This window comes from Allobosea sp. Root483D1, assembly GCF_001429505.1.
Taxonomy (GTDB): domain Bacteria; phylum Pseudomonadota; class Alphaproteobacteria; order Rhizobiales; family Beijerinckiaceae; genus Allobosea.
Map to the genome: position 1 here is coordinate 1 of NZ_LMJW01000020.1, position 53,411 is coordinate 53,411.

Here is a 53,411-nt window from a genome sequence, read left to right on the forward strand (position 1 = left end):
CCCCCTCAGAGAACAGAACCCGGGCAATCCCCTGCTGCCAAACACCAGACATCAAATGCCCCGCGGAGAACAATACTTTCTCACGAAGTCATTCATGGTGAAAATGGATGCGATTGCAACTTCCGAGGTCGGGCGCGTTAATCAATTCCTAAAGCGCGAAGGGGCGGAAAGGTCTCGCCTTGAGTCTTTGCATGCGAAACGCAGCTCCATGAAAAGACGTTCAATTCACATGACGTAGGAGCACCTCCGCCTGCTCCAGAACGGTCCTTACGGCCTCTTCGGAGAGATCAGGTGGATACCCAAACTTTTTCAGAATTCGCTTCACGAGGACGCGCATTCGCGCTCTCGCGCTCTCGCGCTTATGCCAATCGACGGTAGCGTTGGCCCTGAGCTGTTCAAGTAGCTCATGTGCGATGACGCGCAGCATATCGTTGCCGAGTGCTTGGATTGCACTCTCGTTCTGCGCCAGCGCGTCGTAGAACGCGACTTCCTCCTGTGATAGTCCCTGCTCCTCGCCGCGCCGTCGGGCTTCCTGAAGGTCTTTCGCCAACGCGATGAGCTCATTGATCATCTCGACGGCGGATATTGCGTTGGCATGATATCGGGCGACAGCGTCTTCCAGCCTTCGGGAGAAGGTCCGACTTTCAACAATGTTCGTCTTCGCGCGACTTCTGATCTCTCCATTCAAGAGCTTCTGGAGCGCATCGAGTGCGAGGTTCTTGCGCTTCATCAGGCGAATTTCGGCGAGGAACTCATCTGACAGAATCGAGATGTCCGGCGACTCAATACCCGCGGCCCGTAGAACATCTATGATTTCAGAGGAGGCGACGGCACGATCAATAAGCTGTTGGACCGCAAATGCCCGGTCTGCCTCGCCTAGACCGCCCCTCGCCGTGGATTTTGCGATAGCAGCGCGGACGGTCTGGAAAAAGCCGACCTCATCCCGGATAGCGTTTGCCAAGTCGCTTGCAGATGCAAGCGCATAGGCCTTGGATAGCTCAAGCACCATGTCCTGAAAGGCACGATGCGCCCGCTTCTTTTCCTCCTGATTGGTGGCTTTCGCCGCTTCCTGTTCCTGCCAGCGCAAAACCCAATCGATCGCGCCAGCCAGCGCGTGCAATCGCTGTTTCGGAGTGCCTGTCAGCCCGGCGCTGTAATCATGGCCGTGGAATATCGCCCTGACCCGCTCAAAGGCTTCCTTCAGCGCGGCAACGGCCTGTTCCTCATCGATACCGGTCTTGTCCTGATCTGAGGGGCTGTAATCCGCCAGCGCCTTCTTCAGGTTCTGAAGGATGCCGATGTAGTCAACGATCAGCCCGCCCGGCTTGTCCTTGAAGACGCGGTTCACGCGGGCGATAGCCTGCATCAGACCGTGTCCGCGCATCGGCTTGTCGACATACATCGTGTTCATGCAGGGCGCATCAAACCCAGTGAGCCACATGTCCCGGACGATGACGAGCTTGAGCGGGTCAGCCGGGTTGCGGGCTCGTTTTGCAAGCGCATCGCGCCGTCGCTTGTTGCCAATATGCGCCTGCCACGCCGGGGGATCTGAGGCGGCGCCGGTCATCACCACCTTAATCGCGCCCTTGTCGTCGTCGTCAGAATGCCAGTGCGGGCGAAGGGCGATGATCTCATTGTATAGGTCAACACATATGCGACGGCTCATGCAGACGGCCATAGCCTTGCCATCCAAGGCAGAGAGCCGCGCTTCGAGATGTGTGACGAGATCGGTCGCAATCTGTTTCAGGCGCTTCTTGGCACCAACCAGGGCTTCGACTGTTGCCCATTTCGCCTTGAACTTTTCAGCCTCGGTGAGCGTCTCATCCTCGATGAGTGCTTCAATCTCGGCGTCAATCTTTGGCTTCTCATCCTCGTTGAGTTCGATCCGCGCCAAGCGGCTCTCATAGTAGATCGGGACCGTTGCGCCATCTTCGACGGCACGGGAAATGTCGTAAATGTCGATGTAATCGCCGAAAATCGCGGGCGTGTTCCGGTCCTGCCCCTCAACTGGCGTGCCCGTGAAGCCGATGAATGATGCGTTGGGCATCGCCTGGCGGATGTAATGGGCATAGCCATAACGGCGAACGCCGGTCTTCGTGTCGAGCCGCGCATCGAGCCCGTATTGCGTCCGGTGCGCCTCATCGGCAATGACGATCACATTCCGTCGATCAGTCAGTAGCGGGAAGCTCTCCTCACCGCCGATCGGCGAAAATTTCTGAACCGTCGTGAAGATTACACCGCCCGCCGAGCGATCAAGAAGGCGCTTTAGTTCCTCGCGGCTGTCCGCCTGTTCCGGCTTTTGCCGAACCAGATCGCGGCAGAGGCTGAAGGTTGCGAACAATTGGTCGTCCAGATCATTGCGGTCTGTGAGGATGACGAGCGTCGGGTTCTGGAGCGCAGTTGAACGCACAGCGAGCCCGGCGAAAAACGCCATCAGGTAGCTCTTACCCGAGCCTTGCGTATGCCAAATCACGCCGATCTTGCGGTCACCGTCCGGGCCGGAAGCGTCGATGGATTCCGCCAAAGCCTTCTGTGCGCCATGGAACTGGTGGTACCCGGCGATGATCTTGAAGGGGCCTTCGCCCTTGTCGCCAAAGACAGTGAAATCCCGCACCAATTTCAGAAAATTTTCCCGCTCGAACACGCCGCACAGCAGCGTGTCGAGCTCGGGCGTCCCGGGCGCTGCGTAGTCCTGCCCATTGATCGTGCGCCATGGCATGTAGCGCTCTTCCGGAGCAGTCAGTGATCCGATCCTGGCCTTGATCCCGTCCGATGTGATCAACACCGCATTGGTTCGAAACAGAGATGGCAACTGCCGCTTGTAGGTGTCGATCTGGTTGAACGCAGCCTTCAGTGTGGCGTTCTCGTCCCCTGGGTTCTTGAGCTCAAGCACGGCCAGCGGCAGCCCGTTGACGAACAGCACGATATCTGGTCGCCGGTTATTGCGCCCCTCGATCAGCGTGAACTGATTGACGACCAGCCAGTCATTGGCGGCCACATCGTCAAAATTGATCAGCCAGACCTTCCCGCCCAGGACGCGGCCATTGTCGCCGCGATACTCCACATCAACGCCATCCGTGACCAGGCGATGAATGCGGCGGTTCTCTTCGATGACGTTCGCGCTCTCGGCGATGAGGACCTGACGGATCGCTTCGGATCGTGTCACCTCGGGCAGGCCTGGGTTGATCCTCTCGACGACCATTTCGAGGCGCTTCAGCAGCACCGCATCGGAATAGGAGGCGCGTTGAGGCGAGACTCCATCCGGTGCGATGACACTGCCGTGGAGATACATCCACCCCAGATGCCGCAGCGTTTCGATGCCGGCGAGCTCGACAATCTCCTCCCCAAAACCGCCTATCATGCCAGCACCAGCCCGCGCTTGAGTGAGAGACGATCCTGAAATGCCGACGGGATATCGTCCCAATGTTCTACGAGCAAATCCACCAGCTGGCGGCCATTGACGAGCCCGATCCTCGGGAAGCCGTTCTCCAAGGCCACGTCAAAAGCCTGGCGCTGGAAATCGGCGGTGGTGATGAACGCACCTTGTCCGCCAAACGGGATCGCCTGTCTCAATTGGCGGACCGTTGACGCCGCAATCCTTGAGCCGAGCTTGTAGCGTTTGGCCTGGACGAAAACTTTCACCTTAGCGAGGTTGGCCACGTTGAGTTCGCCGGTGGCATCAACGCCGCCGTCACCGGTCTTGCCGGTCACCTCGGAGCCTTCGAAGCCGAGGGCGGTCAACAAGTGGCTGACGAGGATTTCAAATTCCTTGTCATCTAGCCGCAGAACCTGTTCGAGCACGGCGGCATAGGGATCGTAGGGTGTACCCTTGGCAGCCGGGATTTCAGCCGCGCGCCCGACAAGGCGAAGCACCTCGTCCAATTGCGAAACGCCGAACACGGTCAGTGATGATCGCATTGTATTTTGAAGCGGCACAGACAGCCCGGAGCGAAGCATCGGCTCCTTGGCCCATGCCACGCCGCGACGATGCGGATAGGGGCAAGAGGGATCGCCTGTTTTGAACGTATAACCCGGCTGCACAATGCCGGGGTGCAGAAGCTCCGTATTCGCGTCCGGCGTGATGACGATATCGCCCGGCGCAATCTCAAGCAGGAAGCGGGCGATCTGCCCGACTTGCTGGCCCACGACGATGTTGCTGGTATCCTGCGGATAGGCCGCGCGATATAGCGCCTGCAAATCATCCCGGTGGGCGCAGGCCGATAAATCCTGATGCTCAAGCCAGCCGATTGCGACAAAGCCGCCATCAACGAAAGCGCGTGCGAAGCGGCCGAATTCGGCGCGGACGCACCAGACATTCGTCATTCGGCTTGACCCTTCTTGATGGCATAGAAAAAATCGCCGCCCGATCTTGGGCCGCCAACCAGCTCTTTCAAATTATTCTTCTTGATGTATTCGCTGGCATAGAAGCCGACGATCTTGTCCATTGCATCGTTCCGACGATCGGGCGGAAAGCCAAGAGCATTCAAGAGACGCCCCATCCTGATGCGCATGCCTTTTGTCGTGCTAACGTGGACTGGCCAATCAATCGGGGAGTTCTCCTCATAGGTCTTCGCCACGCGCTCGGCCCATTGAGAAACAGTTGATGGTGCAATGCCGTCATCAGGAACAATGAGCTGATTTAGCAGCGCTTCGATTGTTGTCGGCTCGCCTTCGATGGCTTCGGGCGGGGCATGCTCCACAGGCGGTTGAAGTGGGGGTTTCGACGCTACCTGTTTCCGGACGATCTCGGCGCGCTTCCGGTCTGACACCTCCCGCCTGAGCCAATCATTGCAATAGAGCGACGCCCCGCTCGGGTCGGGAAATAGGTTCGCGTGATGAATGTTCATCCGACGGAGCATAGACAGGCAGTCCGCGCGGCCCGTGTTCGGGATATGCACCTTGTAGATATAGCGGGCGATATCTTCAGCTTTGTCGGGGTCTACGGCTCCGCTATCGATCACTGCATTGATAACGGCCGAAACGAAGTTTTCGTCATCGGTTGGGGTGACCGTGAACAGTCCCGCCTGATTGACAAGCCGAGCATTTTCTCCGAGCGCGGGTTCAAAAAATAAATTTGGGATTACTTTATCAATCAAGCCACGATTGAGGGAGAATACCGCGCGGCTGCCGTTCTGCTTCTCAAGTTCGTCGTCTTCTTGCGCGAAGGCGAAGAAGAGTGCGACGAATGGCGATTCCGTCCAGTCGAGCAGGGGCGTCGCTAGCCCAAAGTGCTGGCCGTAAGCCCATACTTCGTTCTCGTCATCGGTGATGCCGGCGAGATCAACACCGCGCCCGCGCATGGCGAGCTTGAACCGGGATAGGAGTTTCGATGAAACCTCGGGTGGGATAGCTCCTCCGTCGAACTCGCGTGTGAGTGTGTCTTCCAATTGCCATTCATAGCGGCGATGGCCACGATAAACCCGATCCCCAATGCCGAGCGTTCCCCATTCCTCCCCAATCAGCGATTCGAACGCCTGCCAGCTCTCGACGCGGCAAACAGGAACTAGCCCATCAATATCGGGGTTGTGAAACTCGAAGGATGGCCAAGTTTTCAGCCTGAGGTGATATGGTCCTTCCGAGGGCACGATTTCCTTAACGCTCATATGGGCACGCCCTCAGCGAGCTTTTTCGCATGATGCACGCGAACGTCGCCGGACATGAGCTTGGGGAGGAGATAATCGCGGGTTTCAGCCAGGGCGCGATTTTCAGAAAGCGATGAGTAAATACGCTCAAAGATCGGTTCGATAATATTTGAAAATGAGGCCAGAATATCTTCCGACGGTGAAGGAACGAGCAGTCGCTTCATGTCGTCCTTGGTGACGTGTCCCAGACCGGTCGTCTGTTTGTTCCGTGCCAACTCGGCAAACTGTGGCATCAAGTATTTCAAGGCTATATAGAGGGCTGCCTTGGTCCGTTTCCCGTTCTCGCGCACAGCAAATATATGCTGGTTGAGCCACGCCTCGTTACCGGTCCATATGAATGCATCTATCGAGGTGTCGGGATTGCCCGACCATGAGAAAAGCAACTCGCCATTATGAATCCGATACCGGCCGCCAAGGTCCGTATTCGTGAACTTGGTTTGGTCTGTAACGCCGACCTTGAGTTCGGCAATCTTCACAACGGGTAGACCCTCGCCTGACGCGACGAAGTGCATGTTTTTATATGCAGCGCCGTTGACCCAATAGGCCAAGTCCAATAGTGGTTCCAACCGCCACCCCACCGGCAAGCCATCGTCGCCAAGGGTGTCGGGGAAGAGTGCGGCGAGTTCGGTGGCGCGGGTGGCATCCGGAGTGAGGCCGCCCATGGTTGCGACTGCGTCCGTGGTGCCTGCCAGCCTGCGGCGGGTGGGGCCGAAATTGACAAACCAATCCTTGAAGATCGCCTGTGCAATTGCCTCCAGCGTCTCATTCATCCGCCGATTCAACTCGATTTTGTCATCGAGGGCGCCTAAAACCAACCCGATTGCTTCCTGAGTAGGCAAATCGGGAACCAATATTGGTAGGTTTCCGAAATCTGTCTTATTCATGATTGGTTGCGCAGCGCCACTGGCCTTGCTTCGTATTTCATCCTTTCGAGCCAACAGGTTGTAATAGACAAAAAATCTATCAAACCTACCGGAGACGATTATCGAATTAATTTGTTGATTCGAAACATATGGGCCATTTACCAATGCGGCCTTGCCCATGTCAGATCCAATACATGAAACCACCAACGACGGCTTCTGAATAAAAGATGATTGTACCTTTGACACCCCCTTCTCAGTGAGTGTTCTGGCTGTTTTTTCAATATTTCTTCTTCCGTCCATATCGGACGGCGTTACGAAGAGTATTTCGCCGCCGTATGAATCTGCGTCTGAAGTTGGCGGTGTCTTTCCTGTTACGATGTGTCCGACCTCTCGGAGTTTAACCTCTTTCCAATTGCTCATTGCTGGCCAACTCCTGCCAGCCGCTGTCGAATTAGAGCTTCAATCTGCTGCCCCTTAGCAAACTGACGCCCGAGTTTTTCAGTGAGATGTTGGAGGTGGTCTGCAAAATTTAGGCCGTCATCCTCGATATCTTCGGCCGCTACATACCGCCCCGGCGTCAGCACAAAGCTTTCCTTGGCGATTTTTTCTCGCGTCACCGAGGCACAGAAGCCGGGCTCATCCCTGTAGGCGTTGAACTCGGTCTTGGAGCGCCAGCGGTGATAGGTGTCCGTGATCTTCGCGACATCCTCTTCGGAGAATTCGCGCCGGGTACGGTCCACCATGCGACCGAGCTTGCGGGCATCGATGAACAGGATTTCGCCGCGCCGGTCGCGGTGGCCGTTGGCACTCTTGTCCCGCGCCAGAAACCACAGGCAGGCCGGAATCTGGGTCGAATAAAATAATTGGCCGGGAAGCGCAATCATGCAGTCCACGGCGTCCTTCTCGATCATCGCGCGGCGCATCTCGCCTTCGCCCGATTGCTGCGAAGACATGGAGCCGTTGGCCAACACCACGCCCGCCGTGCCACGTGGCGCGAGGTGATGGTAGATATGGCTCAACCAGGCGTAGTTGGCGTTGCCTTGGGGTGGCGTGCCGAAATGCGTCCAGCGGATATCCTCCTCAAGGCTCGCCCGCCACCAATCCGAGACGTTGAAGGGTGGGTTGGCGAGGATGAAATCGAACTTCATGTTCGAGAACTCGTTTCGAACGAACGAGCCTTCGTTGTTCCAGCGGATATCGGCATCGATGCCCCGCACGGCGAGATTCATCTTGCAGAGTTTCCACGTCGTGTTGTTGCGCTCCTGCCCGTAAATCGAGATGTCATCCGTGCGGCCACCGTGCTCCTTGATGAACTCTTCGGACTGAACAAACATGCCGCCCGAGCCACAGCAGGGGTCATAGACGCGGCCCTTGTAGGGCTCCAGCATGTCGACGAGTACGCGCACCACGGAACGCGGCGTGAAGAATTCGCCGCCCCGCCTACCTTCCGCGCCGGCAAAGCCCGACAGGAAATACTCATAGGTTCGCCCGAGCAGATCGCGCGAATTGACGCCCTCCTCATGCACCTTGAAGTTGGAGAATAGCTCGACCAGATCGCCAATCATCTGCCGGTCGAGCGAGGGGCGGCCATAGTCCTTGGGCAACACACCTTTCAGCGTCGTCTCATTGGCCTTTTCGATGGACTCCATCGCGGTATCGATCAAACCCCCGATATCAACCTTCTTGGTGTTGCCGGAATTGGGATCGATGATCTCAAGATCGCGGGCACGGGCATTGGCCCTAAGGTTCGACCAACGGGCGATTTCCGGCACCCAGAAGACGCGCGCGGCCAGATATTCCTCCGGATCCTCCGGATCAGCGAAATCCTCCTGGAGAAGTTTTTGTCGTTGCGCCTCGAACGCCTCCGAGATGTACTTTAGGAAGATCAGACCGAGTGCGACATGCTTGTATTCGGACGGCTCGAGATTGCCTCTGAGCTTGTCCGCCGCCTTAAACAGCTCTGCCTCAAAATTAAAATCGCCGCCGCCATTCCCGTCGGTCGCCATTCCGCGAATCCCCAAGCCATAATTTTGTAGGGACCATACTTGCTTGGGCTGATAACGAAATAGTGTGCGCTGCATTGGGTTTGAAAAAGCGCGAAGGGCGTAGTGACTGAGGCGTTTTCAGCGCGTGCGCTGGTTCGAGGCGGGAGCGATCAACACAGGCTTGAAAATAGCTGCTCCGCATCGGCTATCGAGTACGGCAGTCTGTTTGATCAGCGGCTAAAGACGGCGCCACGATTTAGAGGTTTCAACGATGCCCAGTGACCACGCTCGTCGGGATGATCTGATCGGAAAGGTCATCTCTGGAGAGCTCTCGCCCTCTGAAGCGGAGGCAGAGGCTGCGCGCCTGGACCTGAAGGCCATCGAGTATCGGCCAAATTGTGACGACTATGACCCTATGAAAGAGCCGTTCTGGACTCTGCCGATGGCTATTGCTTGGATCGCGTGTCGTTCACCAGAAGCTGTTCGGGAAAATTGGGATGTATATCGCACCGAATGCACTCACTGGCGGTACATGGATCATTGGAAGGGACCGAATAGCTCCGGCTTCGATCTGTTTGGATTATCGCCGGCTAGTTTGCTCCGCCTTCGGTTGGGTGAAACCCTGGGCCTTCGAGGCGATGGCGAGCAGCCTTATTCAATGTCCGTGGCTGACGCCATTAACGCGCTCTGGCAGGCCATGCGTGGCTCATGTTTTGAAGCGACTGGCATTGATGTCGCTAGTGGCAGACGCGAAACGCTCGACGCGATTCGGTTGCAAGATCTTGAACTCGCGGAAATCGACGACCGCGACGTCTTGTGTACTCGGGCTCCCATAGGGAGGGGCCCAATTCGCTACAGGGACGTTACCGTACCGACGGGCCATGTCCGTGGTCTGTGGAAAGCTCGCTCTCCGAAGCCGGATCGGATTGTGTTGCCCGAACTCGAGCGGCCAGATGGGCCGGGCTATATGCCGCTGTACTGTGCTGCCCAATGGATCGCGACGCAGGGCGGCACGGTCGATTTCGATCCGCTTCAAACAGATCGATGGAAGTCAGCCTATGGCGAGCTGCTTGCCCGCATTTCGTCTGATGACGTGAAAGTCATCGGATTTCGCGACGGGATGCGAGAGCCTGTGCCGGGATATCAGTTCGCCGGCGTGAAGATGTCCTATCCGTTTATCGATACGGCCATCGACTTAATCCTCGGCGACGAGATGTATCTGCAATCCTACGCCTTCACTGATGAAGAGGATTGGCTGGGAGGTCTCGATGACAGCCTCGTAAAGCATGGGCGCCCGAAGTGGGCGCGGCTCGTTGTCTTGGGGTCAGACGTGGCGAGGCTATGGGCTTACCCGCAGGATGGCAGTCGACAGGATCAGTCTGATCTATCGTCTTACCGTTCAGGAGGGCCGGGTAGGCCGTCGGCTATGCATCTGGTTGAGGCGGAGTTTCATCGCCGGTGCAAGCAGGGGTCAGTCGAGCCCCCTTTGGCGAAAGAGGCCGCTTTCCTAGCTTCTTGGCTGCGGACGTACCACCCTACCGCGCCACCGCTCACACCCAAAACCATCGGAAATCGACTGATGGCGGCATTTCGGGCATATATACGAGCCCGAAATTAAAATATCGGGCGAATATCGGGCGCCTTTTTCGGGTATCGCACACAAATCATAGCTTCCTTCGTAGCAACCGGGGCATGCCCCGAAAACGATGGAAGATGAACATGATGGATGCTGATACCCAACAGGCTGAGGCAGTACATTTCCTGCGCCGCGCGGATGCGGCGTCCTATATCCAGTCCGTTTACGGCTTTCCCTGCTCGCGACAGTGGCTAGCGAAGCTCGCCGTGATCGGCGGCGGCCCGGTCTATCGAAAAGCGGGACGGACACCGATCTACGCGCCCGCTGATCTCGACGCCTGGGCACGCGCCCGCATCGGTCAGCCGCAGCGCTCGACGTCCGACGTGCTGACGAGCTCCGGAAACTAGGGCATGGGCGCGCGGCACCCCAACCATCGTCGCGTCAAGCTGCGGCAGACCTACACGATCGATGAACTGGCGCGCCTGTTCGAACTCCATGAAAACACGGTTCGCTCATGGCGCAAATCGGGGCTGGAGCCGATCGATGACGGTAGGCCGATCCTGTTTCGCGGCGATGTCGTCGTCGCCTTCCTAAAGCAGCGGCGAGTGTCGGCGAAACAACCCTGTGGGCCGGGTCGCCTGTTCTGCTTGCCCTGTCGGAAGCCACAGGAGCCGGCTGGCGGGATGCTCGACTATACGCCCGCGACACCAACGGCGGGCAGTCTCACGGGCCTGTGTCCGGTTTGCGACCGGATGATGTTTCGGCGCGTCTCCCGGCATCGGGTCACTGCCGTCGCCGGCCAATGCGACGTCCAGTTCCAAGGCGAACAGGCACGTCTATCTGCGTGAGCCAATCCCTTCGCAACTTGTGACTTCGACATCGGAGAACCGACACCATGAAACCTAATGGCAAGAACGAACGCATCAAGCGGACATATGCGCGCTATCTCAAGGCTGCGAAGCGGCATGGCGAGGCTTCGATCGACACGGCCCTAGCGGCCATAGACCGCTTCGAATGTTACACCAAGCGCCGCGATTTCGCGCAATTTCACATCGAACAGGCCATCGCGTTCAAGGATCACCTGGCCGCGCAGCTTAATGAACGAACCGGCAAGCCCCTCAGTCTTCCAACGCAGCTTCACACCTTGGCGGTGCTGCGCAGCTTCGTCATCTGGCTTGCCGATCAATCTGGCTATCGCAGTCGGATCCGTCATTCCGACGCCGACTATTTCAGCCTGTCGTTGAAGCAGACAGCCATCGCCAGGGCTCACCGTCCTGTAGAAGGCCCGACCATCGAGCAGGTCCGCCACGTCGTCGAGCACATGGCGCATTGCTCCGATATCGAAAAGCGGAACAGGGCGGTGATCGCATGCGCCATCCTCACTGGTGCCCGCGATGACGCACTAGCGTCTTTGCGACTCAAACATATCGATATGGGGGAACGCGTGCTGCGGCAGGACGCTGGCGCCGTCCGGACCAAGGCATCCAAGAGTATCGAGACGTGGTTCTTTCCGGTCGGCGATTTATTCGTCGATGTGGTCGAAGATTGGGTGCGATTCCTCAAGGACGAACGGCAATGGGGTCTGGACGACCCCCTGTTCCCGAAAACCAAGATGGCAGCGAGTGAGAATTGCCTCAATCGCCCTGCCGGGCTGGAGCGCACTTGCTGGAGCAACGCCGCGCCGATCCGCAAAATCTTCCGCGACGCCTTCGTGTCAGCGGGCTTGCCGTATTTCAACCCCCACTCGCTTCGCAAGACGCTGGCGCGGTTGGGGCTCGAGCGCTGCCGCACTCCTGAAGAGTTCAAGGCCTGGAGCCAGAACTACGGCCACAACGACGTTCTGACCACCTTTACTTCGTATGGACAGATCGATCGCCAGAGACAGGCCGAGATCATTTGCGCACTTTGGAAGCCAGCCCCTAAAGTTGGTCCGGGCAATGAAGCTCTGATCCGTAGCGCCGTCGAGTTCGCCCTTTCGCAATCGTCCAGACGCTGACACCAATGGATTGAAGTCGACGTTTAGCCAGGAAGCGGACGAGGCCGGCGGACGTTAGACGGACCTTGTCTGCATCGATGACCGTTGAAGCCGCACGACTCGGGCAAGTTTGTTTGCCTGCGTTGGAAGATCAGCTTGATCAGATGCATCTCCCTGACCGCTGCCGAACAGATCGGCGCGACGTCGTCGCTAAGCGGCTGTTGTTTAATCCGGCAGTTCAAGCGAGCTAGTCAGTTCGAGCCATTCTCGCTGTTGCAGTCCGCTGGTCTCCAACGTGACCTTCTCGCCCGCGATAAGCCGGCGGACAATCTGCAAGGCTTGCTTAGATAGGCTTACAGAATCCATTCGATAGTCGCGGAAGGCCTCGTACGTCAACGGCACCCACCGCTCGACCATAGCAAGGATCACGGTTGCATATGCTCTGATCTCGTATTGAGCGTGGGCATCCGCCCGCAATCGGAGGAAGCTGAGCAGATTGTGCAGGTCGACTTTCCAATACCACTGTGTGTACGAGTTGAGAGTCAGATTCATTCGGGCGAGTTCTCGCGCCAGTCCGCGGCGGCTCGTGTCGCGATCGCTCTCTTCCCCTTCGTTGAGCATCCAAGCGTAGTGATCGTAGTTCCTGGTAGCGTCCTCGCGGAGCAGCGCCAGGACCTCATCGGCTTCCGGAGACTCGAGAAGGGCGTCTCGGCCTTGACGGTTGCTTTGGGATTGTGCCGCGAGGTGCGCTCGGTCAGGTATGTAAAACTCCTTGTCCAGAATTGAATAGCGCGCCGAAACCTCGTTAACGTTGGCGGTGCGGTGACGAATCCACTGCCTCGCTACGAAAATGGGCAGTTTGACGTGGAGCTTGAGCTCGGCCATCTCGAAGGGGGTAGAGTGCCAATGCCGCATCAGGTATCGGATGAGGCCGCGATCCTCGCTGATGCGACGCGTTCCCCGACCGTATGAGACCCGCGCGGCCTGCACGACCGCACCATCGTCACCCATGTAGTCGATCACGCGCACAAAGCCGTGATCAAGCACCGGGACCGGAGAGAAGAGAATCTCCTCGAGGGCAGCCGACGTCGGCCGTAGCGTCTGACTGGTTTGGGCGCGCGCAGCATCTAACTCGTTTTGTTGTTCAACCGTGAATGACATTCAAAGCCTCGTCGGGGCAACCCGGCTCCATTAAAGATGGAGCTTCGGCAATCAGGCTGACGGAATAGCATCATCCAACAATGCGCGGACCTTGCTCTGGGCATACTCGAGCATGTGACGCAAGATGGCGGGAGACCCCTCCGGGGCCCGCAGCTTGTGACAGTCGCTGGCCTGTAGCGTCAGCCTGCCGGTTCCCATAGCAAGGAGGAACTCGAGTGCAGCTTCCCCCTGCGGCGCATTCCACCGGACGAGCGCCCGATCGATGATGCGCCTCATGGCCTCGCTTAGATCGCTTCGCGCGGCGTAGTTGAGCTCGTGGGGGTGGGCGGCGCGAAGCAGCGCTGCCTGGATGACGCCGTCGTTATAGCGACCGAACATGCCGGGCTCTATGAGCATCACGTGGAAGGCAGTTGCCCAGAGCTTGGTGACGCTCGCCGTCCTCATGTTGTGAAGAACAGATGCGATTGTCGCAATAACGTCGCCCTGCGAAGCTGCTGCTGCCGAGGTCTTGTCGTTCCAGAAAGCGAAGCCATCCCTAAGCGCGAGTGGTGTTTCGTTGGGGCTGGACAGGAAGAGGTTCTGGCCTGCCGGGAATAGGGCGGCCCGCAGATGTTCGCTGCGGACGTCCACGAAAGTTCTGACATGATCTCCGTCCGAACCGCCTGGCATCGACTCTGCGAGCTCGCGCAGAAACCGCTCCTCTAGGCGCCACGCGTGCATCTCGCCGCCTGGCATGACCAGCCTTCTGATGGTCACCAGTTCATGCTTGAAAGACTTGTTAAATACGAGGTCATTCGTAAGCGCGCTGTGCCTCGTGGCCTCCGCGTTCTTCGCAATACCGACAATATAAATCCGCGGCTTGTCTTTCAGGATGTCCCTTAACTCACGGCTGACGTCGAGCAGCGCGTTCCCCGATCCGATGCAGGCAGCGATGACGATAACCGCCTTGGCTTCGTCCGCCTTGATCGTGTGCAAGTCGCTTGCTGCCACGAGTTGCGGGCGATGTACCAGATCGGCGGCTGCCAGGTCGCTAAGCTTGACCGCCAACTGCTTGGAGGCGGGATCATCGAGATGGATGAAGTGGCTTGTGGCGCTAGTCACATAGCGCTGAGCGATCCTCTCGAGCGCGTCGCCAAATTTCGTATCGAAGGTGGACGACGGCAGCTCGCACCAGATCCGATGTCCGCCCGTGCTGGTCCTCTGCAGAGTGAACACGCCCTGATTGGCGAACGCTTCGGCTATATCGTGGAGGCCGGTGGGTGCATCGGTCACCAGGATGGGCGCGGTTTCGTACCGGATCACGTCGGCCAGGAACTGATCGCTCACAAAGCGAGCGAGCCGGGAGTTGTCACGACACCAGGGACAATCGTCCGGCTGGAACACCTCCAGCATCGACCGACCATCGCGGCTTTTGATGTCGGGGTGCGAGCTAACGTCGGAAACGAAGGAGATGTCGGCGTTCTTTTCCGCGGCCGAATAAATGCTGACGACGCGGTCCTTTCCGACGCTCTCGCGCTGCATCAACTTGCGGGGCAAAGTCCCGCTCGCCGTCGCCGAGATGAGGAACAGCGATTTCTCGGGCTGAGGGAACTTCGCACGTGCAAGTCCCTCATAGGACGAGAAGGTGCCAACTTGCAGAGGAGGACAAGTAGGGTCGAAGCGGAGCCTGATGGCGATCATTGCATAAGCGAGTGCCGCGATGGATGAGGTATCGAGCCAGATCCGGTTGGTCGCGCCCTTCAGGTAGTCAAGCAAGGTCATCGCGACGAATTCAATTTCCACCCCGCTGACCAGCGCATTTGCCGTGCGCAGGAATGCCCGGGAATGGACACCTCGGGGATGTTCGAAATGCAGTCCCGCGCTTGGCCTCATCAAGACCTGACGTCTGTCGAAGATCTCCCTCAAGCCGGCGGCCTTCAGCTTCTCGAAGGGCTGGTCGGGCCATGGCGCCTCAGGTCCGGCGATCGATTCGAACGCCTCGCAACGCCCGTGCTGGTCGAAGTATGCGGCGCTGATCGAGGTATGTTGAGGGACAATGCGCAGAAAGGCCCTGTCCTGGAGGATGGCCGGCATGCTGCCCGAGACGAAATCCCTCTGCGTTTCCGGCATCACGAGCAGAATCCGGTCGGGAAGCAGATTAATACAGTGATCCTCGTCGATAGCTCTCTGCAGATCTGTCGATTGGAACGGAGCTGCGATCGCGGCGAGCACGAGTACGGACCCCGGGCTGACCTTTTCATCAGCATCCCAGCGGAAGGCGAAGCACCAACTCATCTGTTCTGGATGTTCACGGGGATGAGGAGGCTAACCGCAGTCCCCGCGGCGCGCCCGAGGGGAGTGTACGTTTCAGATTGGCTAAAAGAGTCGAGCAAAGGGCAGTTCTCCTCCGCCCCACCTTTCTGAACATCGACTTTGAAGGGAGCGAACGCCCGATAGAGAGATAGGCGACCGGTGCGCAGTCGTATGAGGCCTCCATGTTCTCTAACCACGCTGAGGACCCGCGGCAGTCCGTGACCGTAGTTCCGCCGCTGACGGCTTGTGATCCCGATGCGGAAGCAGGCTTGAACCAGTTCGGCTTCCTGGCGGATATCGAGCTCGTCATCGAGGTCCGTGCTGGCCATCCTGGCGGCCATTCCAGGGCCGCTGTCGACGACCGAAATCTCGAGGAAACGAGCGTGCTGTTCCGACTTGGAGACGTCCGCGACCCTCGTGAGATAGCCTTGCAGATCGGCGGCGCCGAGGCTGCCGTCGCTGATCTTGCCGAATGGGATGCTCCGTTCCGCGACGTTCACGCAACGGACCGATCTCAGATAGCGTCGCCCGGACAGGTCGGTTCTGGCATGTGCGTGAGAGTTATCGAAAAGCTCATGAAGGGCTGACCCGAGTTGCTCACCAAGGATTGCCTTCTTCGGGCCATGTCGCGGAGCCACGGCTACGAGGGCGTTTTCCAGAAGATCCTGGAATTCGGTGGCCGAGCGCACTTCCGGCGGATCAGTTGGAGAGTAGAGAGCTTTGATGTCAGGCCTCGTCGAATGGTCGACGCACATTAGGAACAGTTCCTGGCCCCGCTGAGGCTTTGGAACCGGAACGTCCATAGTCTCGACTTGGGCCTTGATGCGGGCGTTTACCTCGTCCCTGACACTCGACACGCCGTCGGCCTCAGTCGTATCGGCGGACATCATCGCTGCGATCATGCCATGGGGCCGTTCGCAGAGCCGATCTAGGGCGGTACGTCTGTCCACCCCTTGGGCATGGCTAACGAGGACCGGCCTCGATTGCTGCCGGGCCCAGGTAATGATCGTCTGGGCACCCGCGGCGAAACCTCCGGGCCTGGCCTGCAGCTTCCAGTCAGTGGCGAGCTTTAGCGGGCGGTCGCCAACCTTCGCTGCATCGGCGATCAACGCTTCGCAGCGCGAGAGATCGGTGGTCTTGTCGATCCGCATCGGCGAATGGAATTTGTCGTTCGGCTCTGGTTTTCTCGTCGGCATGGATGCGGTGTCCTTTAGGACGGGTCCCTTCCGGTGTCCGCATCCTTTGCCGTTTCCCGGCCCTACGTCGCTAGTTCTGTACCGATTGTGAGTTAAAGGTTTTGTTCGCGCTAGGGGCATGCGTGCATGTTGACGCCGCGGGGCAAGGCAAGCGCCTCGCGGCCGTGTCCAACCACTAATGCTATGTGGCTGGCTGGGCAGGCATTAGTTTTGTTAGCTAGGGGCCAACTGCGGAAAAGTGGGCGTTGGTCATAAGGACTAAAAAGGGGACATCCCCGCGAGGCCTCGTGGCTATCCGGTGGCTATTCGAAGCCAGCAGAATACCGGCAAAACCCGGGATTTCCGAAGAAACGTCAATTAAATCAAATGGTTAAATGGCGCGCCCGACACGATTCGAACGTGTGACCTTTGCCTTCGGAGGGCAACGCTCTATCCAGCTGAGCTACGGGCGCAAACCGTGTGAGGCTGGATAGCTGATTGGCAGCGCTTGGGCAACGAGGGAATTTGCGATTGAGCCAAGGGCCATCAGGTAAAGGTCGCGCGTTCGAATCGTGTCGGGCGCGCCGCGCTGTGGTTGCTCATCAGCGAGCGGTCGATCGTCGAACAATTCGATGCGCGGTGATCGCCTTCATTGCGATCCGTATTGCGGTAGACGTATCCGAGGCGACGAGGCTTGCGAACTTCGTCCCCAGGGAGTTGGCGGCTCAGCACTGACTTTGCGCGGGCTGATCGGCCGTCGGCCCTGAGCTAGCGTCAGCCGCTACGCGGTCATTTCTCGGCGGCACGCAGGCGCGCCGATTTCGTCGCGCCTCGGATTGCCCGCGCCAGCCAGGGCGCGCAGACGCTCAAAGCCGTCACCACGAACAGGGCGACCACGATCGGCCGGGTAAAGAACAGCAGCCAGTTGTGGTCGAAGATCAGCAAGGATTGCTTCAACGTCTCCTCGACCATCGTGCCGAGCACCAGCCCCATCACCAGCGGCGCCGGCGAAAACCCGTAGCGGCGCATCACATAGCCGATCACGCCGAAGCCGAGCATGACCCAGACATCGACCAGCGACTGGTTGGGGCCATAGGCGCCGACGATCGCGAAAACCAGCACGCCCGGCCACAGGATCGCGTCGGGGATCAGCGTGATCCGGGCAAAGAGCTTGGCGGCGAACAGGCCGAGCACGACATACATCAGGTTCGAGGCGAGCATCGAGGCGAAGACGGCATAAAGCAAAGCCGGCTGCTCGTTGAACAGATGTGGGCCGGGCCGCACGCCCTGCACGATCAGGCCGGCGAGGATGATCGCCGTGGTCGCGCTGCCCGGTATGCCGAGCGCCAGCGTGGGCACCATGCTGCCGCCGACGGCGGCGTTGTTGGCGGCCTCGGGACCGGCGATGCCCTCGATCGAACCCTTGCCGAACTCGTCCTTGTATTTCGACCAGCGCCTGGTCTCGTTATAGGAGATCAGGGCGGCGGTGGTCGCTCCCAGCGCCGGCAGGATGCCGATGAAGGTACCCAGCACGCTCGACAGGCCGATCGCCTTGGCGCATTTGCGATAATCGGCCATCGAAGGCAGCTTCATCGCGTTGAGGCCGAGCCGTTCGGGAATGATCTGCAGCCGGCCGGCCTGCACCAGCAGTTCGCTGATCGCGAACAGGCCGGTGAGCACCGGCACCAGCCCGAGACCCTCGCTCAACTCCGGCACGCCGAAGGTGAAGCGGTCGACGCCTGTCATCAGGTCGAGCCCGATCGTCGCCAGCAGCACGCCGAAGGCTCCGACCATCAGGTTCTTGATGCCGGTCGAGCTGCCCACGGCGGCCAGCATCGACAGGCCGAAGATCGCGAGCGCGAAATATTCAGGGGGGCCGAAGCTATAGGCGGCCTTCGCCAGGAGTGGAGCTGCGACGATCAGCACGAAGACGCTGAAGATGCCGCCGATCGCGCTTGCGATCGTCGACATGCCGAGGGCTCGCCCGGCCTCGCCTCGCCGCGCCATCGGATAGCCGTCATAGGCCGTCGCCGAGGCGGACGGATCGCCGGGTGTGTTGATCAGGATGGCGGTGATCGAGCCGCCGAAATTGGCGGCGCAATAGATCGCGCCGAGGAAGGCGATGCCGGCAACCGGGCTCATCGTGATGGTGATCGGCAGCAGAAGCGCCGCCGTCGTGCTGCCGCTGAGGCCGGGCAGCGCGCCGACGATGACGCCGAGCACCGTTCCCGCGAGGATGATGCCGACCATGTAGGGGTCGGCGAGGATCGCCATGCCGGCGAGAAAAGCGTCCATCTGATCCTCGTCGCTGGTTGCGCAACGCTCTGGCAGGCGCGATGCGCGGGCTGCTCAGCTCAGCCAGGTCTGGAGAAGTCCGCGGGGCAGGCCGATGCCGAAGCCGCGCACGAAGGCGAAATGGAGAGAGAGCGACATGCCGACGGCGATCGTCGCCAGCAGCGGCAACCGGCGCTCGCCCCAGAGACGCCCGATGCCGATGACGGATGCGACGACCGCACCGTGGATTCCGAACACGGCCATGGCCGCCATCACGCCACCGAGCGCGGCAGCCGTGGCGTAGATCATCGGATGCACTGCCTCGATCTCCGGCCGGCAGCGGTTGCTCGCGGTCAAGGCAAGCCAGCACGACAGCGCAATGATGACACCGAGCACAAGCCGCGGAAAAGTCTCCGGGCCCATGCCCGTGGAGATCGCCGCAGGCACATCGTCGAAGGCCAGGGTCACGCCCCAGACCGCGAGGCATAGCGCAATGATGACAAGACCGGTCACGATATCCGGGTGGACACGGCCAGGCGCGGGCCCGGCCGTGGTGGATGTCTCGTCGCCCCCCTCCGTCGTCGATGCCGCAAGCGTGGTTGTCGGCGACGGAAGCTGCCGGGTCGTCATTTCTTGATCCCAAGCGAGACCAGCGCGGCGTCGCCGGTTTTCAGGAATTCGTCGATCTCCGCCTGCCAGTCGGCGCGGCCAACGACGCTGCCCGCGGACTGGCCGGAACTCTTCAGGTAGTCCTGGTAGATCTTGCCCTGCATCGACTTGACCAGGCCTTCTTCCAGCACCTTGATCCGGTCTTCCGGCGTGCCTTTCAGGACGGCGAAGCCGCGCGTCGTCGAGTAGACTGCCGGGATGCCGATCTCGGCTGCCGTCGGGGTCTGCGGCAGCGAGTCCATCTTGTTCTTGGCGAAGACGATCAGCGCCCGGACCTCATTCGCCTTTATCTGCGATTCGGCCTCGGCATAGTTCAGCAGCGCGCCATCGAGATTGCCGCCGACGAGATTGACGACGATGTCGCCACCGCCACGGAAGGGCACGACGATCGGTTTCCACAGGCCGGCCTTCTCGGCGAAGCCGACGACGGCGATGTGGTCGACGCTGCCGATCTGGGTGGTGCCGAACTTCAAGGACTTGGTCTTGGCCGCGGCGATGAAGTCCTGCGCCGTCTTGTAGGGACTGTTGGCCCCGACCATCAGGACTTGCGGGTCCTCGGTGGCGCGGGCGATGCCGACGAGATCGCCGACCTTCACCGCCCCGCCCTTGCCTTGCAGCAGGGTCAGCAGATGGGTCTGCGTGATCAGCATGATGGTGTGGCCGTCCTTGGGACGGGAGACGGCATATCCGAACGACGCAGACCCGCTGCCGCCGGTCTTGTTGGCGACCACGAGTTCGGTCTTCAAGGCGGCGGGCGCCTGGACCATCATCATGCGGGCGGTGATGTCCGTGCCGCCGCCGACACCGGCATGGGTGACGACCTCGATCGGCTTGGACGGAAATGCCTCCTGGGCCCGGACTGCTCCCGCGGCCAGGACAGCGAGGCCGAAGCCCAGCGCGAGGCACGTCTTCTGGTGTGCTGGCATAATCGTTTCCTCCTCCATTGCTGGGCCGGCCCGTTCGGGCTCGTTCCCGTCTCGTATTCAGGTCTCTTTGCGCTCCTCAGTTTCCCGCCGCGCGAGCAGCCAGCGGCGCTTGCCGCCATGGGCGTGATCTTCGGCGAGCAGGCGAGCGCGATCGGCATCGCCGGCGGCCATGGCCTCGACGATCGCCTTGTGCTCGGCATTGGATTCGCGCATGCGCGGCGCCGCGCTGAGCGCGCTCTGACGTAGGAGATGGGTCTCCTTGATCAGCGCCTCATAGGTCTGCCTGGCGCGGCCATGGGCGGCAAAGTCCAGGATGGCATCGTGGAATGCGAGGTTGAGGCGGTAATAGTTCGCCCCCTCGTCCCGCGAGATGGCATCTTCCATCTCTGCGATCAGCCCCGACAGAACCGCGAGCTGCTCCGGCGTGATCAGTACCGCCAGTCTCTGGCAGACGAAGCCGAAGACGACGGCGCGCACGTCGTAGATTTCGTTGGCCTCGTCGTCCGGGATTTGGCGGACGAACACGCCGAGATTGACGACCGAGTTGAGCAGCCCGGAGCGGACAAGGCCCCGCGTCGCCTCGCGGATCGGACCGCGACTGACGCCGAGGCGGGCAGCCAGTGCCTGCTCGTTGATGCGCTCGCCGGCCTCGAGCTCGCCGCTCAGGATCATGCGCTCGATCTCGTCCTGGACGATATCGGTCAAGGTCTGTGTGCGGCGCTGGGCGATGGCTGACATCACGTCGTTCATGGCCTGATCGTTGACCCGCGAAACGCAACTGTCAACAGTCGACGAAACATTGTTGACAGTTTGCATGCTGCTCGGCAGGTTGCGGCGAAGGAGAAGGCCATGCCTTTCAAACCCGCTTCGCGAGCGCTGTCCCGCTTCACCGTGCTCGATCTCACCCGTGTCAGGTCCGGACCGACCGCCGTGCGCCAGCTCGCCGACTGGGGTGCGGACGTCATCAAGATCGAGACGCCGCCGGAGCTCGAGCCGGGCGAGGGGCCAGGCGGCCCGCGTCACGGTCCCGATTTCCAGAACCTGCATCGCAACAAGCGCAGCCTGACGCTCAATCTCAAATCGGAGGAGGGCAAGGCGATCCTGCGCAGGCTGGTCGAAAAGGCCGACGTGATCGTCGAAAACTATCGCCCCGACGTGAAGCATCGGCTTGGCATCGCCTATGAGCAACTGGCGGCGCTCAACCCGCGCCTCGTCTATGCCAGCATCTCGGGCTTTGGGCAGGACGGACCCTATGCGACGCGGCCCGGCTTCGACCAGATCGCGCAGGGGCTTGGCGGGCTGATGTCGATCACCGGCCTGCCCGGGCAGGGGCCGGTGCGCGTCGGCATTCCGGTGGCCGACCTGACGGCCGGGCTTTACTGCTCGCTCGGCATCATGGTGGCGCTCCTGGCGCGCGAGGAAACCGGCAAGGGCCAGTGGGTCCAGACCTCGCTGCTCCAGGCCCAGATTGCGATGCTCGATTTCCAGGCGGCGCGCTGGCTGATGGATGGCGACGTCCCCAAGCAGGCCGGCAACAACCACCCGACCAGCATCCCTACCGGCGTCTTCCAGACAGCCGACGGACACATCAACATCGCCGCGACCGGACAGGCGATCTGGGAGCGCTTCTGCCGCTCGGTCGAACGCGCCGACCTGATCACGCATCCGGACTACGTCACTGCGACGCTGCGCTCCCGCAACCGCGACGCGTTGGGTCAGGAGATCAACGCGATCCTGAAGACGCAGAATGGCAGCTACTGGATCGCGCGCTTCAGCGAGGTCGGCGTGCCCTGCGGCCCGATCAACAACATCGACGAGGTCTTTGCCGACCCGCAGGTCCAGCATGTGGGAATTGCGCAGAGCATCCATTCACCTGCGCTTGCTCGCGACATCACGCTTGTCGGCCAGCCGGTCCAGCTCAGCGACACGCCGAGCTCGATCCGCGTGCCGCCGCCGGAGCAGGGCGAGCAATCCGACGAAATTCTGGGTGAAGTCGGTTTCTCGCCTGCGGATATCGCCGCCTTCCGCGCCAATGGCACGATCTAGGCTCTTGTTTTGCCGCGTTTTCTTCACGCGAACCGGTGCCCACTTCGCTCGAAAACGCTCTAACCGAAGCGACCGCAGTCAGGATTTTTCCCAATGACCGACAAGATGATCGCCCGCAAGGCCGATGGTATCGGCTGGCTGGTCTTCAACAATCCCGACCGCCACAACGCCGTCTCGCTGGAGATGTGGGAGGCTGCGATCAGGATCATCGCCGATTTCCGGGCCGATCCGGAGGTGCGGGTCATTGTGGTGCGCGGGGCGGGCGAGAAGTCCTTCGTCTCCGGCGCAGACATCTCGAAATTCGACGACGAGCGCGCCCAGGAAGCGGCGGTCAAGCGCTATGAGGACGCGACGGAGGGCACCTACAGCGCACTGCGCGCCATCGAGAAGCCGACCATCGCGATGATCCAGGGCTATTGCATCGGCGGCGGCGCGAATCTGGCGGTCTGCTGCGATCTGCGCATCTGCAGCGAGACGGCGAAATTCGCCATTCCCGCCGCCAAGCTCGGCCTCGGCTACGGCTATGCCCGTATCCGGCGGCTGATGGAGGTGGTGCATCCCTCTTTCGCCAAGGAAATCTTCTTCACGGCCCGCCAATTCGATGCCGAGGAGGCGCGGACCATGGGGCTGGCCAACCGCATCGTCCCGCAGACCGAACTCGAAACCTATGTGACGGACTATGCCCGCACCATTGCCGGCAACGCGCCCCTCACGGTGACGGCGATCAAGCAGATCGTGAACGAGGCACTGAAGGACGAGGCGGACCGCGATCTCGCTCTCTGCGACAGGCTGGTGAAAGCCTGCTTCGACAGCGAGGACTATGCCGAAGGCCGGCGCGCCTTCGCCGAGAAGCGCAAGCCGAACTTCAAGGGACGCTGAGCGAGGGAACGACGATGTCCGACAGCGCCCAGGCGGAAGCCCAGCCGACGATCCTCTACGACCTTGCGGACGGCATCGCGACCGTCACCTTCAACCGCCCCGAGGCGCGCAACGCCTTCACCTTCGAGATGTATGAGCGGCTCGTCGAGATTTGCGAGACGGTGAACGCAGACACCTCGATCCGGGCGGTGATCCTCACCGGCGCCGGCGGGCGGGCCTTCGCCGCGGGCACCGACATCGCGCAGTTCCGCGCGTTCAGCACCCCGGAAGACGCACTTGGATACGAGGCACGCATCGACCGCGTGCTCGGTGCGCTGGAGACCTGCCGCGCGCCGACCATTGCGGCGATCGCTGGCGCTTGCACCGGTGGCGGAGCGGCGATCGCCGGCAGCTGCGACCTGCGCATCGCGGCGAGCAATTCCAGGTTCGGCTTCCCGATAGCCCGCACGCTCGGCAACTGCCTGTCGATGTCCAATTATGCCCGATTCGCCGAGCTGCTCGGGACCGCTCGGCTGAAGGAACTGATTTTCACGGCGCGGCTGTTCGAGGCACAGGAGGCGCTCGCGATCGGGCTCGTCAGCGAGGTGGTGGCCGAGCCTGCCGACGTCATGCCCCGCGCGCAGGAACTGGCGCGCCTCGTCGCCGGGCATGCGCCGCTGACGCTGCAGGCAACGAAACAGGCGCTACGCCGCCTCAGACCTGCGATCCCGCGTGACGAGGGCGATCGCCTGATCCTGATGTGCTACATGAGCGACGATTTCAGAGAAGGCATGAATGCGTTCCTCGAGAAGCGGGCGCCGTCATTCTCTGGAAAGCACCCTTAGCGCGATCCCAACAAGAACTCCGGCAAGACGCATCGAGAGCGGCAATGGGGGATTTGCGGACGCGGCGATCGCGTCCGCAGTCCGCTTCTAGACCTGTTCCTCCTTGGGCCGCGTCGATGGCCGCAGGCGCTCGCGCAGGCCCTGGAAGACGACGTAGAGCGCCGGGATCACGAAGATGCCGAGGAAGGACGCGAACAGCATGCCGCCGAAGACCGGCGTGCCGACATTGCGCCTGGCGAGCATCGAGGGGCCCTCCGCGATCACCAGCGGCAACAGGCCGAGGATGAAGGCGAAGGATGTCATCATCACCGGGCGGAAGCGGAGACGTGCGCCTTCGGTGGCCGCGTGCAGGAGGGGGTGGCCCTTCTCGCGCAGTTCCTTGGCGAACTCGACGATCAGGATGCCGTTCTTGGCGGCGAGGCCGATCAGCACGACGATGCCGATCTGGGCATAGAGATCGAGCGTCAGCTTGGCGATGACGATCGCGACGAAGGCACCGAGCACGGCGACCGCCACCGAGAGCAGCACCGGCACGGGAATGGTCCAGCTCTCATAGAGCGCAACCAGGAAGAGATAGGCGAAGAGCAGCGCGAAGGCGAGGATCATGCCCGTCTGACCCTCGGCCCGCTTCTCCTGGAAGGAGACGTCGGTCCAGGCGCCGCGATAGCCGGTCGAGAGCGTCTTGGCCGCGACCGCCTCCATCGCCTGCAGGGCCTGGCCGGAGGAGACGCCCGGGGCGGGCGAGCCCTGCAGCGTCACCGCCAGGCGGTTGTTGTAGCGGATCAGCGCCTGCGGGCCGACCATGACCTTGGCCTCGACGAAGGAGCGCAGTGGGATCATGTCGCCGGCGCGGCTGCGGACATTGATGCGGTAGATGTCGTCGACCGAGGCGCGGTCGGCGCCGTCGGCCTGGACCTGGACCTGCCAGGTGCGGCCGAACAGATTCATGTCGTTGACGTAGTAGCCGCCGAGTGAGGCCTGCAGCGCCTGGAAGACGTCGCTCAGCGCCACGCCGAGAATCTGGACCTTGTCGCGGTCGATGTCGAGATAGATCGACGGCGCCGAATCCGAGAAGGTCGAGAATACCCGCCGCAGTTGCGGTTCCTGGTTGGCGGCCACCGTCAGGCCGCGCAGCGCCTGGCCGAGCGCCTTGGGATCGGCGGAGCCCATGTCCATCAGCACATAGCTGAAGCCGCCGCCGTTGCCGAGGCCGATGATCGGCGGGGGCGCGATCGGGACGACGTTGCCGGCGCGTATGGCGCGGAATTTCTGGGCGAGGCGGGCGATGACCGCCGAAGCCGAGTCCTCCCGGCTGGTGCGTTCAGAGAAGGGCTTCAGCGTCACCACGAAGAAGCCGGCATTGGGCTGCGAATAGTTGTCGATGAAGTTGAGGCCGATGACCGTGGAATAGTCCGCGATCGCCGGCTCCGTCTTCAGGATGCCTTCGACCTCGGCGGCGAGCGCCGATGTCCGGGCGACCGAGGCGCCGTCGGGCAATTGGGCGACGACGAAGAAGGCGCCCTGGTCGTCTTCCGGCAGGAAGCCGGTGGGCGTGATCCGGCCCATGGCGTAGATGCCGGCGCCGAAGGCCGCGGTCAGAGCAAGGCTGACGAGGGCGACGCGCACGAGCCGCGCAACGGCTGAACCATAGCGGTCACGCGTCCAGTCGATGCCGCGCATGACGTAGCCGATCGGCCCGCGCCGCGGCCCGTGATGCGGCTTGAGCAGGATGGCGCAGAGGGCCGGCGACAGGGTCAGCGCGTTGATCGCCGAGAGCACCATCGCGACCGCGACGGTGACGGCGAACTGGCGGAAGAGCTCGCCGGAAATGCCGGGAATGAAGGCGACAGGCACGAAGACCGAGAGCAGCACCAGGGTGATCGCGATGATCGGGGCGACGATTTCGCCCATGGCGCGCTTGGTCGCCTCGGCCGGCGTCAGCTCGGGATGCTCCTCCATCACGCGCTCGACGTTCTCGATCACGACGATCGCGTCGTCGACGACGATGCCGATGGCGAGGACCACGGCGAGCAGCGAGACGGTGTTGGCGGAGTAGCCGATGGCGTTGAGCACGATGAAGGCGCCGACCAGGCTGACCGGCACGGCGATGGTCGGGATCAGCGTCGCCCTGAGATTGCCGAGGAACAGGTAGACGACGAGCACGACGAGGACGAAGGCCTCGATCAGCGTCTTCTGGACTTCGTGGATGGTGGCGGTGACGAATGCGGTCGGGTCGTAGGTGACCTTCCAGGCGAGGCCTTCAGGGAAGGACTTCTCGAGGTCGCTGATCGTCGTCTTGACGGCTTCGAGCGCGGTGAGGGCATTGGCGCCGGGCGCCTGGTAGACGCCGATCAGCACGGCCGGGCCGCCGTTCAGACGGGTGTCGCGGTCGAGATTGGCCGCGCCGAGCTCGAGGCGCGCCACGTCCGAGAGCCGCAGGATCGAGCCGTCGGCATTGGTGCGCAACACGATCTTGCCGAACTCCTCCGGCGAGGTCAGGCGGCCCTTGGTCTGGATGTTGAGCTGCAGCTGCTGGTCGTCGGAGATCGGCCGGGCACCGATGCGGCCGACAGCGGCCTGCGCGTTCTGGCCCTGGATGGCGGCGATGACGTCGCCGGTGGTGAGGTTCAGGCCGGTCAGGGCGTCGGTGCGGACCCAGGCGCGGATGGCGTAGTCCTGCGCGCCGAACAGCGAGGCGTCGCCGACGCCGGCCGTGGACTTGATCGCGTCGAGCAGATTGATCGTGACGTAGTTCGAGACGAAGAGCGTGTCGTAATTGCCCTTCGGCGCGTAGACGGCGATGACGCCGAGCAGCGCCGAGGACTGCTTCTTGACGACGACGCCGCTGCGCTGAACCTCCTGCGGCAGCTTCGATAGAGCGAGCTGGACGCGGTTGTTGACGTTGACGTTGTTGATGTCGGGGTCGGTGCCGAGCTCGAACGAGACCTGCAGCGAATAGCTGCCGTCATTGCCGCTGACGCTCTTCATGTAGAGCATCTTGTCGGTGCCGACGATCTGGGCCTCGATCGGCTGGGCGACGGTCTGCTCGACCACGGCAGCCGAGGCGCCGGGATAGGAGGCGCGCACCGAGATCTGCGGCGGCACGATGTCGGGATATTGCGCGACAGGAATCGCAAACAGCGAGATCAGGCCGGCGATCGTGGTGACGAGCGCGATGACGATCGCCAGCCGGGGCCGGTCGACGAAGACGGAGCTCAGCATGAGATCAGCTCCGGCCGGTCGTCAGGGTCACAGGCGAGGCGAGCACGGGCACGCCCGGCCGGAGGTTCTGCAGGCCCTGGATGATGATCTGTTCGTTGCCGACGAGCCCTTGCTCGATGACGACATAGGAGCCGGCTTGGGCTCCGACCTTGACGCGCTTGGCGACAGCCTTGCCGTCCTCGACCGCGAAAACATAGCCGCCCTGCTGGTCGGCGATCAGCGCCGATTGCGGCACCAGCACCTTCTCTTCGCTCTTGTCGGCCTGGACGGCGACACGCACCAGCGTGCCGTCGAGAAGCTTGCCCGTCGGGTTGGGCAGGGTGGCGCGCACCAGCACGGTGTCGGTGGAGCGCTCCACGGATACGTCGACGAAATCGACGCGGCCCTTCTGGTCATAGGTCGAGCCGTCGGAGAATTTGAGGGAGACCAGCGGGGCGGAGCCGTAGGCCGGCAGCCGGTTCGTCTTCAGTGCCAGGAATTCGCGCTGGCTGACCGGGAAGGTGACGTACATCGGGTCGTCGCTGACGATCTGGGCCAGCACGCCGCTATCGGGCCCGACGACATTGCCCTTGGTCACCTTGGTGCGGCCAATCCGCCCGGCGATCGGCGCCTTGATCTCGGTGTAGCCGAGATTGATCTGGGCGGTCTTCAGGTTGGCCTCGGCGGTGGTCTGGTCGCCCAGCGCGCCCTTTTCCTCGGCGACGCGCTGGTCGCGGACGGCGACCGAGCCGGCATTGGTGCGCAGCAGGTCCTCGGCGCGCTGGCGCTGCACGGTGGCGTTCTGCAAGGTGCCCTGGGCACGCTCCAGCGCGCCCTGCGCTTGCTCGACCGCCGCTTCGAACGGCGCGCGCTCGATCCGGAAGAGCGGTGCGCCTTCGGTGACGGCCGATCCGTCCTTGAACAGCACGTCCTCGAGATAGCCGGTGACGCGGGCGCGGATGTCGACGCGGTTGACCGCCTCGATGCGGCCGACGAAGTCGGCGGTCTGCGTGATCGCGCGCTTCTCGGCCATCACGGTGCCGACCGGGACGGCGGTGGGGGCTGGCTGCTGGGCGAGGGCGCTCGTGCCGAGGCCGAATACAAAACACGCCATGAGCGTTGCAGGGGAGAGGCGCGAGGCCGCAGAGATCCGTTTTACCTGCGCTATCCGAGAACGCTCAGACATTCCGATATCCCTTGCCGTTTCGCCCCGCCAATCGACCGGCGCAGAGCGAGCTATCCAATTCAGCGTTGATACTCGGCATTTTCTTGAGGGAATGCTACGGTCTTGTTACCCGCGCCATGCCGGCTTCGCATAGGGCGCAGTTTTCTCCGGGTTGCAAGCCGCGCAGCAATGTTTCTTTCGGCGCCGCGCGGATGTGTTCACGACATCCTGTCGAAGCTGTCCGCGCGGGCGAGGTCCCAGTTGCGGCGATAGAACGCATGCTCGCAGAGCCCGGTCAGCAATTCGCCGGGCTGCAGGAAGACGTGGAGATCGGAGAACAGGCGAATCTCGGTGGCGCTGACACGGCGCACGAGATGGTGCGGGCCGAGTTCCTCAGGATGGGTCAGGCCGGCCGCCGCCAGCATGTCGGCCAGCGCGTGCAGCGTGTTGGCGTGGAAGCGATGGACGCGCTGGGCCTTGTCCGGCACGACCAGCGCGCGCTGGCGGACGGCGTCCTGGGTGGCGACGCCGGTCGGGCAGCGATTGGTGTTGCAGGACAGGGACTGGACGCAGCCCAGCGCGAACATGAAGCCACGTGCCGCATTGGCCCAGTCAGCGCCGATCGCGAGGACGCTGGCGATGTCGAAGGCGCTGACAATGCGCCCGGCGACACCGATCTTGATCTTGTCGCGCAATCCTGCGCCGACCAGCACATTGTGGACGAAGAGCAGGCCCTCGCGCATCGGCAAGCCGATATGGTCGCTGAACTCGACCGGGGCTGCGCCGGTGCCACCCTCGGCGCCGTCGACGACGATGAAATCGGGCACGACGCCGCTTTCCAGCATCGCCTTGACCATGCCCATGAACTCCCAGGGATGGCCGAGGCAGAGCTTGAAGCCGACCGGCTTGCCGCCCGAAAGCTCGCGCAATTGCGCGATGAAGGCCATCATCTCGAGCGGTGTCGAGAAGGCGCTGTGGCTCGGTGGCGAGATGCAGTCCTGCCCGACCGGCACGCCGCGCGTCGCGGCGATCTCGGGCGTGACCTTCGGCGCCGGCAGGATGCCGCCATGGCCGGGCTTGGCGCCCTGGCTCAGCTTGATCTCGATCATCTTGACCTGCGGATCGACTGCCTGCCGGGCGAAGCGCTCGGGATCGAAGCGGCCGTGCTCGTCACGGCAGCCGAAATAGCCGCTGGCGACCTCCCAGACGATGTCGCCGCCGCCCTCGCGATGATAGGGGCTGATGCTGCCCTCGCCGGTGTCGTGGCTGAAGCGGCCGAGGCGGGCGCCGGTGTTGAGCGCCCGGATCGCATTGGCCGAGAGCGAGCCGAAGCTCATCGCCGAGATGTTGAAGACCGAGGCGGAGTAGGGCTGCCGGCACTGGTCGTTGCCGATGGTGATGCGGAAATTCTCGGGATCGGAGACCGGCGCCGGCCTGGTCGAATGGCCGATGAACTCGTAGCCGTCGCGATAGACGTCGAGCAGCGTGCCGAAGGGATGGTCGCCGGCGAGGTTCTTGGCGCGGCGATAGACCAGCGAGCGCTGCGAGCGGGAGAACGGCGCCGCCTCCTCGTCCGCCTCGAACAGGTACTGGCGCAATTCGGGGCGGACCAGCTCGGCGAACCAGCGGATATGGCCGATCACCGGGTAGTTGCGCCGGATGGCGTGCTCGGTCTGGGCGAGGTCCCGGAAGCCGAGCAGTGCCAGCATCGCGGCGAGGAGGCCGGGCAGCCAGAGCCAGGGATGACTGAAGGCCAGCGGGACCGCGACGAGTGCAACCAGAATGCAGAAGACGAGGGTGGTGAAGCGGCTCAGTCGCAACGTCATGTTCAAGGCCTGTCCAAACGAGGAAGCTATCTCCCTGTAGCTTTGAGCCAGTGTAAAGACGCTTGCGCCGGCGGCCAGCCCCCCGCCTCTCAATCGGCGCGCACGCTGCCGCTCTCGGCGCTGACGCGGCCGAACAGGTCGCGGGCGCGGATGCGGTAGAAACCCGCTGCAGTGCCGGCATCCAGATAGACGCTGGACAGCAGGCCGACCGGATTGACCACCTGCCAGGGGCCGCTCTCCCCGGTACTCCAGAGCACATCGAAGAGCTGGATGCCGTCATAGGGTGCCGGCGCCCAGAACAGCACGCGGTTTTCGCCATTGAGGCCGCCAAACCCGCCGATCCTGGGGGCGGAGGGTGCGGCGGGCGCGGCATCGTCGCGCCGGACCAGCGCAACCAGCGCGACAGAGGGCAACGGCATGTCCACCTTCAGCTCGTATTGCGCCTGGGCGCCACCGATCTGGAGATGCTCGACCGTCAGGGCCGGCTCCTGCGCCAGACGCATCGCCGAGAGCTCGGCTGCGTTCGGCAAGTCGGGCGCGCCAAGGTCTTCCCACACCGTGAAGGGATCGCCCTTGCCATGGGCGATGCGGAAGGTGGCGAGCGCATAGGCGCCGGGCTGCAGTCCGGAAAAGTCGAGCTCGACCGCGCTCTCGCCCGACTGCCAGATGCGATCGACGCTGTTGTAGAGAAGGACGCTGGCGCCCGAAGGCTGCTCGGCGCCTCCAAGCGCGGTCGCGATCGCGCCGAGACCGTTCCGGTCGGGATCGAGTCCCTGGCCATCCAGGTTGAAACGGCGCTCGCTCAGCAGGCCGAGCAGTTCCATGACGCTGAGGGCCGGCTTCTTGACGAGGTCGAACGGCTCGGGCTCGGCGCGGCGCGCGTCGAGCGCGGCGATGTCGGTCTTGTGCTCGGCCTGGGCGGCGCGAACCGGGCGCTTGCCGAAATAGGTCAGATGCGTGCGGTGGCCCCAATGGCCGACGAAGCCGTTATCGTTGCTGAGGACCTCGTAGTCGACGCCCTCGCCATCGATCATCAGGCGCTGGTGCTGGTCGACGATCTTGGCGGCGAGCCCGGCGAAATAGGGCATGCCATGCCAGGTATGGTAGAGTTGCCAGCCGATCTGCGGGTCGCATTCGTCGTTGACGAAGGGCAGGCTGGCAAAGCGCGGATGGTGCTCGCGGATATAGTCGACCGCCATCATCTCGTGCCGGATGATGGACAGGCTGTTCGGCGTCAGGTCCTCGGCATGCTTCTTCGCGCCTTTCTCGTGCACCGAGATGAAATCCAGCCGCACGCCGGTCTCGCCGGTGAACAGGTTGGTGCCGGTATCGCAATGGGCGAGGAAGCTCTTGAATATTGGCGGGATGCGCCGGGCGACGCCGGGACCGCCGAGCTTGAGCTGGGGATCGACCGCCTTCAGCGCCTCCGAGCAGGCGTCGTAATAATTGTTGAAGCCGGTCTCGCCGCCGAGCCTCCACCAGATGTCGGGCTCGTTCCAGGTTTCGAAGTACCAGGTCCGCAACTCGTCGGCGCCGTAGCGCGAGCGGTAGCGCTGCGCCATCTCGCTCATGAAGTCGCGCCAGTGATGCGCCTGCGCGAGCTCGTTGAAGTCGCTGTAGATGTAGGAGGGATTGCCCATCAGCTCGAAGAAGGGGCGGATGCGGTGCTCCAGCATCACGTCGATCGCCGCATCGAGCCGCGACCAGTCGTACTTGCCGAAGGCGGAGGCGGTGACGAGGTCGAGCATGTAGTGCACGCGCATGTATTCGATGCCGCGATTGGGCACGCCGCCGACATAGGCGAGCGTCTGCCGCATCTCCGGCTCCAGCAGGAGTTCGGCCGGCGAGAAGCCGGTGCTGCGCCAGAAGCGCCGGAAGGGCATGGTCGGAGCGGAGAGATCGATCTGGATACGGGTCTTGTCGGACATGATGGATCCTTCGCTGAAGGCAGAAACAATGCCGGCTAAGTTTTTGGCTATTTGAACTTGTCGCGCATCGACTGGATGCCGGGGATCGCCGCCATCAGATGGGCGTGGCGTTCGTCGAAATGCTGGACCAGACCGCGCCGCGTCTTCCCGACCAGAATGGTGAAGATGTAGCAGCGATGGCCGGGCGAGGTGACGGTCGGATGGTAGCCGGCGTCGACCAGAACGGTGTCGCCATCCTCGACCATGAAGCATTCGGACTTGCCGTCGGCATAGACGATCTGCGCGCCGAAGCCGCTGCCGGGCTGGTAGCGGTAATGGTAGAGTTCGTCATGGGCGGTCTCGCCGGCGCGATCGGTATCGTGCTTGTGCGGGGGATAGCCGGACCAGCAGCCGGGATCGGCATAGAGCTCGCTGACCAGGAGGTTGCCGGCGCGGCCCTGGCCGTTCTGGCCGAGGATATGGAAGATGCGGCGGCGGCTATGGCTGTCGGGCGAGCCGACATCGACCATCGCGACCTCCTCCGGCGCGATCCGGAAGGGCTTCAGTCCCGTCTCGTCACAGAGCCCGCCGGCGACGGCGATCTCGACGGGACCGGTCGCATTCTCCAGCCGGACCGTGCTGCCCGGTGGGGCATAAACCGAATCCGCCTCGCCCGACCAGATGTCGGCCCGCTTGCCGACCGCGACGAAGCGCTCGCCATCGACGATGATGTCTATGGTGCCGGAGAGCACGACATGGACGCTCTCATGCCCTGGCAGGGCCTGCTCCAGGCTGTCGCCGGGTTGCAGCCGCAGCAGGTTGAAATGGACATGCGGCAGGCCGGGGTCGTCGCTGACGATGGCGCGGTTGGCGTTGTCGCGTGCGCGGATGTGCTTAGGCATTGGCGGGGAGTCCGGTCTGGATGGTGTCGACGCCCTTGAGATCGAGCATCTCGGCGTGGTGGCAGGCGACGCTGCGGCCGCCGAGATCGCGCAAGGGTGGCGGCGTGGTGCGGCAGGCTTCGCTGGCGAAGCGGCAGCGCGGATGGAAGGCGCAGCCGGCGGGGCGGTTGGCGGGATCGGCGACCTCGCCCGGCAGGCGGATGCGGCGGTTCTGCCGGCGCTGGGTCGGGTCCGGGATCGGCAGGGCCGAGAGCAGCGCCTCGGTGTAGGGGTGCAGCGGCCGGGTGAAGAGCGCCTCGGAGGTCGCGATCTCGACAACCTGGCCGACATACATCACGACGACGCGGTCGCAGATGTACTCGATCACGCTGAGATCGTGGCTGACGAAGAGATAGGTCAGCCCGAACTCCTCCTGCAGGTCGCGCAGCAGGTTGAGCGTCTGCGCCCTGACGCTGACGTCGAGCGCCGAGACGGCCTCGTCGAGCACGACGAGGCGCGGATGGGTCGCGAGCGCGCGGGCGATGCCGATGCGCTGGCGCTCGCCGCCGGAAAAGGCGTGCGGATAGCGCCGGGCATATTCCGGCCTGAGGCCGACCTTGGCGAGGAGCTCGCGAACCTTGGCGTCGATCTCTGATGGCGGAACCAGCTTGTTGACCTTCAGGACTTCGCCGACGATGTCGCGGACCTGCAGGCGCGGATTGAGCGAGGATTGCGGGTCCTGGAAGACGATGCGCAGATCGGTGCAGTAGGCGAGCCGCTGGTCCTCCGAGAGCCTGTCGAGATCGACGCTGCCGCCATCCTTGCGGCGATAGCGCATCGTGCCGGCGGTCGGCTGGTGGATGCCGAGCAGGAGGCGCGTCACCGTCGACTTGCCGCAGCCGGATTCGCCGACGAGCCCGAGCGTCTCGCCCTGCCTGATCTCGAAGGAGACGTCCTCGACGGCGCGCACCGGATTGGCGGCCTTGCGCTGGAAGAGGCTGCGTCGCGGCGGGAACAGCTTGGTCAGCCCGCGCACGTCGAGCAGCACGTCGGGAGCGAGTCCTGCAGGATCAGCCATGGGAGGCGCCTCCGATCGCGGCTGGCTCGCGCGCCAGGACGCAGCGCACATCGCGGCGCGGGCCGATCGTAACCGTGCCGGGATCGACGCTGTTGCAGATGCCCTTTAGGGCGGCGTCGCAGCGCGGATGGAAGTCGCAGCCCTTCGGCCGGTCGAAGGGCGAGGGCACCATGCCGCGGATGGCGGCGAGCCGCGTGCCGCGTCCGGCGCCGAGCCGCGGCACGGATTTCAGGAGAGCGCGGGTATAGGGATGGCGCGGATCGGCGAAGATCTGCTCGACCGTGCCGCGCTCGACGATCTTGCCGAGATACATCACCGCGACGTCGTCGGCGATCTCGGCGACGACGCCGAGATCATGGGTGATGAACAGGATCGAGAGGCCGTCCTCGCGCTGAAGTTCCTGCAGGAGGTCGATGATGTTGGCCTGGGTGGTGACGTCGAGCGCCGTTGTCGGCTCGTCGGCGATGAGCAGGCGCGGCCGGCAGGACAAAGCGAGCGCGATGCAGACGCGCTGGCGCATGCCGCCGGAGAATTCGAACGGGTAATTGCCCAGCCGCTCCGCCGGCCGGGGGATGCCGACCCGGCCGAGCATCTCGACGGCGCGGGCCTGTGCCGCCTTCTTCGACAGGCCAAGATGCCGGCGGATCACCGGGACGAGCTGCTGGCCGATGGTGTGGACCGGCGAGAGCGCCGCCATCGGCTCCTGCGAGATCAGCGAGATCTCCTTGCCGCGCAGGCTACGGATCTGGCGGCCGCGCGGGTCGAGTTTGGTGACGTCGACCGCCTCGCCGTCGCGGCCGGAATAGAGGATGCTGCCGGCGGCGATGCGCCCGCTCGGCGGCAGCAGGTTCATCAGCGCCCGGCCGGTGACGCTCTTGCCCGAGCCGGATTCGCCGACGATGCAGAGCGTGCGCCCGCGCGGCACGTCGAAGGTGACGCCGTCGACGGCGCGGACCAGCCCGTCATCGGTGCCGATCTGGACCTTGAGGTCGGCGACGGCGACGAGCGGCGAGGGGGCCACCGCTGCTGTCCCGTGTGCGGGCATGGGCTCAGGCATAGGGATCGGCCGCATCGCGAATTCCGTCGCCGAGGAAGTTGAGGGCGAGCACGGCGACGACCACCGCCGCACCGGGGGCGAGCAGCCAGGGCGCCGTGGTCAGTGCCAGGATGCTCTGGGCGTCCTTGAGCAGCACGCCCCAGCTCACCACCGGCTCCTTCAGGCCGATGCCGAGGAAGGAGAGGGCGGTCTCGGCCAGGATCATGCTCGGGATCGCAAGGGTGACCGAGGCGACGATATGGCTGGTGAAGGAGGGCACCATGTGCCGCCAGATGACGCGCTGGCGCGAGCAGCCGTCGAGCCGCGCCGCGAGCACGAAATCCTCGGTCCTGAGCGAGAGGAAGCGGCCGCGCACGACGCGCGCCAGGTCGGTCCAGCCGATCAGCGAGAGGATGATAATGATCCAGAGGTAGACCAGCAGTGGGTCGAGGTTAGCCGGCACCGCGGCGGCGAGGCCCATCCAGAGCGGGATCGTCGGGATCGATTTCAGGAAGTCGATGCAGCGCTGCACGACCTCGTCGATCCAGCCGCCATAATAGCCGGAGATGCCACCGAGCAGCAGGCCGAGGAACAGGCTGATCGCGACGCCGACCAGGCCGATCGACATCGAGATGCGGGCGCCGTGGATGGTGCGCGAGAGCACGTCGCGGCCGAGCCGGTCGGCGCCCCAGAGATACATCGGCTGGGACGGATCGCCCGGGCCGATCAGGTGCCGGTCCCAGGGGATCAGCCCGAGCAGCTTGTAGGGCTCGCCTTTGGCGAAGAAGACGACCGGGTGGACCGATTTCTCGTCGACGACGAAGGTCCGCTTCAGCGCCACCGGATCGAAGCTCATCCGGTGGCCGTTGACGTACATGAAATGCGTCTCACCGGCGGCATCCGTGCCGAAGAACTTCAGTGTCTGCGGCGGGCCATAGGTGAAGCGGGCATTGTAGCTGTCGGGCGAGAACGGCGCGACGAACTCGGCGAGCAACGCGACGAGATAGATGCCGAGCACGACGAAGAGGCTGGCATAGGCCAATTTGTGCCGGCGGAAGCGGCGGAAGATCAGAGTCCACTGGCTGGCTTCCGCAAACCGGCGCGCCGCCGGGGCGACGGTTTCGGGAACTGTGGGGGCGGTGACGTCGCTCATCCCAGCCTCAGGCGTAGCGCACGCGCGGATCGAGCCACGCGAGCAGGAGGTCGGAGATCAGCGTGCCGATCACGGTGAGCACGCTCAGCATCAGGATGAAGCTGCCGGCAAGGTACATGTCCTGCGCCAGCAGGGCCGAGAGCAGCAGCGGGCCGGCGGTCGGCAGGCTCATCACCACCGAGGTGACGATCGCGCCGGAGACGAGGTTCGGCAGCACCCAGCCGATGGTCGAGATGAACGGGTTGAGGGCGACCCGGACCGGGTATTTGAACAGCAGCTCCGCCTCGCCGAGCCCGTTGGCGCGGGCGGTCTGGACATAGGGCTTGTAGAGTTCGTCGATCAGGTTGGCGCGCATGACGCGGATCAGCGCTGCAGTGCCGTGCGTCGACAGCACGAAGACCGGCAGCCACAAGTGCATGGCGAGGTCGCCGATCTTGGCAAGGCTCCAGGGCGCGTTGACGTACGCAGGCGAGAACAGGCCGCTGACGCTCATGCCGAAATAGCGCGAGAACACGTACATCAGCGCCAGGGCCAGCAGGAAACTCGGTATGGCGAGGCCGAGGAAGCCGAGGAAGGTCACGACATAGTCGAGCCAGGAATAGCGCCGGACCGCGCTGTAGATGCCGATCGGCAGGGCGACGAGCCAGGTGACGACGAGGGTGATGCCGGAGAGCAGGACGGTGAGGCCGAAGCGGTCCCACATCAATTCGGAGACCGGCTTGTTCCACTCGAAGGACTCGCCGAAATCGCCGCGGAAGAGGATACCGGAAATCCAGAGCCAGTACTGCACGTACCAGGGTTGATCGAGCCCGTAGCGCAGCTTCAGCGCGGTCAGCGAGTCAGTGTCGAGCGAGCCGCCCTGCTCGGCGAACTTGGCGCTGAACGAGGTCAGGAAGTCGCCCGGCGGCAATTGGATCACCAGGAAGGCGACGACCGACACCGCCGCCAGCGTTCCCAGCGTATAGACGAGCCGTCTCAGCATGTAGCGGAGCATCACAGGCCTCCGATGCGGTTCGGGCGGGGCGGAGAGCCCGGAGCCGGCGGCTGCGGGCTCCAGTCTCGATGGCCGGGGCTATTCGTAGAAATACTGCTCCGGATTGGTCGGGCCGGGCGTCATGTAGAAGAACGTGTCCGGCATCAGCTCGGGCACATTGCGCATGTTGTTCTTCACGACGCCGTAATTGTCGGCGTCCATGTTGGTGCCGATCACGTAGAACTGCTCGCGGGTGATCGCGAGGATCTTCTTCATCACCTCGAACTGGCCGGCGGTGCCGGGCGTCTTCTGCATTTCGACATAGAGCGCCTGCTGGCGCTTGGCCGGCTCGGGCGGCTCCTCGGCATTGGGATCGTTCGGGTTCTGGAAATAGATGCCCCAGGCCGAGGCGAAGGCCGCCTGGTTCTCGTAAGGAAAGTACCATTTCGGGTCGAGGACGCCGAGGAAGTCGTAGCCGCCGCCGCCGATCCAGACCATGGCGTCGTGCTCATTGGCGAGCATGCGGGCGAAGGCGAAGGATTCCTCGATCGTCTTGACCTGCATCTCGATGCCGACCGCGGCCCAGTACTTCTTGATCAGTTCGAGCGCGTCGATCTGGTAGCGGCGCGAGGTTGCGGCGTCGACGGCGAAGGAGATGCGCTTGCCGTCCGGGCCGAGCCGGAATTTCTGCCCGTCTCGCTTGGAAAAGCCGGCCTTGTCGAGCAGCTCGTTGGCGCCCTTCGGGTCGAACTTGGTGTACTGCGTCGCCATCTCGGCGTCGTAGAGCGCTGTGCCCGGACGCGGCGCCGCCTGATAAGGCTGCGACTGGCCGGCATAGATCAGCTCGTTGAGCTCCTCGCGGTTGATGGCGAGCGAGAGCGCGACGCGGAAATCCCGATTGCGGAAGACTTCGCGCAGCACCGGGTTCTTGCTGGTCTGATTGAGCGAGATGCACATCGCATTCGACCAGGCCGGCTGCGCCTTGAACAGGCGATAGCCGCTGCGCTCGCGGTTCTGGGCCAGCACGATCCGCGTCTCCAGGCCATTGAGGCGCTGGTTCTGCATGTCGAGCTCGCCATTGATCGCCTTGAGCACGATCGCCTGCTGGTCGCCCATGATGTCGAAGGTGACACGGTCGATATAGGGCAGCTGGCGCCCCTCCGGATCGACCTTGAAGTAGTATGGATTGCGCTCGAGCACGACCTGGGTGGTGCCGCCATAGGGCACGGTCATCTGCCAGGGGTCGAGCACCGGCCGGCCGGTGGCGCGCCAGCGGCCGGGGAAACTGGTCTTGTTCAGGAACAGGGCCGACCAGTTCGCCGCCTTGGCCTCAGCGACCAGCTTGTCGATGCCGCCTGGATTGTACTTCTTGTGGAACTGCTTGAGATAATGCGCCGGCGCCGCGGCCAGGATGTCCGAACCGAAGGTCGTCGCCATGTTCTCCAGCAACATGCCGTTTGGCCCGGTGAAGCGGAACTTCACGGTGACGTCGTCGATCTTCTCGACGACGACGGGGTCGTTGCCGCTGCGCAGCCAGCGCGGAACCGACGGCGTCAGCTCCTTGTTCATCAGCACGTCCTGGTACCAGAACACCAGGTCGTCGGCGGTGAACGGCGCGCCGTCGGACCAGCGCGTGCCCTTGCGCAGATGGAAGACGTATTCGGTGCCGTCAGGCTTGACGTCGACCTTCTCGGCGACATCGGGCTCGACTGCGGTCCAGGCCCGGTTCCAGCGGACGAGGCGGGTGTAGCCGACCGAGCGCTCGATCAGCGAGTCGCTGCCGCCCATCAACGCCTGGCGCCAGGTGCCGCCATACTTCCCGGCCTTCTCGACGGGGCTGAGCACCAGCGGCGCCTCGGGCAGGCGCTGCGCGACCGGCGGCAGCTTGCCGCCCTTGACCAGTTCGGAGAGCCCGGGCGCTTCCTTGTACTCGGCGGCATGTGCCGTGCCCGAAAAGGTAAGAAGCAGGGACAGAGCAGCGCCACGCAGGGCGCGCCCATGGAAAGCTGCCATCGTTTCCTCCGCTGCGCCTTCTGCTCGTGGCGGGCGCTATGGAAGGTACGTTATCGTTATCTCAATTAGGACGTCAAGTCTTGCGATCGCGGTCATTTCGGCCGCCGATCTGATACTGTACGGAGGAGAAACTGAAATAAATCAGCGATAAATGCCGCCAAAGAAGTTACTGGAAAAAGATATCGTTATCGTGAGATAAGGCGATATGGACATGAAGCCGGTCTTGCGCCCGCCCACGATCACCGATGTCGCCGAGGCGGCCGGCGTCTCGCCGATGACCGTCTCGCGGGTGCTCAACGGCCGCGGCGGCGCCGGCGAGGAGACGCGTCGGCGCGTGCTGGAGGCGGCCCGTGCACTGAGCTACCGACCCAACACCTTTGCCAAGAGCCTGAAGAACGACCGCTCGAACACAGTCGGCATCGTGGTGCCTGACATCGTCAACCCGTTCTTCCCCGAGATCATTCGCGGCGCCGAGCTGGTGGCGCGGCCGGCGGGCTACACACTGCTCTCCTGCAATGTGGTTGAGGATCCCGAGCGCGAGGAGGAGGTGCTCGGCATGCTGCTCGACAAGCGCGTCGACGGCCTGATCATCTGCAGTGCCCGCCTCGACGAGGAGCGCCTTCTGCGTGCGATCGCGCCGCACCGGGCGGTGGTGCTGATCAACCGCGCCGCCGCCAAGCGCCATGCCGGCACGATCGAGGTCGATTACCGTGCCGGCGTCGAGGCCGTTGTCATGCAGCTGATCGCGCAGGGCCGAACGCGCTTCGGCTTCGCGGCCGGGCCGTCCTCCTCGCATGGCGGGCGCAAGCGACGCGAAGGGATCGAGGCGGCGCTGGCGCGTCATGGGCTGTCGCTGGTCTTCGATCTGCCCTGCACGCCCGATCTTCAGGGCGGGGCCGAGATCGCGGCCCGTTTCCTGCCCGAGGCGGCGCGGATCGATGCGATGATCTGCTACAACGACCTGATCGCGCTCGGAATGATGCGGCCGCTGGCGCAGGCGGGCGTCAGCGTGCCCGGCGACATCGCCATCGTCGGCTGCGACGACATTCCTGCCTCGAGCCTGGTCTCGCCGGCTCTGACGACGCTGCGGATCGCCAAGCAGGACCTTGGCGAGATGGCGATGCGGATGCTGCTCGACCGCATCGCCGGCCGCAACGCCCAGCAGGGCATCGTCATCGAGCCCGACCTGATCCTGCGGGCGACGACGCCGGCGCTGGGCTGAGCTGGCCAAGGTTCCTATCTGGCGAGAGAACCATCCCGTCTTTCCGGGGCAGGCCGCAGGCCTGAGCCTGGAATCCAGAGCTGATTCCGTCTCCGGAAAAGCGCGTCGCTCGCTGTGCCATCATCACGGCCGGTATCGGTTCTGGGTTCCGGGCTCTTCGCTGCGCGAAGTCCCGGGATGACGACATTGTTCCGCGTAAAATCCGCGTGCTCTAGCCGTGGCCGTAGGCGTCGGCATCTTCGTTAGCCGGCTCCTGACGATCGAAGGCTTCGAACCAACGCGACAGGCCCGGTGGCGGAGCGCCAGCCCGCAATTGCCGAAGCGCGACCCGCAGGGTGTGACGAGCGAATTTGTTTGCCGGCTCGCGAAAGCCCGCAGGATCTGAGCCGGAGCGGGCTGCATCCAGAAGGCTGCGTTTCAGCGCCGTGAGCTCCGGATCGCCGGTAGCGGCGAGGAGCGACTGGAAGCGCTCATGCGCCACGCCATCCCAGGGCCGCGGCCGGGCCATCGCATCTTTCAGCGGATGCGCCGGGACGAGATGGGCGACGGGAATGTACCCGTCCGGGACCGGTTCGGTCGCCGCATGCGAGCGTCCGCTGCGCAGCAATTGCGGCAGGACATGGGTGTGCGGCCCTTCAGGGCTCTTGCCGTCTGCGGGCGGGATCGGCTGGTAGACCTCGCAGCGGCCGGCCCGCGTGATGAAGACGCGGTGCGGTCCCTTCGCGACGATTGCTGCCATCGCCGGGTTGCCGGCCTCGAACAGGCTCTTGCTGGCGACCCCGCGCAAGGTCGCGATCAGTTCGGGATCGCCGGTGCGGATGCAGATGTCGACCTGCAGCGTGCCGAGGCCCATGTCGAACAGGATGCCGGGCCGGTCCTGCGGCCGCAGCGCCGCTTCGTCCGGGCCGAGCTCGGTCAGGACTGTGCGGCGGTTCATCGCGCAGGCCGCCTCCGGCAGGCAGAGCGCGATGCGATGGCTCCAGCCTAGGCCGACCGCGGTCTCCGAGGCGAAGAGCCTGATCTCAGAGAGATCGTCGAAGCCGATGCCGCCGCGATTGGTGACGGCAGCGAGACGATCCGGTCCGTCGCCGAGCGCCACCGGCTCACCGGGATCGCGCACGAACTCGGCGATGGCGCCGAAGGTGCCGAGATTCCACTGCGTCGTCGCCGTCGCCAGTTCCTCGCGGATCAGGCTGGTCACGTCATCTGCCGTCATCGGCCGGGTTCTCCATGGTTCAGGGCCTGCCAGGGCAGGACGAAGTCTTCGCCGTCCCGCTTGCCGCGGGCGACTGCGATGCCGAAGGCGCGGGCGAGGTTGTCGTCATCGAGCACTGCGGCGGGCGGGCCGTCGGCGAGAATCCGACCTTGATCGAGCAGCACGAGCCGGTCGCAGAAGCGCCCGGCAAGCGAGAGATCGTGCAGCACGACGACGATGCCGGTGCCGGCGGCAGCGATCCGCTTGAACAGCGCCATCGCCTCGAGCTGATGGCGCGGGTCGAGCCCGACCAGCGGCTCGTCGGCGAGCAGCATCTCCGCCTCGACCGCCAAAGCCCGCGCCAGCAGCACCCGCATGCGCTCGCCGCCGGAGAGGCTGTCGAGACTGCGCTCGCGGAAAGCGCTCGCATCGGTTGCGGCGAACGCGTTGGTGATCGCGGCGCGGTCGACCTCGGTGAGATCGGCGAAGGGGCGCCGATGTGGCAGGCGGCCGAGTGCGACGACGGCTTCCGCCCGCATCTGCCATTGCACGCTGCCGCCCTGGGCGAGGAAGGCGAGGCGCTGCGCCAGGGTGCGGCGCCCCAGCGTCTTTGCTGGCATGCCGTCATAGAGCACCGTGCCGGCCGCTGGCGGCAGCAGGTCGGCGAGGATGCGCAGCAAGGTGGTCTTGCCGGCGCCATTGGCGCCGATCAGGCCGACGAGTTCGCCGGGGCGCAGCGCCAGGTCGATCCCGGCGAGGATCGGCTTGCCGTCGAAGGCGATCGCGATGCCGTTCGCTTCGATACGCATCACGCCTCCCGCCGCAGGCGCTGGATCAGGCTGAACAGGAAGGGCGCGCCGATCAAAGCGGTGACGACGCCGAGCTTGAGCTCGGGCCGAATCGGCATCAGCCGCAGCATCGTGTCGGCGGCGAGCAGCAGGATCGCACCGCCAAAGCCGCTGACCAGCAGGAGCCGGCCCGGCCGGTGACCGACCAGCGGCCGCAGGAGATGCGGCACGACGAGGCCGACGAAGCCGATCGCGCCGGTGACGGCGACGGCACTGCCGACGGCGAGCGCCGCGCCGCCGATCAAGCGCACCCGCAGCCAGGTCAGGTCGAAGCCGAGGCTACGCGCCGTGTCCTCGCCGAGGGTGAGGCCGTCGAGCGCCGGCGCGCTGGAGAGAAGCAAGGCCCAGCCGATCAGCATCAGCGGCAGCACCAGCCAGACATGGATCAGGCTGCGATCGGCGAGCGAGCCCATCAGCCAGAACACGATCTCCAGAGCCGCATAGGGGTTGGGCGCGAGGTTGAGCGCCAGCGAGGTCATCGCCCCCGCAAAACTGTTGATCGCGACGCCGGCGAGGATCAGCGTCATCGTGCCGGCACCGCGGCCATTGAGCCCGAAGAGCAGGAGGACGGCGAGCAGCGCCCCGGCGATGCCGCCGAGCGGCAAAGCGAGCGCGAAGGCGCCGGCGAAACCGGAATAGAACACGGTGACGGCACCGAAGGCGGCGGCGCTGGAGATGCCGACGATGCCGGGCTCTGCCAGCGGGTTGCGCAGCAGGCCCTGCATCGCCGCGCCGGCGAGGCCGAGGCTGAAGCCGACGAGAGCACCGAGGATGGCGCGCGGCAGGCGCAATTCGACGAGCACGAGCGCAGGCAGGCTCCGTCGGCCGGCGATCCAGTCACTGAGCGCGACGAAGATATCGAGCCGAGCATAGCCGACCGCGAGCGACAGCACGGTCATGGCGAGCGTGGCGGCAGACAGGAGGGCGACGAGGCGCCAATAGGACATCCTGTCGGATGCGGATGATGGCATGGCCGCGGTGCTCATGGTCGGCTTCCGGTCGGCGTCGGCGCTGCCGCATCGAGCAGCAATTCGATCGCGTCGATCACCGCCGGACCGGCGCAGGTCCAGAGCTTCGACGGCAAGGCGATGAGCTTCAGCCGATCGCCGAGCCGGGCAAGGATGGGATGATGCAGTATCTCGTGCGCGAGCGAGGGCGGGCCGTCGGGCGTGGTGTTGAGGATCAGGATGTCGGCCTTTCCTAGCGCTACGGTCTCGAGCGCGATCTGGCCGTAATTGTCGATGCCGAGCTCGGCGGCGAGGTTGATCAGGCCCGCCGCCGTCAGGATCTCGTCGACGAGCGAGCCGCGCCCGGTAGTGAAGCCGTTCGGGCGCAGCACGATCGCGCGCGGATGGGTAGGGCGAGGGCGGTCCGCCAGCTCGGCGAGCCGCGCGTCGATCCCGGCGATCAACGCCTCGCCGCGCTCTGGTTCGCCGAGCAACTTCGCCATGTCGCGGATCTGCTGGCGCATCTCGGCGAGATTGCGCGGCACGCCGAATTCTTTGACCGGCGCGCCGACGCGCTTCAGGAGCGCGACGGTGCTTCGTGTGGTGAAGGCACCGGCGATGACGAGGTCGGGCTTCAGTGCCAGCACCTGCTCGACCAGGCCGTGATTGGCCGGAATCGTGCGGGCGAGCTCGGCCATGTTGGCGTTGCGCGAGTCCTGCGACAGCCAAGTCACGGAGGCGATGTGCTCCGGTGCTGCAAGGCGCAGCACCAGCTCGTCGGTGCACATGTTGAGCGAGACGATGCGCTGCGGCCGGGCAGGCACGTCGTCCGCGCGGGCGAGGCTGCCGGACGCCGCCAGCCAGAGGCCGAGCGCGAGGGCGGCCAGTCGCCTCACAGGCTCATCCTGATCCCGCCGACGGCGCTGAGGCCCGGTACCAGGAAGCCGACCGGGTTCTCGTAGCGCTTGTCGAACAGGTTATCGACGCGGCCGAACACGGTGAACCGCTCGTCGACCTTGTAGTCGGCGGCGAGGTTGACGATGGCGGCGCCCGGCGCGCGCATCCGCGAGATCGAGAAGTCGCGGTTTCCGTCCATGCGCTCACCGACATAGATCAGCGTCGCGGACAGGGTCAGCTTCTCGATCGGCATCCAGCTCGCGGTGACGCTGAGCTTGTGACGCGGCCGGCGCAGCAGTTCCTGGCGCGCAGTCTCATCCTTGGCGAGGGTGAAGGTGTAGTCGGCCCGGACCTTGAATTGCGGCGTCAACTCCAGCGCGGCGAAGGCCTCGACCCCCTTGGTCGTGGCGCGCCCGATATTGGCGTAGGAGGTGCGCGTGGCGTTGGTCAGGATCAGGTTGTCGATGTCGTTCTGGAACCAGGTCGCGCCGAAGTTGACCTGCCCGTTCAGCAGCGGCTGCTCGAAGCCGACATCCCAGCCGCGGCTCTCCTCCGGCTTCAGATCGGGGTTGCCGTAGAAGTTGAAGGCCGGGCGTGAGTCGCTGAAGCGCTCGCTCAGCGTCGGCGCCTTGAAGCCGGTGCCGTAGCTCGCCTTCAGCTTGGTTTCGGTGCCTGGCACGATGAAGACCGGTGCGATGCGATAGGTGGTGTGGCCGCCGAACTTGTCGTCGTGATCGTAGCGGATATTGGCGACGGTGAAGAAGCGGTCGGTCCAGTTCGACTGCAATTCGACGAAGGCGCCCTTGTTGCCGTTCGAGACAGTCTTGGCGGACGTGTCGAAGCGCTCGGTCTCGTATTGCAGGCCCATCACCAGGGTCTGGCCCTTCACGATCTGAAGGTCGCCACGCCAGTCGTATTTGGTGCGTTCGCCCAGGTTCTCGCTGGGCAGCTCTAGGAGGCCGAAGGCGTTCGGCCGGCGGTTGGAACGGTCCTGATTGCTGTAGGAGACGCCGAAGCGGTTGACGAAGCGGCCGTCCAAGGGATTCCAGACGACCTCGCCGCGGGTGAAGGCCTGGCGGTAGTTCTGGCTGGAGCGGAAGGAGTCCGGCCGGCTCGGGAAGCCGGAATCGCCGGTGAACAGCAATTGCCCGTCGATGTAGCGGCCGACCCAGTTGACGCTCAGCGTATCGGTCAGCTTGGCGCCGAGGCGGGCGGAATAACTCCAGTTGTCATAGGAGTTCGGATTGCGCCGCCGGCCGGCGGGCACGAGCTCCGGGGGCGTCACCGGTGTCGCATCCGCACGGAAATGGCTGATGCCGAAGGCATAGTCGAAGCGGTCGTCGCCGCCGCTGACGCCGATGCTCTGGTTGAAGGTGCCATGCGAGCCGGCCTCGACCGAGCCCGTCACCTTGGGCGGGCCTTCGCCGCGCTTGCTGGTGATCGAGATGACGCCCCCGAGCGCATTGGCGCCGTAGAGGCCGCTCTGCGGGCCGCGCAGCACCTCGATCCGCTCGATGTCGGTGGTCAGCATCTGGCCGAAATCGAAGGAGCGGTTCGGCGTCGAGGGATCGTTCACCTCGATGCCGTCGATCAGCACCTTGACGTGGTTCGAGTTGGTGCCGCGCATGAAGACCGAGGTCAGCCCGCCCGGGCCGTTGGTCTGGACGAGGTTAAGGCCAGGCACGGCGGCGAGCGCCTGCGGCAGGGTGCGGCGCTGCTGGCGCTCGATCTCCTTGGAGGTGATGACGGTGACCGAGCTCGCGATCTCCCTGGCCGGCGTCGGAACGCCGGTCGGGCTGACGACGAGTTCGTCGAGCGCGATCGGCTTTTCGCCCGATTGCGCCAGTGCGGCGAGCGGCGTCAGCATGGTCGAGATTGCGAGCAGGGAAAGGGCAAAGGGTAAACGCCCGCTCCTGGCGGGGTTGGACAAGCGGATCACGGTAAAACCTCGGCGGTAACGTCAGTGGCACGTCACCGCGAACGAGATAGTCCGCTCCGCTCCCGAAAAAAGGGCGCGCAAAGGCCTATCACCCATCAGCGGACCCCCGGCCGATGTGTTCGCGTGTGACCACGGCTGACGGCAGGTCTCCTGGCTCGCGGGTCACCGCCTTTCGCCGCCTTCCCAGGGCCGAGGTCCCAGTGGCGTATGGCGAAAGGCTCGCCGCTTACAGTTGCGGGGGCAGCCGCAGCATGAGGTGGACGAGCCACCCGCACTGCGTTCCCTTTTGATCCCGTGAGGGAACCGTCGCGTTCACGAGTAGGGCGGAAATGCGGCAGCGTCAATTCGCCTGCCGTCTTGGCGACAAGGCCGGTTACTCGGCCGCCTTGAGCGATCGTTTCCGTGGCGCCTTCGCGGCCGGCGCCTCCGCGTAAGGCGCAAGAATCGCCATGATGTCGCGTCCGCGCGGCTTGGCTTCCGCCACCAGCGCGCGCTTCGCCACCGAATCGAGATGGTGGTGCATCAGGCTCGTGACTTTTCCGACGTCGCCGGTCGCGAGGGCGTCGATCAGCAGGCGGTGCTCGTTGATGCCGCATTCCGAGGAGTGCGGCCGACTGTAGAGCGACAGGATCAGGCAGCAGCGATAGGAAAGCTCACTGACATAGCGGATGAGGATCGGGCTCTCCGTCATCTCAGCGAGCAGAATGTGGAACTCGGTCGCGAGCCGGATCGAGACCGCGTCGGGGCCGCCACGCGCTGTGTCCTCGGCATCGACATGGGCGCGCAGGGTCGAAAGCTGCGCCTTGCTCAGCCGACCGGCGAGCTGGCGCATGACGAGGCGCTCCAGCTCGATGCGGATGTCGAAGGTGTCGCGCGCCTCCTGCCAGCTCGGCGTCGCCACCACGGCAGTGCGGTTGCGGCGTAGTTCGACCAGACCCTCGGCGGCGAGCTGGGCAAGCGCATGGCGTGCCAGGGTGCGGCTGACGCCGAAGCGTTCGCCGAGCGCGTCCTCAGGCAAGGTCGCGCCGGGTTCAAGCGCTCGCTCGATGATCGCGCGGCGCAGCGCCCGGCAGATCATCCCCGCTTTGTCCGATGCGCCGCTTCCGGCCTCTTCCCGCGCCATCGTAGACACCAATGGTTGAACTTCCTTCGTCTTAGCGTCTGCGCCTTGCAGTTCGCAATGCGGATTGGGGCGCAGGCGGAACCGGACAGTCCCTCTCACGTTCTTAGGGCGACCCAATAGGGGCCGGGGGGCTTCGCGCATGACGACGACACCGGCTCCAAGCCGAAGAGCGGTCCAGCCGGAGGCGGGCGGCATCAGCGCGGGCGACCTGGGGGGCGCCGACATCGTCAGGGTAGCGGCGGCACTCGTCTCAGCGGCAGTGATCATAGCGGCGCTCTATTACGGCCAGGACATCCTGATCCCGCTCGCCTTCGCCTTCCTGATCGGCTTCGCGCTCAATCCCCCGGTGGTGTGGCTGCGCCGGCGCGGGCTGCCCAAGGTGATCGCGATCGTGGCGGTGATGACCGTCGTGCTCGTCCTGCTCGCCAGCCTCTTCCTCGTGCTGGGAACGCAGCTCCGTTCGCTCGGCGAGCAACTGCCGACCTATCAATCGACCATCCACAGCAAGCTCGACGACCTCAAGGCGCAGTTCAAGGCGCCCGGAATGCTCGATAGCGCATTGAACGCGATCACCTCGCTTCAGAAGGAGGTGGAGGCGGTGCAGGGCGCGGAGGCGCAGCGGGTCGAGGTCGTGGCGGCGCCGGGCACCCAGCTGCAGGTCGCGCTGGTCTGGCTCGGCCGTGTGCTCGGACCGCTGGCGACGGCCGGCATCATTCTCGTCTTCGTGGTGCTGGCGCTGCTCGACCGGACCGACCTGCGCGACCGGCTGCTGCGCATCCTCGGGGGCAACCTGCACCGCTCGACCGATGCGATCGAGGATGCCGGCCGGCGGATCAGCCGCTACCTCCTCATGCAGCTCGTGGTGAACACCACCTTCGCCATACCGCTGGCGCTCGGCCTGTGGCTGATCGGCGTGCCCGGCGCTTTGCTCTGGGGCGTGGTCGCGGCTGTCTTGCGCTTCGTGCCCTATGTAGGCGCGCTGATCTCGGCGGTCTTCCCGCTGGCGCTCGCCTTCGCGGTCGATCCCGGCTGGCACATGGTGCTGTGGACGCTCGCGCTGATCGCGGGGCTCGAGTTCATCAGCAACAACATCGTCGAGCCGATGCTCTATGGCACCAGCACCGGGCTCTCGGCGATCTCGCTGATCGCCGCCGCGACCTTCTGGACCGCGCTTTGGGGCCCGGTCGGCCTGATCCTGTCGACGCCGCTGACGGTCTGCCTGCTGGTCCTCGGCAAGACGCTGCCGCAATTGCAGTTCCTCGACACCCTGCTCGGCTCGGTGCCGGTGCTCAGTCCGACGGAACGCATCTACCAGCGCCTGCTCGCCGGCGATGTCGACGAAGCCATCGAGATCGCCGAAAGCGAGATCGAGACGCTCGCAGTGGTGCCCTTTTATGACGCCGTCGGCATCGCGGTCTTACGCCTCGCCAGCGATGACTACGGTCGCCAGGCAACCGCAGCCCACCGGCTGCGCGTCGCCGAGGGGATGGAGGCTCTGCTTGAGGAACTGCGCGATGAGCATCCTGTCGCGGCTCCGGTGGTCCCGGGGCCACAAGTTGTCTGCATCGGCGGCAAATGGGAGATCGACGCGATCGCAGCGGAGATGCTCGCGCATGCGCTCTCTCTGGAAGGGATCGCCGCGCAAACCCGTCGGGTCGTCCATGTCACGGCGAGCTCGGTCGGAAGGCTCGACCTGGATGGCGTGCCTGTCGTCTGCATCAACTATTTCAGCGGGGAGCCAAACAGCGCCGCGCGTCAGTTCTGTCGGCGATTGCGGCAGCGCTGGCCGGAACTCAAGATCGTTCTTGTCCTCTGGACTGTTCCGGCCGAGGCGCTGGCGAGCGACGCTTTCAAGGAGATCGGCGCCGACGAGATCGCGACCTCGATCGCGGAAGTCATCGGTCGGGCCCAGCGTATGCTGCCCGAGGTAGCGGGCGAACCGACGGGGGCGGAGGCGCCTGCCAATGACGATGAGCGCGTCGAAGCGCTCCACGGGACCGACTTTCTCGCCGCAAGCCTGCGTGACGATCTCGATGCGATCGCCAAGCGGGCGGCCGACGCCTTCGATGTCGACGTGGCGATGATCTCGGCGATCGACGCCGACCAGGAAATCGTCATCGGTCGCAGCAAGGAGCTTTCCGGTTTCGGCCGGGACGAGGCCGGCCGGCCGATCCTGCCGCGCCAAGCGGCGATCTGCGACTATGTCGTGGCGAGCGGCGAGACGCTGGTCGTCGCCGATACCGAGCGTGATGCGCGCTTCACCGACAATCCCGTCGCCAAGACCTGGGGCCTGCGCTTCTATGCCGGCGCGCCGCTGCGCTCGGCCGATGGCTTCGTCCTCGGAGCGCTCTGCATCCTCGATGCGGACGCGCGCACGCTCGACGAGCGCGAGCGCGAGCTGCTGGAGAAGCTTGCGGCCGACGTCGTCGAGACGATCAGCCGGAAAGAAGTCGATCGCAGCTCGCAGCAAGCGGAGACCGAGACCGAAGCGAGTGCGACGGTCGGGCAGCCGGTCCCGGAGTGATGCTGCGCGGCGTCGCTCAGAAACTGTAGGCCGCCTTCACCTTCAGTACGTGCTGGCTGAAATTGGTGACGTCGAGATCGCCGGGCACACCCTTGGCCTTGCCGGCGACCTGGATGTTGTAGGCGGCCGAGATGGCGAGCTGCTTGCTCGCCTGCCAGAAGATGCCGGGGCCGGCGAAGGTGGCGTAGCCGGCTTCCTTGCCGAAGCCGAGATCGTTGTGGCGGCGCTGATGGCGGACTTCGCCGCTGAGATAGAGCCCGTCGATCAACTGCCAGGCGAGCGAGCCGCCGACCGTGAAGGTCGAGGAACGCAGATAGGGGCTCGGGCCCGTCCAGGTCAGGTCTTGCGAGAGGTTGAGCGCGGCGTAGAGCTTGCCGGGGATCAGCGTCTTGTCGGCGAAGAGGCGGATGCCGGTGTTGTAGGTGGTGAAATTGCCGGCGCCGGTCGGGTCGGTGCGGTTGAAGCTGGGATCGACGACGATGGTCAGGCCGATGCCGTGCAGGTCGCGCCCGAGCAGGCGGTATTTCATCTCGACGCCGGCGCCGGCGCTGCGGCTGTCCGCCTTGGTGTCGGCGATGGTCGCGTCGGTGTAGCCTCCGAGCAGATAGGGGCCGATCTCAAAGCAGGGGAAGCGGCCGTAGGAGCCCTGGAGCTGCAGGCCATGCGCCGCCTGGCGGCCGTCGCGGACACCGAAGCCGCCGCCATAGGTCAGGCTCGCGCCGAAGGAGCCGACCTCAGCGACATCCGAGCCGGTGGTGAAGCCGAAGGCGTCGGTCGGGATGCCCTCGCTCTCGGTGCAGGCCGAGAGCACAGGCGGTGCAACCGACGCGCCCTTGCGGGAGGGAAGATCGGCAGCCAGCGCCGGCGAGAGCAGGCCCGAGACGGCGAGGGCGACGGCGGCGTGCTTGAGCATGACTGGCGATCCTGTTGGCGAATCCACCCTACGCAAATGCGAATGAGTCGCAATATGGAATGTTCGATCGCGGGATCATATCGTTACAATGTTGCAGGCGGGCAACAGCGGGTCAGCTCAACCTTGAGAACTCAGGGTCTGCAGCCGTGCGAACGCCACCGGCGCGATCTCGGCCAGCGTCACGATCGGCTTCCAGGCGGCGGCGTGGACTTCCTCCTCCTGGGCAGTCAGCAGCAAGGTGGGGTCGGCAATGAAGAGATATTGCAGGTCATGATGGATATGCGGCGGTTCGTTCCGGCGCGGACTGCCCGGCACCTCGTGGCTGCCGATGGCGAAGGGCAGATCGCTACCGCGATGCCAGGGGTGCAGCGCGGAACCGGCAACGCCGGTCTCCTCCACCGCCTCGCGCAGCGCCGATTCATGGAAGGTGGCGGCCGGCTCGTAATGGCCGCCGGGCTGGAGCCAGCGGCCAATCACGACATGGTCGATCAGCAGGATCCGGGCATGGTCGGGCGAGAGCACGAAGGCGCTGGTGGTGGCATGGCCCGGCATGGTTTCGCGCCGGTCGAGCGCATGGCGCTCGGCGATCTGCCAGCGCAGCAGCGCAAGGCGCTCGCGCGGGCCGGCGACCTCGGTGAGGTAGCGGGAGACCGTGGAATCGAGGCGGTCGAGGAAGCTCATGGCCCAGCGCATCGCATGCCTGATGGTGGCTGGGAAGACCGCCGGCGGCTCAATCAGCGCAGCTTCAGCCGGAACTCCTCGAACTCGCCGTTCTTCACCCCGTCATAGCCGACGAGGACGCGCAGCTCGTCGCGCTCCTGCGCCAGCACGGTGAGCGCCTCCGCCTTGGCGTTCTTGCGCACCCGCAGCTCGCCGAGCTCGCGAGCGGCGGCGGGTTCGGCGGGATCGAGCAGCAGGATCGCATAGGGCACGTCCTGATCCTGCGCCGGGCCGACGAGGACGAGCAGGCGGCCATCGGCGAGCGGAGCGAGGTCGCGCACGCCGCGCTGGGCGCCGGCGCGGAAGGCAAGGAGCTGCGGCTTTCCCGTCGCCGGCTCGCTGCCCGGCTTGAACAATTCGGCGACACTGCCGCCGACCAGGAAGGCGCGGCCATCGAGCGAGGGCGCACGCAGGCCGAGCCAGAGCCGGTCGCCGACCACGGCGAGGCCTTCTATGTTGAGCCCGTTGCTCTCGGCGTCGAGCGGCTTGCCGAGATAGGGCGCGATCTCGCCGGCTGCGCCGAGAAGATCCGAGACACGCCAGCTCAGCTCGGGGGCGCCGGCCTGGCCGCCGGCGGATGGGATGCGCGCCAGCAGGAAGGAAGAGGGGCGATACTCGCCGCCATGGCGCGAGCAACCATGCGAGCTGACGACATAGAAGCTGCGGTCGGCATAAGCGACGCCCTCGCCGTCGAACTCGCCGAAGCCGCCCGGCTTGGGGCAGCCGATCGTCGGCTGGCGTCCGCTCGCGGCAGGGGCGGTGTCGCCGACGAGCGGCAGGCTGCGCTCGGGCCGGATCGTCGTCTGCGTCAGCGTCGCGAACTGGGCCGCCTTGCTCTCGTCGTTGATCACGAGGCAGCGATACTCGCCGCCGGCAGGCGCGCGGCAGGCAATGCCGCTGATGTCCTTGGCGGCCTTGCCCTTCTTGCCGGCGAAATCCGAGGTCGCCTCGATCTTGCGTTCGGGATTCAGTGGTTCGGCGCGGGCGGGGGCGGCGGCGAGCAAAGCGAGGGCGCAAAGGGTGGGCAGGATCGAAAGCCGCATGGCCTTGCTCCGATGGAAAGAGGCGAGATAGGTGGCGTTGTGGCAAGTTGCAAAGGCAAGGCGCCAATTCTTGCGCCGGGCAAGGGCGTCCTGTTGCAGGAACCTGATATCCCCGCCACGGAAAGGGGTCGTCTCCCAGTCGCGTCATGCTCGGGCTTGTCCCGAGCATCTCAGGCCGGAGGAGGCTCCAGTCGGCGCCTACTGGTCCTGAGATTCCCGGGTCTACGCTGCGCTTCGCCCGAGAATGACGCATGAGCATCCCCGCCCGCAGGCTCATCCTGCGGGCGTTATCGCAATCGAGGGGCAGCGGAGCGCCGCGAGGCGCAGTTTGGTATTCCGCTTCCATTGAGCCAGGAAGCGGCGCGAAGGGATTGAGCCACCCTCCGCACNNNNTGTCGCGCCGGCTGACGCCGGCGCGGTCTAGCGAGCTCCTCGCGCAGGGGCCGTAGTACCCCCAGGTCGGTTCCCGAAGCCTCCCGGGAGCGAGGCGCAACCCTCGCCCGCAGGCGCCGCACCCACC

At 64.2% G+C, this 53,411-nt stretch carries 40 protein-coding genes, 1 tRNA gene and 1 riboswitch; of the genes, 9 read left to right on the forward strand and 32 right to left on the reverse strand.

Features of this window, described 5'->3' with window-relative positions; translation table 11 throughout:
- Positions 1 to 220: 220 nt before the first annotated feature.
- From ASE66_RS18620 to ASE66_RS18640, 5 genes are read right to left on the reverse strand one after another with little or no spacing between them, the layout of a single operon-like run.
- Positions 221 to 3,361, reverse strand: coding sequence for a type I restriction endonuclease subunit R (locus tag ASE66_RS18620; protein WP_057191222.1), 3,141 nt, complete (start codon positions 3,359 to 3,361; stop codon positions 221 to 223).
- Entirely contained in the window at positions 3,358 to 4,323 is a 966-nt protein-coding gene (locus ASE66_RS18625; RefSeq protein ID WP_057191223.1) for a restriction endonuclease, read from the reverse strand. Before ASE66_RS18625 ends, ASE66_RS18620 begins: the two co-directional genes overlap by 4 nt.
- Positions 4,320 to 5,603 (reverse strand): FRG domain-containing protein, encoded by a 1,284-nt coding sequence (locus ASE66_RS18630; protein WP_057191224.1) that lies wholly within the window; start codon positions 5,601 to 5,603, stop codon positions 4,320 to 4,322. The genes ASE66_RS18625 and ASE66_RS18630 overlap by 4 nt, the downstream gene beginning before the upstream one ends.
- Entirely contained in the window at positions 5,600 to 6,925 is a 1,326-nt protein-coding gene (locus ASE66_RS31465; protein ID WP_082613567.1) for a restriction endonuclease subunit S, read from the reverse strand. Before ASE66_RS31465 ends, ASE66_RS18630 begins: the two co-directional genes overlap by 4 nt.
- Positions 6,922 to 8,511 carry a type I restriction-modification system subunit M gene (locus ASE66_RS18640; protein ID WP_057191226.1) on the reverse strand — a complete coding sequence of 530 codons (1,590 nt, stop codon included), beginning with the start codon at positions 8,509 to 8,511 and terminating at the stop codon, positions 6,922 to 6,924. Before ASE66_RS18640 ends, ASE66_RS31465 begins: the two co-directional genes overlap by 4 nt.
- A gap of 250 nt (positions 8,512 to 8,761) precedes the next feature.
- On the opposite strand from ASE66_RS18640, the gene ASE66_RS18645 reads away from it, so the two are divergent.
- The 4 genes from ASE66_RS18645 to ASE66_RS18660 all read left to right on the forward strand — a co-directional run bounded on the left by ASE66_RS18645 (position 8,762) and on the right by ASE66_RS18660 (position 12,062).
- On the forward strand, positions 8,762 to 10,108 hold the full coding sequence (locus ASE66_RS18645; RefSeq protein WP_156412238.1) for a hypothetical protein: 1,347 nt from the start codon (positions 8,762 to 8,764) through the stop codon (positions 10,106 to 10,108).
- Positions 10,109 to 10,203: 95 nt separating this feature from the next.
- Positions 10,204 to 10,473, forward strand: a complete 270-nt coding sequence (locus tag ASE66_RS18650) for a hypothetical protein (RefSeq protein ID WP_244494982.1) — start codon at positions 10,204 to 10,206, stop codon at positions 10,471 to 10,473.
- A 3-nt stretch (positions 10,474 to 10,476) separates the two neighbouring features.
- Complete coding sequence (locus ASE66_RS18655) at positions 10,477 to 10,914, forward strand: helix-turn-helix domain-containing protein (protein WP_057191228.1); 438 nt, start codon at positions 10,477 to 10,479, stop codon at positions 10,912 to 10,914.
- Positions 10,915 to 10,961: 47 nt separating this feature from the next.
- Positions 10,962 to 12,062: a tyrosine-type recombinase/integrase gene (locus ASE66_RS18660; protein ID WP_057191229.1), complete on the forward strand. Its 1,101-nt coding sequence runs from the start codon at positions 10,962 to 10,964 to the stop codon at positions 12,060 to 12,062.
- A gap of 204 nt (positions 12,063 to 12,266) precedes the next feature.
- Here the strand turns inward: ASE66_RS18660 and thyX are convergent, their stop codons facing one another.
- The 8 genes from thyX to ASE66_RS18700 all read right to left on the reverse strand — a co-directional run bounded on the left by thyX (position 12,267) and on the right by ASE66_RS18700 (position 21,288).
- On the reverse strand, positions 12,267 to 13,202 hold the full coding sequence (gene thyX, locus ASE66_RS18665) for an FAD-dependent thymidylate synthase (protein WP_057191230.1): 936 nt from the start codon (positions 13,200 to 13,202) through the stop codon (positions 12,267 to 12,269).
- A gap of 51 nt (positions 13,203 to 13,253) precedes the next feature.
- Positions 13,254 to 15,476: a hypothetical protein gene (locus tag ASE66_RS18670; protein ID WP_057191231.1), complete on the reverse strand. Its 2,223-nt coding sequence runs from the start codon at positions 15,474 to 15,476 to the stop codon at positions 13,254 to 13,256.
- Positions 15,473 to 16,690 (reverse strand): hypothetical protein, encoded by a 1,218-nt coding sequence (locus tag ASE66_RS18675; RefSeq protein ID WP_156412239.1) that lies wholly within the window; start codon positions 16,688 to 16,690, stop codon positions 15,473 to 15,475. The genes ASE66_RS18670 and ASE66_RS18675 overlap by 4 nt, the downstream gene beginning before the upstream one ends.
- 375 nt (positions 16,691 to 17,065) lie before the next feature.
- Positions 17,066 to 17,142, reverse strand: a tRNA-Arg gene (locus ASE66_RS18680).
- Positions 17,143 to 17,458: 316 nt separating this feature from the next.
- A complete protein-coding gene (locus ASE66_RS18685; RefSeq protein WP_057191233.1) occupies positions 17,459 to 18,964 on the reverse strand; it encodes a tripartite tricarboxylate transporter permease in 1,506 nt (501 codons plus the stop codon).
- Positions 18,965 to 19,018: 54 nt separating this feature from the next.
- Entirely contained in the window at positions 19,019 to 19,573 is a 555-nt protein-coding gene (locus ASE66_RS18690) for a tripartite tricarboxylate transporter TctB family protein (RefSeq protein WP_057191234.1), read from the reverse strand.
- The gene (locus ASE66_RS18695) at positions 19,570 to 20,538 is read right to left on the reverse strand and encodes a Bug family tripartite tricarboxylate transporter substrate binding protein (RefSeq protein ID WP_057191235.1); all 969 of its coding nucleotides are present in this window, start codon (positions 20,536 to 20,538) and stop codon (positions 19,570 to 19,572) included. The genes ASE66_RS18690 and ASE66_RS18695 overlap by 4 nt, the downstream gene beginning before the upstream one ends.
- A 57-nt stretch (positions 20,539 to 20,595) precedes the next feature.
- Positions 20,596 to 21,288 carry an FCD domain-containing protein gene (locus ASE66_RS18700; RefSeq protein ID WP_244494983.1) on the reverse strand — a complete coding sequence of 231 codons (693 nt, stop codon included), beginning with the start codon at positions 21,286 to 21,288 and terminating at the stop codon, positions 20,596 to 20,598.
- A 99-nt stretch (positions 21,289 to 21,387) separates the two neighbouring features.
- Here ASE66_RS18700 and ASE66_RS18705 point away from each other — a divergent pair, with 99 nt between their 5' ends.
- From ASE66_RS18705 to ASE66_RS18715, 3 genes are all read left to right on the forward strand, one after another.
- Positions 21,388 to 22,584, forward strand: coding sequence for a CaiB/BaiF CoA transferase family protein (locus tag ASE66_RS18705; RefSeq protein WP_057191236.1), 1,197 nt, complete (start codon positions 21,388 to 21,390; stop codon positions 22,582 to 22,584).
- Positions 22,585 to 22,677: 93 nt separating this feature from the next.
- Positions 22,678 to 23,463, forward strand: a complete 786-nt coding sequence (locus ASE66_RS18710) for an enoyl-CoA hydratase (protein WP_057191237.1) — start codon at positions 22,678 to 22,680, stop codon at positions 23,461 to 23,463.
- A gap of 14 nt (positions 23,464 to 23,477) precedes the next feature.
- A complete protein-coding gene (locus ASE66_RS18715) occupies positions 23,478 to 24,287 on the forward strand; it encodes an enoyl-CoA hydratase (RefSeq protein ID WP_057191238.1) in 810 nt (269 codons plus the stop codon).
- Positions 24,288 to 24,374: 87 nt separating this feature from the next.
- Here the strand turns inward: ASE66_RS18715 and ASE66_RS18720 are convergent, their stop codons facing one another.
- The 10 genes from ASE66_RS18720 to ASE66_RS18765 form a co-directional block, all read right to left on the reverse strand.
- Positions 24,375 to 27,509, reverse strand: a complete 3,135-nt coding sequence (locus tag ASE66_RS18720; RefSeq protein WP_057191239.1) for an efflux RND transporter permease subunit — start codon at positions 27,507 to 27,509, stop codon at positions 24,375 to 24,377.
- A gap of 4 nt (positions 27,510 to 27,513) precedes the next feature.
- Positions 27,514 to 28,602, reverse strand: coding sequence for an efflux RND transporter periplasmic adaptor subunit (locus ASE66_RS18725; RefSeq protein ID WP_057191240.1), 1,089 nt, complete (start codon positions 28,600 to 28,602; stop codon positions 27,514 to 27,516).
- Positions 28,603 to 28,871: 269 nt separating this feature from the next.
- Entirely contained in the window at positions 28,872 to 30,479 is a 1,608-nt protein-coding gene (locus tag ASE66_RS18730) for an FMN-binding glutamate synthase family protein (protein ID WP_200964617.1), read from the reverse strand.
- 89 nt (positions 30,480 to 30,568) lie between these two features.
- On the reverse strand, positions 30,569 to 32,407 hold the full coding sequence (locus tag ASE66_RS18735; RefSeq protein WP_057191242.1) for a GH39 family glycosyl hydrolase: 1,839 nt from the start codon (positions 32,405 to 32,407) through the stop codon (positions 30,569 to 30,571).
- Positions 32,408 to 32,454: 47 nt separating this feature from the next.
- Positions 32,455 to 33,288 carry a 5-deoxy-glucuronate isomerase gene (locus ASE66_RS18740; protein WP_057191243.1) on the reverse strand — a complete coding sequence of 278 codons (834 nt, stop codon included), beginning with the start codon at positions 33,286 to 33,288 and terminating at the stop codon, positions 32,455 to 32,457.
- Complete coding sequence (locus ASE66_RS18745) at positions 33,281 to 34,345, reverse strand: ABC transporter ATP-binding protein (RefSeq protein ID WP_057191244.1); 1,065 nt, start codon at positions 34,343 to 34,345, stop codon at positions 33,281 to 33,283. The genes ASE66_RS18740 and ASE66_RS18745 overlap by 8 nt, the downstream gene beginning before the upstream one ends.
- On the reverse strand, positions 34,338 to 35,402 hold the full coding sequence (locus ASE66_RS18750; protein WP_057191245.1) for an ABC transporter ATP-binding protein: 1,065 nt from the start codon (positions 35,400 to 35,402) through the stop codon (positions 34,338 to 34,340). Before ASE66_RS18750 ends, ASE66_RS18745 begins: the two co-directional genes overlap by 8 nt.
- The gene (locus ASE66_RS18755; protein WP_057191246.1) at positions 35,395 to 36,534 is read right to left on the reverse strand and encodes an ABC transporter permease; all 1,140 of its coding nucleotides are present in this window, start codon (positions 36,532 to 36,534) and stop codon (positions 35,395 to 35,397) included. The genes ASE66_RS18750 and ASE66_RS18755 overlap by 8 nt, the downstream gene beginning before the upstream one ends.
- A 7-nt stretch (positions 36,535 to 36,541) precedes the next feature.
- The gene (locus ASE66_RS18760) at positions 36,542 to 37,528 is read right to left on the reverse strand and encodes an ABC transporter permease (RefSeq protein WP_057191247.1); all 987 of its coding nucleotides are present in this window, start codon (positions 37,526 to 37,528) and stop codon (positions 36,542 to 36,544) included.
- 78 nt (positions 37,529 to 37,606) lie between these two features.
- Positions 37,607 to 39,520 carry an ABC transporter substrate-binding protein gene (locus ASE66_RS18765; protein WP_057191248.1) on the reverse strand — a complete coding sequence of 638 codons (1,914 nt, stop codon included), beginning with the start codon at positions 39,518 to 39,520 and terminating at the stop codon, positions 37,607 to 37,609.
- Positions 39,521 to 39,731: 211 nt separating this feature from the next.
- Here ASE66_RS18765 and ASE66_RS18770 point away from each other — a divergent pair, with 211 nt between their 5' ends.
- Entirely contained in the window at positions 39,732 to 40,742 is a 1,011-nt protein-coding gene (locus ASE66_RS18770; protein WP_082613642.1) for a LacI family DNA-binding transcriptional regulator, read from the forward strand.
- A 211-nt stretch (positions 40,743 to 40,953) separates the two neighbouring features.
- Here the strand turns inward: ASE66_RS18770 and ASE66_RS18775 are convergent, their stop codons facing one another.
- The 6 genes from ASE66_RS18775 to ASE66_RS18800 form a co-directional block, all read right to left on the reverse strand.
- A complete protein-coding gene (locus tag ASE66_RS18775) occupies positions 40,954 to 41,958 on the reverse strand; it encodes a DUF6925 family protein (protein WP_057191249.1) in 1,005 nt (334 codons plus the stop codon).
- Positions 41,955 to 42,746, reverse strand: a complete 792-nt coding sequence (locus ASE66_RS18780; protein WP_057191250.1) for an ABC transporter ATP-binding protein — start codon at positions 42,744 to 42,746, stop codon at positions 41,955 to 41,957. Before ASE66_RS18780 ends, ASE66_RS18775 begins: the two co-directional genes overlap by 4 nt.
- Positions 42,746 to 43,732, reverse strand: a complete 987-nt coding sequence (locus tag ASE66_RS18785; RefSeq protein WP_244495016.1) for a FecCD family ABC transporter permease — start codon at positions 43,730 to 43,732, stop codon at positions 42,746 to 42,748. Before ASE66_RS18785 ends, ASE66_RS18780 begins: the two co-directional genes overlap by 1 nt.
- 35 nt (positions 43,733 to 43,767) lie before the next feature.
- Entirely contained in the window at positions 43,768 to 44,628 is an 861-nt protein-coding gene (locus ASE66_RS18790) for an ABC transporter substrate-binding protein (RefSeq protein ID WP_057191251.1), read from the reverse strand.
- Positions 44,625 to 46,568: a TonB-dependent receptor plug domain-containing protein gene (locus tag ASE66_RS18795; protein ID WP_244494985.1), complete on the reverse strand. Its 1,944-nt coding sequence runs from the start codon at positions 46,566 to 46,568 to the stop codon at positions 44,625 to 44,627. The genes ASE66_RS18790 and ASE66_RS18795 overlap by 4 nt, the downstream gene beginning before the upstream one ends.
- 122 nt (positions 46,569 to 46,690) lie before the next feature.
- A riboswitch (cobalamin riboswitch) is annotated at positions 46,691 to 46,891 on the reverse strand.
- 50 nt (positions 46,892 to 46,941) lie between these two features.
- Positions 46,942 to 47,646, reverse strand: a complete 705-nt coding sequence (locus ASE66_RS18800; protein WP_244494986.1) for a GntR family transcriptional regulator — start codon at positions 47,644 to 47,646, stop codon at positions 46,942 to 46,944.
- Positions 47,647 to 47,830: 184 nt separating this feature from the next.
- Between ASE66_RS18800 and ASE66_RS18805 the strand changes: the two genes are divergently transcribed.
- Complete coding sequence (locus ASE66_RS18805) at positions 47,831 to 50,215, forward strand: AI-2E family transporter (protein ID WP_082613571.1); 2,385 nt, start codon at positions 47,831 to 47,833, stop codon at positions 50,213 to 50,215.
- Between the two features lie 16 nt (positions 50,216 to 50,231).
- Here ASE66_RS18805 and ASE66_RS18810 read toward each other — a convergent pair whose 3' ends face one another.
- The 3 genes from ASE66_RS18810 to ASE66_RS18820 all read right to left on the reverse strand — a co-directional run bounded on the left by ASE66_RS18810 (position 50,232) and on the right by ASE66_RS18820 (position 52,891).
- Positions 50,232 to 51,128 carry a hypothetical protein gene (locus tag ASE66_RS18810; protein ID WP_057191255.1) on the reverse strand — a complete coding sequence of 299 codons (897 nt, stop codon included), beginning with the start codon at positions 51,126 to 51,128 and terminating at the stop codon, positions 50,232 to 50,234.
- Positions 51,129 to 51,245: 117 nt separating this feature from the next.
- Positions 51,246 to 51,809: an NUDIX hydrolase gene (locus ASE66_RS18815; RefSeq protein ID WP_162262512.1), complete on the reverse strand. Its 564-nt coding sequence runs from the start codon at positions 51,807 to 51,809 to the stop codon at positions 51,246 to 51,248.
- Positions 51,810 to 51,862: 53 nt separating this feature from the next.
- On the reverse strand, positions 51,863 to 52,891 hold the full coding sequence (locus tag ASE66_RS18820; protein ID WP_057191257.1) for a DUF3616 domain-containing protein: 1,029 nt from the start codon (positions 52,889 to 52,891) through the stop codon (positions 51,863 to 51,865).
- Positions 52,892 to 53,411: the final 520 nt, after the last annotated feature.

Excerpts from the sequence above, each read along its gene's own strand:
- ASE66_RS18620 (WP_057191222.1), bottom strand. The coding sequence starts at position 3,361 with ATGATAGGCGGTTTTGGGGAGGAGATTGTCGAGCTCGCCGGCATCGAA.
- ASE66_RS18625 (WP_057191223.1), bottom strand. The coding sequence starts at position 4,323 with ATGACGAATGTCTGGTGCGTCCGCGCCGAATTCGGCCGCTTCGCACGC.
- ASE66_RS18630 (WP_057191224.1), bottom strand. The coding sequence starts at position 5,603 with ATGAGCGTTAAGGAAATCGTGCCCTCGGAAGGACCATATCACCTCAGG.
- ASE66_RS31465 (WP_082613567.1), bottom strand. The coding sequence starts at position 6,925 with ATGAGCAATTGGAAAGAGGTTAAACTCCGAGAGGTCGGACACATCGTA.
- ASE66_RS18640 (WP_057191226.1), bottom strand. The coding sequence starts at position 8,511 with ATGGCGACCGACGGGAATGGCGGCGGCGATTTTAATTTTGAGGCAGAG.
- ASE66_RS18645 (WP_156412238.1), top strand. The coding sequence starts at position 8,762 with ATGCCCAGTGACCACGCTCGTCGGGATGATCTGATCGGAAAGGTCATC.
- ASE66_RS18650 (WP_244494982.1), top strand. The coding sequence starts at position 10,204 with ATGAACATGATGGATGCTGATACCCAACAGGCTGAGGCAGTACATTTC.
- ASE66_RS18655 (WP_057191228.1), top strand. The coding sequence starts at position 10,477 with ATGGGCGCGCGGCACCCCAACCATCGTCGCGTCAAGCTGCGGCAGACC.
- ASE66_RS18660 (WP_057191229.1), top strand. The coding sequence starts at position 10,962 with ATGAAACCTAATGGCAAGAACGAACGCATCAAGCGGACATATGCGCGC.
- thyX (WP_057191230.1), bottom strand. The coding sequence starts at position 13,202 with ATGTCATTCACGGTTGAACAACAAAACGAGTTAGATGCTGCGCGCGCC.
- ASE66_RS18670 (WP_057191231.1), bottom strand. The coding sequence starts at position 15,476 with ATGAGTTGGTGCTTCGCCTTCCGCTGGGATGCTGATGAAAAGGTCAGC.
- ASE66_RS18675 (WP_156412239.1), bottom strand. The coding sequence starts at position 16,690 with ATGCCGACGAGAAAACCAGAGCCGAACGACAAATTCCATTCGCCGATG.
- ASE66_RS18685 (WP_057191233.1), bottom strand. The coding sequence starts at position 18,964 with ATGGACGCTTTTCTCGCCGGCATGGCGATCCTCGCCGACCCCTACATG.
- ASE66_RS18690 (WP_057191234.1), bottom strand. The coding sequence starts at position 19,573 with ATGACGACCCGGCAGCTTCCGTCGCCGACAACCACGCTTGCGGCATCG.
- ASE66_RS18695 (WP_057191235.1), bottom strand. The coding sequence starts at position 20,538 with ATGCCAGCACACCAGAAGACGTGCCTCGCGCTGGGCTTCGGCCTCGCT.
- ASE66_RS18700 (WP_244494983.1), bottom strand. The coding sequence starts at position 21,288 with ATGAACGACGTGATGTCAGCCATCGCCCAGCGCCGCACACAGACCTTG.
- ASE66_RS18705 (WP_057191236.1), top strand. The coding sequence starts at position 21,388 with ATGCCTTTCAAACCCGCTTCGCGAGCGCTGTCCCGCTTCACCGTGCTC.
- ASE66_RS18710 (WP_057191237.1), top strand. The coding sequence starts at position 22,678 with ATGACCGACAAGATGATCGCCCGCAAGGCCGATGGTATCGGCTGGCTG.
- ASE66_RS18715 (WP_057191238.1), top strand. The coding sequence starts at position 23,478 with ATGTCCGACAGCGCCCAGGCGGAAGCCCAGCCGACGATCCTCTACGAC.
- ASE66_RS18720 (WP_057191239.1), bottom strand. The coding sequence starts at position 27,509 with ATGCTGAGCTCCGTCTTCGTCGACCGGCCCCGGCTGGCGATCGTCATC.
- ASE66_RS18725 (WP_057191240.1), bottom strand. The coding sequence starts at position 28,602 with ATGGCGTGTTTTGTATTCGGCCTCGGCACGAGCGCCCTCGCCCAGCAG.
- ASE66_RS18730 (WP_200964617.1), bottom strand. The coding sequence starts at position 30,479 with ATGACGTTGCGACTGAGCCGCTTCACCACCCTCGTCTTCTGCATTCTG.
- ASE66_RS18735 (WP_057191242.1), bottom strand. The coding sequence starts at position 32,407 with ATGTCCGACAAGACCCGTATCCAGATCGATCTCTCCGCTCCGACCATG.
- ASE66_RS18740 (WP_057191243.1), bottom strand. The coding sequence starts at position 33,288 with ATGCCTAAGCACATCCGCGCACGCGACAACGCCAACCGCGCCATCGTC.
- ASE66_RS18745 (WP_057191244.1), bottom strand. The coding sequence starts at position 34,345 with ATGGCTGATCCTGCAGGACTCGCTCCCGACGTGCTGCTCGACGTGCGC.
- ASE66_RS18750 (WP_057191245.1), bottom strand. The coding sequence starts at position 35,402 with ATGCCTGAGCCCATGCCCGCACACGGGACAGCAGCGGTGGCCCCCTCG.
- ASE66_RS18755 (WP_057191246.1), bottom strand. The coding sequence starts at position 36,534 with ATGAGCGACGTCACCGCCCCCACAGTTCCCGAAACCGTCGCCCCGGCG.
- ASE66_RS18760 (WP_057191247.1), bottom strand. The coding sequence starts at position 37,528 with ATGCTCCGCTACATGCTGAGACGGCTCGTCTATACGCTGGGAACGCTG.
- ASE66_RS18765 (WP_057191248.1), bottom strand. The coding sequence starts at position 39,520 with ATGGCAGCTTTCCATGGGCGCGCCCTGCGTGGCGCTGCTCTGTCCCTG.
- ASE66_RS18770 (WP_082613642.1), top strand. The coding sequence starts at position 39,732 with ATGAAGCCGGTCTTGCGCCCGCCCACGATCACCGATGTCGCCGAGGCG.
- ASE66_RS18775 (WP_057191249.1), bottom strand. The coding sequence starts at position 41,958 with ATGACGGCAGATGACGTGACCAGCCTGATCCGCGAGGAACTGGCGACG.
- ASE66_RS18780 (WP_057191250.1), bottom strand. The coding sequence starts at position 42,746 with ATGCGTATCGAAGCGAACGGCATCGCGATCGCCTTCGACGGCAAGCCG.
- ASE66_RS18785 (WP_244495016.1), bottom strand. The coding sequence starts at position 43,732 with ATGTCCTATTGGCGCCTCGTCGCCCTCCTGTCTGCCGCCACGCTCGCC.
- ASE66_RS18800 (WP_244494986.1), bottom strand. The coding sequence starts at position 47,646 with ATGATCTGCCGGGCGCTGCGCCGCGCGATCATCGAGCGAGCGCTTGAA.
- ASE66_RS18805 (WP_082613571.1), top strand. The coding sequence starts at position 47,831 with ATGACGACGACACCGGCTCCAAGCCGAAGAGCGGTCCAGCCGGAGGCG.
- ASE66_RS18810 (WP_057191255.1), bottom strand. The coding sequence starts at position 51,128 with ATGCTCAAGCACGCCGCCGTCGCCCTCGCCGTCTCGGGCCTGCTCTCG.
- ASE66_RS18815 (WP_162262512.1), bottom strand. The coding sequence starts at position 51,809 with ATGAGCTTCCTCGACCGCCTCGATTCCACGGTCTCCCGCTACCTCACC.
- ASE66_RS18820 (WP_057191257.1), bottom strand. The coding sequence starts at position 52,891 with ATGCGGCTTTCGATCCTGCCCACCCTTTGCGCCCTCGCTTTGCTCGCC.